At 27.2% G+C, this 41,299-nt stretch carries 40 protein-coding genes and 1 riboswitch; of the genes, 1 reads left to right on the plus strand and 39 read right to left on the minus strand.

The features are described 5' to 3' along the window. Positions 1 to 139: 139 nt before the first annotated feature. The 34 genes from BUA70_RS10090 to cobT all read right to left on the minus strand — a co-directional run bounded on the left by BUA70_RS10090 (position 140) and on the right by cobT (position 34,772). Entirely contained in the window at positions 140 to 487 is a 348-nt protein-coding gene (locus BUA70_RS10090; protein ID WP_072896961.1) for a DUF1667 domain-containing protein, read from the minus strand. A gap of 1 nt (position 488) precedes the next feature. Then, positions 489 to 1,742 (minus strand): NAD(P)/FAD-dependent oxidoreductase, encoded by a 1,254-nt coding sequence (locus tag BUA70_RS10095; protein ID WP_072896964.1) that lies wholly within the window; start codon positions 1,740 to 1,742, stop codon positions 489 to 491. A 12-nt stretch (positions 1,743 to 1,754) separates the two neighbouring features. Further along, positions 1,755 to 3,185, minus strand: coding sequence for an NAD(P)/FAD-dependent oxidoreductase (locus BUA70_RS10100; RefSeq protein ID WP_072896967.1), 1,431 nt, complete (start codon positions 3,183 to 3,185; stop codon positions 1,755 to 1,757). A gap of 225 nt (positions 3,186 to 3,410) precedes the next feature. Next, on the minus strand, positions 3,411 to 4,913 hold the full coding sequence (glpK, locus tag BUA70_RS10105; protein WP_072896970.1) for a glycerol kinase GlpK: 1,503 nt from the start codon (positions 4,911 to 4,913) through the stop codon (positions 3,411 to 3,413). Positions 4,914 to 5,028: 115 nt separating this feature from the next. Beyond that, on the minus strand, positions 5,029 to 5,586 hold the full coding sequence (locus BUA70_RS10110; protein WP_072896973.1) for a glycerol-3-phosphate responsive antiterminator: 558 nt from the start codon (positions 5,584 to 5,586) through the stop codon (positions 5,029 to 5,031). Between the two features lie 170 nt (positions 5,587 to 5,756). After that, positions 5,757 to 7,049, minus strand: coding sequence for a purine/pyrimidine permease (locus BUA70_RS10115; RefSeq protein WP_072896976.1), 1,293 nt, complete (start codon positions 7,047 to 7,049; stop codon positions 5,757 to 5,759). 307 nt (positions 7,050 to 7,356) lie between these two features. Beyond that, the gene (locus BUA70_RS10120; protein WP_072896978.1) at positions 7,357 to 8,496 is read right to left on the minus strand and encodes a DEAD/DEAH box helicase; all 1,140 of its coding nucleotides are present in this window, start codon (positions 8,494 to 8,496) and stop codon (positions 7,357 to 7,359) included. A gap of 104 nt (positions 8,497 to 8,600) precedes the next feature. Further along, positions 8,601 to 9,326, minus strand: a complete 726-nt coding sequence (locus BUA70_RS10125) for a lysoplasmalogenase family protein (protein WP_072896981.1) — start codon at positions 9,324 to 9,326, stop codon at positions 8,601 to 8,603. Between the two features lie 235 nt (positions 9,327 to 9,561). Further along, positions 9,562 to 10,530 carry an aromatic acid exporter family protein gene (locus BUA70_RS10130; RefSeq protein ID WP_072896983.1) on the minus strand — a complete coding sequence of 323 codons (969 nt, stop codon included), beginning with the start codon at positions 10,528 to 10,530 and terminating at the stop codon, positions 9,562 to 9,564. Positions 10,531 to 10,593: 63 nt separating this feature from the next. Further along, entirely contained in the window at positions 10,594 to 11,070 is a 477-nt protein-coding gene (locus BUA70_RS10135) for a methylated-DNA--[protein]-cysteine S-methyltransferase (protein WP_072896985.1), read from the minus strand. A gap of 171 nt (positions 11,071 to 11,241) precedes the next feature. After that, positions 11,242 to 13,215, minus strand: coding sequence for a type I pullulanase (gene pulA / locus BUA70_RS10140; RefSeq protein ID WP_083573513.1), 1,974 nt, complete (start codon positions 13,213 to 13,215; stop codon positions 11,242 to 11,244). Positions 13,216 to 13,470: 255 nt separating this feature from the next. Beyond that, a complete protein-coding gene (locus BUA70_RS10145) occupies positions 13,471 to 14,922 on the minus strand; it encodes a methyl-accepting chemotaxis protein (RefSeq protein WP_072896987.1) in 1,452 nt (483 codons plus the stop codon). Between the two features lie 136 nt (positions 14,923 to 15,058). Continuing rightward, positions 15,059 to 16,411: an adenosylmethionine--8-amino-7-oxononanoate transaminase gene (gene bioA / locus BUA70_RS10150; protein WP_072896990.1), complete on the minus strand. Its 1,353-nt coding sequence runs from the start codon at positions 16,409 to 16,411 to the stop codon at positions 15,059 to 15,061. A gap of 230 nt (positions 16,412 to 16,641) precedes the next feature. Continuing rightward, on the minus strand, positions 16,642 to 17,412 hold the full coding sequence (locus tag BUA70_RS10155) for an EFR1 family ferrodoxin (RefSeq protein WP_172607486.1): 771 nt from the start codon (positions 17,410 to 17,412) through the stop codon (positions 16,642 to 16,644). A gap of 318 nt (positions 17,413 to 17,730) precedes the next feature. Further along, positions 17,731 to 18,501, minus strand: a complete 771-nt coding sequence (locus tag BUA70_RS10160) for a cobalt-precorrin-6A reductase (protein ID WP_072896993.1) — start codon at positions 18,499 to 18,501, stop codon at positions 17,731 to 17,733. Further along, complete coding sequence (cobJ, locus tag BUA70_RS10165) at positions 18,501 to 19,229, minus strand: precorrin-3B C(17)-methyltransferase (protein ID WP_072896995.1); 729 nt, start codon at positions 19,227 to 19,229, stop codon at positions 18,501 to 18,503. Before cobJ ends, BUA70_RS10160 begins: the two co-directional genes overlap by 1 nt. Further along, a complete protein-coding gene (gene cbiG, locus BUA70_RS10170) occupies positions 19,222 to 20,205 on the minus strand; it encodes a cobalt-precorrin 5A hydrolase (protein ID WP_072896997.1) in 984 nt (327 codons plus the stop codon). Before cbiG ends, cobJ begins: the two co-directional genes overlap by 8 nt. 1 nt (position 20,206) lies before the next feature. Beyond that, positions 20,207 to 20,959 carry a precorrin-4 C(11)-methyltransferase gene (cobM, locus tag BUA70_RS10175; protein ID WP_072896999.1) on the minus strand — a complete coding sequence of 251 codons (753 nt, stop codon included), beginning with the start codon at positions 20,957 to 20,959 and terminating at the stop codon, positions 20,207 to 20,209. A gap of 83 nt (positions 20,960 to 21,042) precedes the next feature. Then, positions 21,043 to 21,708, minus strand: coding sequence for a cobalt-factor II C(20)-methyltransferase (locus BUA70_RS12985; RefSeq protein ID WP_072897001.1), 666 nt, complete (start codon positions 21,706 to 21,708; stop codon positions 21,043 to 21,045). Further along, positions 21,709 to 22,278, minus strand: a complete 570-nt coding sequence (gene cbiT, locus BUA70_RS12990) for a precorrin-6Y C5,15-methyltransferase (decarboxylating) subunit CbiT (RefSeq protein ID WP_072897003.1) — start codon at positions 22,276 to 22,278, stop codon at positions 21,709 to 21,711. Further along, positions 22,275 to 22,874 (minus strand): precorrin-6y C5,15-methyltransferase (decarboxylating) subunit CbiE, encoded by a 600-nt coding sequence (gene cbiE / locus BUA70_RS10190; RefSeq protein ID WP_072897005.1) that lies wholly within the window; start codon positions 22,872 to 22,874, stop codon positions 22,275 to 22,277. The genes cbiT and cbiE overlap by 4 nt, the downstream gene beginning before the upstream one ends. A gap of 18 nt (positions 22,875 to 22,892) precedes the next feature. Then, complete coding sequence (gene cbiD, locus BUA70_RS10195) at positions 22,893 to 23,969, minus strand: cobalt-precorrin-5B (C(1))-methyltransferase CbiD (protein WP_072897007.1); 1,077 nt, start codon at positions 23,967 to 23,969, stop codon at positions 22,893 to 22,895. Further along, the gene (locus BUA70_RS10200) at positions 23,969 to 24,592 is read right to left on the minus strand and encodes a precorrin-8X methylmutase (protein WP_072897010.1); all 624 of its coding nucleotides are present in this window, start codon (positions 24,590 to 24,592) and stop codon (positions 23,969 to 23,971) included. The genes cbiD and BUA70_RS10200 overlap by 1 nt, the downstream gene beginning before the upstream one ends. Next, the gene (locus BUA70_RS10205) at positions 24,582 to 25,919 is read right to left on the minus strand and encodes a cobyrinic acid a,c-diamide synthase CobB (RefSeq protein WP_072897012.1); all 1,338 of its coding nucleotides are present in this window, start codon (positions 25,917 to 25,919) and stop codon (positions 24,582 to 24,584) included. Before BUA70_RS10205 ends, BUA70_RS10200 begins: the two co-directional genes overlap by 11 nt. Next, a complete protein-coding gene (locus tag BUA70_RS10210) occupies positions 25,920 to 26,750 on the minus strand; it encodes a sirohydrochlorin cobaltochelatase (RefSeq protein WP_072897014.1) in 831 nt (276 codons plus the stop codon). A 121-nt stretch (positions 26,751 to 26,871) separates the two neighbouring features. Then, positions 26,872 to 28,374, minus strand: a complete 1,503-nt coding sequence (locus BUA70_RS10215) for a cobyric acid synthase (protein ID WP_072897018.1) — start codon at positions 28,372 to 28,374, stop codon at positions 26,872 to 26,874. Between the two features lie 18 nt (positions 28,375 to 28,392). After that, entirely contained in the window at positions 28,393 to 29,040 is a 648-nt protein-coding gene (locus tag BUA70_RS10220; RefSeq protein ID WP_072897020.1) for a Dph6-related ATP pyrophosphatase, read from the minus strand. Between the two features lies 1 nt (position 29,041). Further along, positions 29,042 to 30,118: a threonine-phosphate decarboxylase CobD gene (gene cobD / locus BUA70_RS10225; protein WP_072897022.1), complete on the minus strand. Its 1,077-nt coding sequence runs from the start codon at positions 30,116 to 30,118 to the stop codon at positions 29,042 to 29,044. Beyond that, positions 30,115 to 31,065: an adenosylcobinamide-phosphate synthase CbiB gene (gene cbiB / locus BUA70_RS10230; protein WP_072897025.1), complete on the minus strand. Its 951-nt coding sequence runs from the start codon at positions 31,063 to 31,065 to the stop codon at positions 30,115 to 30,117. The genes cobD and cbiB overlap by 4 nt, the downstream gene beginning before the upstream one ends. A gap of 2 nt (positions 31,066 to 31,067) precedes the next feature. Then, a complete protein-coding gene (locus BUA70_RS10235; RefSeq protein ID WP_072897027.1) occupies positions 31,068 to 31,685 on the minus strand; it encodes a histidine phosphatase family protein in 618 nt (205 codons plus the stop codon). Beyond that, the gene (locus tag BUA70_RS10240; RefSeq protein ID WP_072897029.1) at positions 31,678 to 32,058 is read right to left on the minus strand and encodes a bifunctional adenosylcobinamide kinase/adenosylcobinamide-phosphate guanylyltransferase; all 381 of its coding nucleotides are present in this window, start codon (positions 32,056 to 32,058) and stop codon (positions 31,678 to 31,680) included. Before BUA70_RS10240 ends, BUA70_RS10235 begins: the two co-directional genes overlap by 8 nt. 107 nt (positions 32,059 to 32,165) lie before the next feature. Then, positions 32,166 to 32,921 carry an adenosylcobinamide-GDP ribazoletransferase gene (locus BUA70_RS10245; RefSeq protein WP_072897030.1) on the minus strand — a complete coding sequence of 252 codons (756 nt, stop codon included), beginning with the start codon at positions 32,919 to 32,921 and terminating at the stop codon, positions 32,166 to 32,168. 196 nt (positions 32,922 to 33,117) lie between these two features. Then, entirely contained in the window at positions 33,118 to 33,651 is a 534-nt protein-coding gene (locus BUA70_RS10250) for a bifunctional adenosylcobinamide kinase/adenosylcobinamide-phosphate guanylyltransferase (RefSeq protein WP_072897031.1), read from the minus strand. 14 nt (positions 33,652 to 33,665) lie between these two features. Then, entirely contained in the window at positions 33,666 to 34,772 is a 1,107-nt protein-coding gene (gene cobT / locus BUA70_RS10255) for a nicotinate-nucleotide--dimethylbenzimidazole phosphoribosyltransferase (RefSeq protein WP_072897032.1), read from the minus strand. A 266-nt stretch (positions 34,773 to 35,038) separates the two neighbouring features. Continuing rightward, positions 35,039 to 35,213: riboswitch (cobalamin riboswitch) on the minus strand. Between the two features lie 224 nt (positions 35,214 to 35,437). Here cobT and BUA70_RS10260 point away from each other — a divergent pair. Beyond that, on the plus strand, positions 35,438 to 36,502 hold the full coding sequence (locus BUA70_RS10260) for an endonuclease/exonuclease/phosphatase family protein (protein WP_072897033.1): 1,065 nt from the start codon (positions 35,438 to 35,440) through the stop codon (positions 36,500 to 36,502). A gap of 46 nt (positions 36,503 to 36,548) precedes the next feature. Here the strand turns inward: BUA70_RS10260 and mgtE are convergent, their stop codons facing one another. The 5 genes from mgtE to BUA70_RS10285 form a co-directional block, all read right to left on the minus strand. After that, positions 36,549 to 37,898 (minus strand): magnesium transporter, encoded by a 1,350-nt coding sequence (gene mgtE, locus BUA70_RS10265; RefSeq protein WP_072897034.1) that lies wholly within the window; start codon positions 37,896 to 37,898, stop codon positions 36,549 to 36,551. A gap of 570 nt (positions 37,899 to 38,468) precedes the next feature. Beyond that, positions 38,469 to 38,945 carry a Cys-tRNA(Pro) deacylase gene (gene ybaK / locus BUA70_RS10270; protein ID WP_072897035.1) on the minus strand — a complete coding sequence of 159 codons (477 nt, stop codon included), beginning with the start codon at positions 38,943 to 38,945 and terminating at the stop codon, positions 38,469 to 38,471. A 63-nt stretch (positions 38,946 to 39,008) separates the two neighbouring features. Next, positions 39,009 to 39,644, minus strand: coding sequence for a PAQR family membrane homeostasis protein TrhA (gene trhA / locus BUA70_RS10275; RefSeq protein WP_072897036.1), 636 nt, complete (start codon positions 39,642 to 39,644; stop codon positions 39,009 to 39,011). Between the two features lie 27 nt (positions 39,645 to 39,671). Next, positions 39,672 to 40,760 carry a glycoside hydrolase family 113 gene (locus BUA70_RS10280; protein WP_083573514.1) on the minus strand — a complete coding sequence of 363 codons (1,089 nt, stop codon included), beginning with the start codon at positions 40,758 to 40,760 and terminating at the stop codon, positions 39,672 to 39,674. Between the two features lie 269 nt (positions 40,761 to 41,029). Further along, positions 41,030 to 41,299: FAD-dependent oxidoreductase (locus tag BUA70_RS10285; RefSeq protein WP_159429649.1), on the minus strand; the 270-nt coding region annotated here is incomplete at its 5' end.

Consider the following 41,299-nt stretch of genomic DNA (forward strand, 5'->3'; position numbering starts at 1 on the left):
ATTGTCAGTCGATTTCATTTTATCATAGGAGTTCTTTTTTTCTTCAGAGCTAAAGCCTTTTTATCCACTGGCATAGCCAGTGGTTTTCAACGCAATATAAAAAACTCCTAGAAAAATCTAGGAGTTTTTTAGGTTCTCTCTATTTAACTGTCTTTGCAGACACAATATCAACACCTGTATCTAAAACATTGTGAATTATAACTTGTCCTACTTCCACAGGTAAAGTAACCTCTACAGAGTCTATCTCTTTCATAACGTCAAATATTTTACCCTTTGGAATAGCATCCTTAGTTTTTACAGGAACCATTTTATTTTTTATATCTTTTATTTTAACGGTAGAAGTAACAACCCTCACTGGATTTTTCACTTCATTTAATCCATAAATTTCTCCTCTTTTACAAGTGTTTCCTGTTACCTTTTCATTTTCTATATCTACTTTTAAATGACATCCCTTAGGACATACTATACAAATTAATTCTCTTTCCATTTTATTCACCATCCTCTAAAGAAATTGTTATATCTGATTTAACATCTTTTAATTTATCTTTTAGAATGATTATTCTTTCCATCTCTGCTGGTGCTAGGTGAGCTCTCTTAAAGCTTTGAATAACTCTATCTCCTTCTCTAACAACTATAACTTTATTTTGGAAAACGTCTCTAACTCTCATAAATACATTTAATTTATCATCAATTGCATTTATATCTACTTTTTGAGGTACTGTGTAATTTATATTTTTACCATTTAATATATTTATAAATTCTTCACCTTTTTTCTTACCATTTATGTATTTAGCTGCATTTCTTCCTGCACTTTTTGCTTCTTCTGTAACAAAGTCAACTAGATCATGAACATGAACTACATTACCACATGCAAAGACTCCATCTTTTGAAGTTTCCATACTTTCAGTTACAATAAGTCCATTTGTTCTTCTGTCTAAAGTTATTCCTGCTTGCTTTGATAATTCATTTTCTGGAATTAATCCAACAGAAAGTAATAATGTATCACAATCAAATTCCATTTCAGTTCCCTTTATAGGTCTTCTATTTTCATCAACTTTTGCAATTATAACTTTTTCTAATCTATCTTTACCTTGTACATCTACTACTGTATGTGATAAATATAGTGGTATATCATAGTCATTTAAACATTGAACTATATTTCTATTTAATCCATTAGAATATGGCATAAGTTCAACTACAGCCTTAACTTCTGCGCCCTCTAAAGTCATTCTTCTTGCCATTATAAGACCAATATCACCAGAACCTAATATTAAAACTTTTTTACCTACCATATATCCTTCCATATTTATAAATCTTTGAGCAGCTCCTGCTGTAAAGATTCCTGAAGGTCTATCTCCTGGTATATTGATTGCTCCTCTTGTTCTTTCTCTACATCCCATAGAAAGTATTATTGCTTTAGCTTCTATAATAATATATCCTTCTTTTGAGTTTATTGCATGTACTCTTTTTTCATTATCAATATCAAGAACCATAGTATCAAGCTTTACATCTATATTGGTATTTTTAACCATATCTATGAATCTTTCTGCATATTCTGGACCTGTTAACTCTTCTTTAAAAGTATGAAGTCCAAAACCGTTATGAATACATTGGTTTAATATTCCACCAAGTTCTTTATCTCTCTCTATAATTAATATATTTTTTACTCCGTTTTCATAAGCTTCATAGGCTGCTGCTAATCCTGCAGGGCCACCACCAACTACTACTAAATCATATTTCATAACTAAGCCCTCCTATTTTGTTTCACCAGTTAAAATATAAGAATTTTCTTTGTCTAACATTACATCTTCCATTGGCATTTTTAATTCTCTTGCAATTATTTCTTGAACTCTTGGTCCGCAGAAACCTCCTTGGCATCTGCCACAGCCTGGTCTACATCTTCTCTTTACACCATCTACTGTTCTTGCTCCTAAAGTTCTATTTATACTATCTACAATTTCTCCTTCTGTTATGTTTTCACATCTACAGATTATTCTTCCATATCTACTATCTTCTTTTATAAGCTTTGCTTTTTCTTCTGGTGAAAGATCTATAAAGTGAATTTGTTTTCTTGTTCCATCAAAGTTTTTGTTTTCTTCTAAATTTAATCCTGAACCTTTTATCATCTCAACTACATCAACTGCTATAGCCGGTGCTGATGTAAGACCTGGAGATTTTATTCCAGCAACATCTATAAAGCCTTTAACATCCTTAGCTTCTTCTACTATAAAATCTTTTCTATCTGAAATTGCTCTTAATCCAGCAAAGTTTCTAATACTTTCTCTAAAATTAACCTTATCTGTTGTTTTTAATGAAGTCTCTTTTATAAAATCAAGTTGTGATGATTCTGTTGATAAATCCTCTTTATTTTCTCCATCTGTAGAATCTGGACCAACTAATAAATTTCCGTGAACTGTTGGTGTTACTAATACCCCTTTACCCATTTTTGTTGGACATTGGAAGATAGTACGAGTAACTAAATCTCCTTGATTCTTATCTAAGATAAAATATTCTCCTTTTCTTGGATGAATAGTGAAAGCTTCATCACAAATCATATTATGTATTTTATCTGCATATACTCCTGCAGCATTTATAACACGCTTAGCTTCAATAACTTCTCCTGATGATAATTCAACTTTAAATACATCATCTTTTTTATCAATTGATTTAACTTCTGATCCTAATCTTATTTCTCCACCATTATCTATTCCATTTTCTATTATTGCTATTGTTAGTTCATAAGCTCCTACTATTCCACCTGTTGGTGCATATAAAGCTCCTTTTACTTCACCCTTTAAATTAGGTTCCATTTTAAGAACTTCTTCTCTATCTAAAATTCTTAAACCTTCTACTCCATTTCTAACTCCATTATTATATAGCTCTTCTACTGTTTTTAAATCTTCATCGTCAAAAGCTATTATTAATGATCCATTTTGTTTGAAAGGTACTGATAAATCTTTACACAATTTAGGAAACATTTTACTACCTTCAACATTATATTTTGCCATTAAAGTTCCTGCTTCTGGATCATATCCTGAATGGACAATTGCTGAGTTAGCTTTAGACGTACCCATTGCTACATCTTTTTCTTTATCTATTATAACTACCTTTGAATTATATTTTGTTAATTCTCTAAATATAGAACCCCCTACGATTCCTGCTCCAATAATGGCTACATCATACATTATAATCTCTCCTTCATTTTCCTTTATCTTTAAATCTAAATAATTAAAAAAGCCAAGAACAAAAAGTAGGATATAGATATTTCACTATCCTTCTTTTTGTGCTTGACTCTAACTCTCTTTGCACAAATTAATAATATTTTCTTTTCAAACATATTATATCATAATTTTTTTGAAAAGGATATCACTTTTTTTAAATTTTTATTATTTTTTTATTTTTTACCTAAATTATTCTGCATCTTCCCAATTCATAGCTCTCTTAACAGCCTTTTTCCAACCCTTGTAGTATTTATCTCTCTTTTCTTCATCTAATTGTGGCTCAAAAGCCTCTCCTGTATACCAAAGTTTTCTTATCTCATCTTTATCCTTCCAAAAACCTGTAGCAAGACCTGCAAGATAAGCTGCACCTAAAGCAGTTGTTTCCGTTATTATAGGTCTTACAACTTTTTTACCTATTATATCTGATTGGAATTGCATTAAGAATTTATTTCTACTTGCTCCTCCATCTACTTTTAAGTTATTTAACTCACACTCACCATCTTCTATCATAGCATCTAAAACATCCTTAGTTTCATATGCTATAGCTTCTAGTGCTGCTCTAATTATATGATTTCTATTAGCTCCTCTTGTTAAACCAAATATAGCTCCTCTTGCATACATATCCCAGTATGGAGCACCTAATCCAACAAATGCAGGAACAATATATACTCCCCCATTATCTTGAACTTTAGTTGCAAAATAATCTGTGTCTGTTGAATCACTTATTATTCTAAGTTCATCTCTTAACCATTGAATAACAGCTCCTCCAACAAATATTGATCCTTCTAAAGCGTATTGTACTTTTCCATCTATACCAACTGCTATTGTTGTTAACAATCCATTCTTACTTCTAACTGGAGTTTCTCCTGTATTCATTAATAAGAAACATCCTGTTCCATAAGTATTTTTAGCATCTCCTTTATCAAAGGCTGCTTGTCCAAATAAAGCTGCTTGTTGGTCTCCTGCAATACCAGCTATAGGAACTCTTACTCCACCTTTAACTCCTAAATTAGCATATCCATATACTTCTGATGAATTTCTAACCTCTGGTAACATTGATTTTGGAATATCAAGTATTTTTAATAGTTTCTCATCCCATTTTAATTCTCTAATATTAAAAAGCATAGTTCTTGAGGCATTAGTATAATCAGTTACATGAACTTTACCATTGGTAAGTTTCCAAACAAGCCATGTATCTACTGTACCAAATAACAATTCTCCCTTTTCTGCTTTTTCTCTAGCGCCTTCAACATTATCTAAAATCCATTTGATTTTAGTACCTGAAAAATAAGCATCTATTAGTAAGCCTGTATTTTCTCTTACATACTCATCTAATCCTTCTTGCTCTTTTAATTTATCGCATATACTAGCTGTTCTTCTACACTGCCATACTATTGCGTTATATATAGGTTTTCCTGTTTTCTTATCCCAAACTATTGTAGTTTCTCTTTGATTCGTTATACCTATAGCTGCAATGTCCTCTTGAGTTATATTAGCTTTAGCTAAAGCCTCTTGTAATACCCCATATTGAGTTGCCCAAATTTCCATAGGATCATGTTCAACCCAACCTTCCTTTGGATAAATTTGAGTAAACTCTTTTTGACTTACTTCAACTATATTTTGTTCTTTATCAAATATAATTGCTCTTGAACTTGTTGTTCCTTGATCTAATGCTACTATGTACTTTTTCATATTACCACCTCTAAACTATTTTTTGATTTTTGCCAATAAATGTTTAAAGATGTCATAAAAAAAACCACATAAAAATTCCATAAATTTTATGTAGTCCTCTCTAACATCTCTATCTCTACATACTCCAAATGTTTTCTCTAGTTGTTGATATACAGGTTGCCCCACATTTTAGTGCTTGCATAACATCATCTTTATCAGAAATAAGTCCCCCTGCTATTAATGGCATACTTATACTTTTTGATAAATTTTCTATAACCTTTGATAATAAACCTGGTAACATTTCTAATGCATCGCATTCCTCTACTAAGTGTTTTTCCACACTTGCTAAAGATAAGCTATCTATGATGAATATTCTTTGCACTGCTATAAATCCTAGCCTCTTTGCGGCTCTTACTATTTGTGGTTTAGTACTTATTATCCCTTTAAATTTTGTAGTTATTTTTAAAAACTCTAAAGCTACCTCTTTGTTAGATAATCCTTCTACTAAATCCACATGTACTATTCCTATTTTTTGAGCATTTTCTATTTTTTCACTTATTCTTTTTACATTTAAAATGTCTCCAAAGAGAACGAATATAACTTGTACATCTGTTTTTAATACTTTGTCTAATTGCTTCTCATCTTTAACTGCTGCTACTATTGGATTGTTTTCTAATATATCTTTAAAATTCACCTTACCGCTCCCTTTGTAATCATTTTCATTATTTATTTTAATATACCACCCTTATTATTCTCTGTCAATGGTTCTTTAAAATTTAAATCTGCTTTATTTAAACGAAAAAAATTGACTTATAAAGGTAATCTTTTTTTATTTACCCTTATAAATCAATTTTATAAAAATTTTTATTCGACCTCTTTTTTTAAATTTTTACTTTTACATTGAGATACAGTCTCCATTATTAAAGCTACTATTGTTCCTAAAACTAACCCATTACTTAAAAAAGATGTTAAGGCTGGAGAAAGTGACATAAAGGCAGTGGTTGGAACAAACATAATTCCTGCACCTATAAATAATGGAATTCCTATTGTGCTATGTAATTTTCCTCTTTCTAAAACTTTATCAAACTCACCAATTCCTAATCCCACCATCTTAGCAAAAACAATAAAAATAGCTGAGTATCCAACTGGTGTTGGTAAAGTTGAGAAGAATGCAGTTACTGGAGTTATTGTGCTTATTACTATAACTAGAATATTACCTACTATAAAAGGCATCATAGATGTCATTTTAGTTTGTGATAAAAAACCAGCTACTGCTGATAATGGTACTGGCCCAATTGCAGAAAATCCTCCACTTATGATTTGATTTATTCCCGTTATTATTCCTGATTTTTTTATATTTACTTTCTTTTCTTTTCCTTCAATTCCTTCTACCACATTTTTTACTACTTGTATACTAGCTAACATATTTGTTAAAAGCAATAAGGTTATAAGTAAAACCGTAGGAATCATACTAAATTCCACTTTTGGAAATCCGAAGACGAAAATTCCTGGAAGTTGAAAAAATCCATTTACTTCCGGCATTGCTTTAGTTAAACCTAGCAAATAAAATAATCCCCATCCAACTATAATTACTATCATAACTGCATAAGAACTAAGATTTTTAGATTTAGAGATGGAAATTGATATTAAAACTAATATGATTGATATAAGTAAAATCTTAGGAGAAACATCATTTCCTAAATATCCAACTCCCATCATTCCTTTTAAAAATCCACTTGCTAGTTGTATAGCTAATAAAATCAAATAAACTCCTACAACTTTAGGAGTAAAATACTTAGATAATTTATCTACAATGCCTAATAAACTCAAAACTATACATATAATACCACTTAGCATTAGTGAAAATGATAACACTTGTAAAGTTGGATTTGCTCCTCCAAATAAAGCTTGAGCTAAACTTGCATATAAAGTAAAAACTCCCCACCAAAGTCCAGCTGGTCCTTCATATATAGGCAGTTTATGTCCAAATAACCCTTGTATTAACCCTGCTACTCCTAAAACAAAAATAGTTCTTTGTAAAAATAGCATAGTATCTTGAGGGTTAAGTCCAAAACTTGCAGCTACAGCTATTGGCGGTATTAGATTACCAGCAATTATAAATATAGTCCACTGTAAAGATGCTATTATTTTTTTCATTTAAATCCCTTCTTTCCTTTTAATCTATATAATAAATAAGTCTAAAAATCAGGAAGTTTTTAAAAGGAAACTATTTTTAATTTTAACATAGTAATTTAACTTTGTTCAAGAAAACAAGTTTAAAGTAAATTTTATATAAAAAAGCCTTCCCTAAAAAGGGAAGACTTAAAAAACATCTTTTGTTTAAAGATTTTAAAATTATGCTTTTATTTATATATTTTTAAATACTATATAATATAGAAGGGATTGTTAAAATAAAAACTATCACTCTAACTTAAAAAAGATTGTTAAATGAAAAACTATCATTTTAATCTTCTATTATTTCACCTTTATAAATATACTTTTTAGGAATATTTATTTTTAAATCTTTTTCAAATTCCTTAATTATTTTCTCTTCTCTAGGATCTATCAATGAATAAGCTATTCCTACCTCTCCTAATCTTCCTACTCTACCAACCCTATGTAAATAATCCTTTTTGTCTCTTGGCATAGTTAGATTTATTACATGAGTTATTCCTTTTATATCTAATCCTCTAGCTGCTACATCTGTTGCTATTAAAACATTAGATTTACCTTTTCTAAAGTTTTCTATAGCTTTTTGTCTTTCTGCCTTTTTTGCTTCACCATGCAATGCTTCAACCTTTACCTTATGAAATCTAAGCTTTGAAAGAGCTAAATCTACATTATAACTATCTCCTATGAAAACTATAGTTTTATTATTTTTCTCAGCATGTAATATTTTTCTTAACATATCTATTTTTTCTCTATTCTCTGCTATAAAATATCCATGAATAATATCTGAATTAACTTTATCTTCTTCTTTTACTTTTATAACTTCACATTCTCCAATTAAATCTTTAGCAATTTCTAAAGTTTTACTTCCTAATGTAGCTGAAAATAATAATTTTTGAGTATCTTTTTGAGTTGACTTAATTATTCCTTTAACAATCTCTAGATTTTTCTTATCAAAAAGTTTATCTCCTTCATCTAACACTATAGTTTTTATAGTGTGAGCTGCTATCTTCTTTTTCTTTATAAGCTCTAATATTCTCCCTGCAGAACCTACTATTATATTAGGTTTATTTTTTAGCTTCTCTATTTGTCTATTTAAATTTCCACTTCCTATTAAAGTAGTTGATGTTATATTTAAATTTCCTTTTTGTTTTAATGAAACTATTTCATTATTTATTTGAGCTACAAGCTCATGAGTAGGTGCTACAATAAGAGCTTGCATCTCTTTTTTTCCTTCTTCAACTTTTTGTAAAACTGGTACAAGATAAGCCAAAGTTTTCCCTGTCCCTGTTTGAGATTGACCTATTATATTTTTTCCCTCTAATGCTAAAGGAATAGATAATTCTTGTACTTCTGTGGGCTCTTTTATATTTAAGCTTTGTAAAGCTTCAATTATTTCTCTTTTAATTCCTAGTTCTTCAAATGATTTTATCATTTTTTTCTCCTTTATAAGTTAATTATTTAATTATATCATATATATAATTAGTAGACTTTTATAATTTAAAAGTTTATTGTTTATTATTTAGGTTTATTTTTAATCTATAATAAAGCAATTATACCAGAATTTATTATTGCCATCTGTGCTAAAACATAAGTTATCCAAATCCATAAATCAGCTGCTTTTAATTTTTGTTTTAAAATATAAAAGTAAGCTATTAATCCATCTGATACCATAAACATTATTGCTCCTAAAAAAGTTACTATCCATTGACCTCTTGCACTTAAATAAAGTAATAAAGCTGTAGTTGCCATAACAATAATCCAAGCACCATATAATATTGATGCTTTAAAAGTGTTATTAAACTTTGTACTTTTTTCAATATATATTTTCCAAAAAACATATATTGTTGTTATAAATATTAGTCCCCCAAAAAATACATAGGGAACTATCTCTCTATCTATATCTTTTATTATCTTTAAATAAGCTAATATATAAAACAAATGAGTTATTGAAAAAATCTTCATTCCAGATACAATATTATTTTTAAATTTAAAATAATATGCCATAGTTAAATCTCCAAAAAAAGCTGCTACCATTCCTGGCAAAATGAAGCTATAGTATTGTCTTACCATACCTTGTCCAAAAACAAATCCTAAAAAAGCTATAGATACAAAGGAAAGACTTAACACCGCTTTAATAGGAACTGTTAATCTTCTATTTTCCCTTTCCTCTGGCGCTTTTTTTAAAGATTCTATAATTCCTATTATAAATGTAATTACTTGAATCAAAATTATAACTACCATTGCACCTTTTAAAATACCCATATACAACACTCCTTATATATTAAAACTTTACATTTTCTTTATATAAACAATCTAATAATGAGCTTCTATATATTAATCTTAACATTTACTATAAACAAAAAATAGTTCAATAAGATTATATAAGGTAACTATAGTATATTTATAAATAGTAATTTATATTAATTTAAAAACATATATAGAATTAAATTATAAGAATAATATAATTCTATGTATTTTATGTAATAAATAGTATTATTTATAATCTTCTTAATTTATCTTCTTTGTAATACCTTTCCTTTATCTCTAAAAATTGTTCCATATCATTTAAATACTGATAAAGCATAGCTCTATTTTCAAATTCCTCCCTAGTTTTAGGTAAAGATTGATCTTTAAGGTCTTCCCTTAAAGTTTCTAAATCCATAAGCATATATTCTACAGGTAAATCCTCTCCAATCACTTGTCCAACCCAATTAGTAAAATCAGCAATTAAATTAGTTTGATGAAAAGTTTTAAAAAGTCTGTTAAAATGCTTTCTCATATTTACCATAATTTGAAATTGATTAGATCTCATCTCTATATATTCTACATAATCTTTTACATCTCCAAAAAGATAATTATCTAAATTGCTATGAGCTCTCTTCTCTGCTTCTTTTAAAGTTTTTTCTAATTTATTATATAAATTTTCTTCATCTATAGATACAGATTGAGTTTTTAAAGATATTGCCATATTAGTTATTATTTTTTTCATAAGATCTTCTATAGATTTCTTATCCTCTTTTAGCTGTCTTTCAATACTTGGCATATATAAATTTAATATTAATGCTACTCCAGCTCCTACTATCATAAGCTCTATTTCATTTAATATTCCAAATATAGTTATATTTTTATCAACCAAAAGATGTGTTACTAAAACGGAACTTACAACTATTCCATCTGAAATATTTAATCTAACAGTTAAAGGTATAAATATTAAAAGATATAATCCAAACATAGCTATATTAAATCCAAAAATTATAAATACAACTGATGATATAAATAACGCTAATAATGTGGCTAAAAATCTTTTATAAGCCATTACAATTGATTGCTTCTTAGTACTTTGTATGCTTAAAATAGTTATAATTCCTGCAGAAACACCATATTGAAGACCTAAATATTTTGCTAAAATCATAGCAGCAACTGCTCCAATAGCTGTTTTCAAAGTTCTAAATCCTAAAAAATTCATATGTATTTTACCCTTTCTAAAATTTTAACATAATTGATAAATAATCTACTAAGTATTAATTATTTAAATATTTATTTGTTCATGTTTTATTAGCCACCTTTTTCTTTCTAATCCCCATTCATATCCTTTAAGGCTATTATTACTTCCAATAACTCTATGACAAGGTATAATTATAGAAATTTTATTTTTATTATTTGCATTTCCTACTGCTCTATAAGCTTTTTCTTTTCCTATCCTCTTTGCTATTTCCTTATATGTAATGGTACTACCATAATTTATATTCTGTAATTCTTTCCACACATTTTTTTGAAATTCTGTTCCTTCTAATTTTAGTTTTAAATCAAAGCTTTTTCTTTTTCCATTAAAATATTCATCTAATTGATTATAAGTATTTTTTAAAATATTAGGCATATAATAACCTATATTAAAATCTATCTTTTCTTCATCTAAAAAACATAAAGATATAACTTCCTTATGCGATGTTACTATTTCTAATTGCCCTATTGGACTTTTATAATATGCTAAAAATATATCTTCCATAAAATCTCCTCTAAAAATTTAATAAGTTTCGTAATATAATAATACTTTATATAACATAGTAAAGTATAGTTCCTTTTATTATATAATTTATAAAAAATAACCTTAAATAAGAGTTTAGAAATTCTCTCATTCAAGGTTATAATAATTGAAATTTATTTTTTTGACAATATTTTATATACTTTTAATAACTAGCGCTGAAATAGAACCAACTTTTATTCTATCATCCTTTATATATTGTAAAATATCTAATCCTGCCTTATTTTCATTAACTAGTACTCCCCAATTTCCAAATGGAATTGAAATTTCTACTTCTTTATTGTTTCCATTATATATAACTATAAAATTTTCATTTTTATTTTTTAATGAATATGCAACTAAATTATTTTCATTTGTATCAAAAAAACTTATACAGCTTTTTATATCCTCATTTGTTTTCATTCTAAAAATTGAATATTTTTTTCTAAGCGCTATAAGTCCCCTGTAATAATTAAAAACCTCTTTAAATTGATTTTTTCTTTTCCAGTCAATTTTATTTACTTTATCTCCTGATTTATATGAATTTTCATCACCATACTTAGTTCTTAAAAATTCTTCTCCACTATGAATAAAAGGTATTCCTTGAGAAGTTAATACTATTGCATTACTTAATTTATCCATTTTTATTTTATCTTCTATTGAAAGATTTTTACCTGTTATTGAAATTTTATCCCAAAGAGTTAAGTTATCATGAGCTGATACATAGTTAATACATTGTGAGGGTTCTTTTGCCCAAGGGTTATTAGAATAATTTATTTTAGAATAATTTATTTGAGGATGTTCTGTTGATGCTACTACTCCAAATTTTATAGTTTCTTCAAACCCTAATCCATTAACAAAGCCTCCATCCTTTTCATAAAATACATGTCCTTTAACTCCATCTCTTATATCATCACTAAAAGCTGCTATATTATTATCTAGTTTTAAAACATTAGCTTTAGATGCCCTCTTATTTTCTGGTAATGTAGAAGGTCCACCATTCCATCCTTCTCCATAAATTATTATTGATGAATCTATTTTATTTAATTCTTCTCTTATTTTATTCATAGTTTCAATGTCATGAATAGCCATAAGGTCAAATCTAAAACCATCAATATGATATTCTTTAGCCCAATAAGTTAAAGAATCTATTATAAACTTTCTAACCATCTTTCTATTAGATGCAGTTTCATTAGAACATCCAGAGCCATTAGAAAAACTTCCATCTGAATTTTGTCTATGATAATAGTATGGAACTACTTTATGAAAATTAGATTCTTCCGTTTTCTCTGTATGATTATATACAACATCCATAATTACTCTTATTCCATTATCATGAAGAGACTTTATAGCTTTTTTAAATTCTATTATTCTTGTTTCAGGATTATATGGATTAGTAGAATAAGATCCCTCTGGTACATTATAGTTTTCCGGATCATATCCCCAGTTATATTGGGAATCTAAAGATTTACTTTCATCTATTGAGTTAAAGTCATAACATGGCAATAAATGAATATGTGTTATTCCTAACTCCTTTAAGTGACTTATTCCTGTACTATTTCCTAAAGAATTTTTTGTATTTTCTTCTGTAAAAGCTAAAAACTTTCCTTTATTTATCATTCCAGAATCTTCATCTATAGAAAAATCTCTAACATGAAGCTCATAAATTATTGAATCATTTATAGATTTAAGTTCTGGTTTTGAATCATATATCCAATCAGTAGGATTTGTATCTTCTAAATTTATTATCGCTCCTCTAAATCCATTTACTCCCACTGCCTTTGCATATGGATCTACCGCTTCCCTTTCCTCTCCATTTATAGTTATTAAATAGTTATAAAACTGTCCTTTTAAATCTCCCTTTGCCTCAAAGGTCCAAAGCCCTTTTTCACTTTTCTCCATACTTTCTATTTTTATAAGTCTTTCTCCTAGCCCTCCTGAATAAAAAGCAATGTTAACATTTTCTGCAACTGGTGACCAAAGCTTAAATATTGTTTTATCCTCACTATATATAATTCCTAAATCTCCATTATAAAAATAATTTTTTTCAAATTCATTACTTTCATATATAGGTGAAAGATCTTTTTTATCTTTTATGCTTTTTAAAATATCTTCTTTTAGTACTTTCATTTTATCTCACCCTCTTTAATTTTTTATTCATACCTTTAATTCTTCTATTACATCTAAATCATATCAATATTATCATTATTTATTCAATTAAAAATTCCTATGAATTTAATTGATAAAATTTATGAGTTATAACAAAAATCATCTAAATTTAATAAATATTAAATTTATCTTTAAATAAAAGGTATAGAATAATGATTAATTCTATACCTTTTATTTTTAAGTTCATTTTATTTTATTAAAAGCTTCAATAAATTATTACAGGGATTTTTTTAAATCTTTAAATTTTTCCAAAATATTATTTAATTTTTTCTTTGTAAAATTAATTCCTTTAAATTGCTCAGTAGTAAGATTTTTTATATAATTTATAGATCCATTACTCTCTTCTGCCGCTATTGAAAATTTAGATAAATCATTATTTAATAAAGATAATTCTTTATTTAATGTATCTGTACTATAATTTACTTCTCCTAAAGATATCTCAATTGTATCTACAAACTCTATTATATTTTTAAAAGATTCTTCTGCAATATTTACATACTCTACTCCCTCTTTAGTTTCTTCAACGCATTTTTTTGAAGTAGATTTAGCTTTTTCTAAAGTACTATTAATTTCCTTTAAGCACTTATCTATCTGCTTTGCATATTCTTCAGATTGATCTGACAATTTCTTCACTTCATTTGCAACAATTGCAAATCCTCTACCAGCTTCTCCTGCCCTTGCAGCTTCTATTGATGCATTTAAACCAAGCATGTTAGTAGCACTAGATATTGTCTTTATAATATTTAATATATCTTCTATAGTCTTATTATGTTCCTCTATTTCGTTCATTAAAATAACCATATCACTAACAGTAGAATTTATATTGTTAATTTTATAATTCATATTTTCCATATTGTGGGTATTACTACTACAGACATCCTTTGTTTTAAAAACATTCTGCTCTATATTACTAAAATTTAAAATTAATTCATCAAAATTATTTTTTAACGCATCAAAAAACTCTATAGTTTTATCTAATGCTTTATTTTGATTATTTAAATTATTAGAAATATTCTCTACTGAATCTTCTATTTTTTCAGAAGTATCTATCATGTTATCAGCTTCACTATTTAAATCTGTAATAAACTCTTTTACAGAATTTGATGTAGTTTGTATAACATTTAATGTATCTAAATTTTTATTGTTAGCTTCCTCTAAAAGTTCTGCCTTATCATTAATATTTTTTAATATATTTTTATCTTTCTTACACTGCATATATCCTATTATTCCATAAAAAATAATCATAACTATATAAGTTAATATATGATTAAAAGTTATAAATTCATATATTCCCTTAAACATTTTATCGTATAAAAAAGTGTATGAAAATAATAGATAAACACTTATAGAACCGCTAAGTGTTAATGAAACAAAATCATTATCATATAAATTTGAAACCATTATTGTTAAAAACATGGCTAATAAAGTTAAGATACTAAATCCATCTATATACATTATAAAAAATAAAATTGTTAACATACTTCCTGGAACTATAATATAGCTATATTTATCAAACCTTGATAAAAGTACTGGCGTTAATGTAATTATAGCTCCTATAATATCAGCTATTGCAATTTCTAATGTAAAATCTCCTTTGTATAGAAATAAATATCCTATACACAAAATAGTAAATATAGATATTATCTTTATATTTAATTTTCTATTCAAATTTTTTCCCCCTATTAAGTTTCTATTTACTATTTAATAATCGGAGAATTGTTATTTTACTTAATCGCATAAATCAACATTATTTTAAATATATTTTTGATTATTTTTAAATTATGTTTAATTTTTTTAAATTTAATTATCTGTAATTATAGAAAAATTCACTTATACTTTCAAAACATTTATTTATCATTATTTTTATATCTTTTTCTTCTATAGTATGAGGTGGTATAAAATATAAAACATTTCCTAAAGGTCTAAGTAATAGGCCTTTTTCTAAAGCAATTTTATATATACTATATCCTACTCTATCTTTCCAATTAAAAGATTCTTTAGTTTCTTTATTCTTTACAAGTTCTATAGCAGTAATCATTCCTATACTTCTAACTTCTCCTATAAAGGGATTATCTTTAGCCTTTTCTAACGTTAATTTTTTGATTAACTTACCTTTTTCTTTAGATTTTTCTAAAATATTATCTTCTTCAAATATCTTTAAATTCTCTAATGCTATTGCACTTGCCATAGCATTTCCTGCATAAGTATGACTATGCAAAAATGCTCTAAGTTCACTATAGTCCCCATAAAATTCATTATATATATCCTCTGATGTCATAACTACAGACATTGGCATATACCCAGCTGTTAATCCCTTTGAAAGGCACATTAAATCAGGGCTTATTCCTGCATGCTCACAGGCAAACATTTTTCCAGTTCTTCCAAATCCCATAGCTATCTCATCTGCAATTAAATGTATATTATATTTATCACATAATTCCCTTAATTTTTTAAGATATATAGGAGAATATATTTTCATTCCTGCTGCACCTTGGACCATAGGCTCAATTATAATTGAACATATTTCATCATGTTTGTTTTTCACTATATTTTCTATATGTTCAAAACATTCTGCGCTACACTCTTCTCTATTTTTATTATATTTACATCTATAGCAGTCTGGTCCTTCTGATCTTATTGTATCTAGTAAAAGTGGTTTATATATTTTACTATATAAATCTAAATCTCCTACAGAAAGAGCTCCTAAAGTTTCCCCATGATAAGCATCTAAAATAGCTAAAAACCTTTTCTTATTTTTATGTCCTCTTTGCTGATGATAATGAAAACTCATTTTTAAAGCAATTTCCACCGCTGATGATCCATTGTCTGAAAAATAAACTTTAGTTAATCTCTCTGGAGTTATACTAACTAACTTTTCTGCTAACTCTATAGCTGGCTTATTTGTAAAATTTGCAAATATAACATGCTCTATATTATCTATTTGACTTTTTATGGCTTCATTTATTCTTTTATTACTATGACCTAATGTACTTGTCCACCATGATGATATACAATCAAGATATTCTTTGCCATTAGTATCATAAAGATAGCATCCTTCCCCCTTTTCTATAACTATTGGTGGGAGCTCTTCATAATCTTTCATTTGAGAGCAAGGATGCCAAATATATTTTAAGTCCTTCTTTACTAAATCCTTCATAACAATATCCTCCATTATTACTTTTACATTTAAATCTCCAAAAACAAATTACTTTGATAATAAAAGTATTTTTCTATAATGTCAATAAATATTCCTATTCACTGTTAACTTTATTACTTATAAAATTATATTTAAATTTCTCTATAATTGAAAAAGATATGAAAATTTAAAATAAAATTTTCATATCTTTTTTATAGTTAATTTCATAAAAAATTATAAATCAAATAAATTTATATTAATTCTTCTACTTTTATATAAGGATTTCTATATCTATTTTTCTTTATTGTTTTATTGCCTATATTAATAGCTTTTTTAGGACAAATATTTATACACCCCATACAATCTACACATTTACCATGCCATTTAGGTTTAGAATTACTTAATGATATATTTTGAACAGGACATATTTTTTGACAAAGTCCACATCCAATACAATCATTATTTACATTAAAGTTTTTATCTTTTATTATAAATTCTTCTTTCCAAAGCTTATAGAGTATATTAGTAACTTTATTTTTATTTATATTATTACTAATCACTCTCCTATATTTTATACTTTTTATAAAACTTAATATTTTATTTTCATTTTTTTCTATAGCTTCTAAAGCTCTTTCTTGAGTTGCAGACCTTCCCATTCTTATATAATTAGATATATATTTTACCTCTTCTATATTGCTTAAACTCATATTTTTCTTTTTTAAAATATCATTTATCATTGCAAAGGCATTCTTAGAACTTCCTCCCCCTGTTGTTTGAAGTGCAAATAAATATGCATTTTTATTTAATTCAGCTTTACTAATAAATTCTCCAACAACTGGTGGTAATCCGAAACAATGTAATGGATATATAAATCCTATGGCATCACTATTACATGAAAGTTTATCTTCTTTCAATGCTTTTACCATGGAAATTATTTCACAATTCTCTAATCCTTCTTGTAACTTCTTAGCTGCATATAATGAATTTCCTGTAGAAGAGAAGTAATATATAGTAATCTTCATTTTAATCAACCTACTTTCTACAACTAAAACCCCTAAAATAAAAGTTTAATTTTCAAAATTTTTAAATATACTTATACGTTTAATTTTATACGACTTCCTTATTTTTGTAAAATATTTATTATTAAACAAAAAAAATAGTATATTTTATGAATAATATTATAAAATATACTAAATATTATTTACTAAAGTTATATTATATATTTAAGAAAATCATAATAATAAGACTAATCTCATAGTGTCTTAATTTTAAATTATATCTATAATTAAGCTATGTTTAAAGTCTATTTAATTTCTTTATTTTAAATCAAATACTTTAAATTACTTAAAGTATTTGCATTCTAAATAATTAATAATATCCTCTTCATTACTAAATTTATTTTTATAATTTATAGTTTCTCTTTCTAATACATAACACTGAACATTTAAATCTAAAGCGCTTTTTAGCTTTTCTTCTGTAGCACCCTTTTCTCCACTATCCTTTAATAACATTACCTTTATATCATAAGCTTTTAAAAATGCTAAATTTAAATCATATCCTATAGGCCCTTTAATTCCAATAATATCTCCAATATCAATACCTAAATCAACACATTTTTCTATAACTGATTTGGTGGGAAGTACTCTATGAATTATTCTATTTGGAAGATTTAAATCTAATATATCCTTTATTTTATTACTACCCATAGTATTTAATATATTACCTTCATTATCTTTTAGATAAAAACTTAAATCTTCTATTTTTTTTATAAATTTAACATTTTTATTTTCTTTATATTTATCTATAACAGCTTTTCTTTCATATCTTATATATTCTATATGAAGATCATCACAGCAATCCATAGCATTTTTACTTATTTCTATTGCATATGGATGGCTTAAATCTACTAATACCCTTACTTTTTTCTCTTTTAAAAGTTTTTTTAGCTCTTCTTTATTTAATGGAGTAGTATTTAAATATCTATATTTATATTCTTTTAATAATTCTCCTCCGTAAGTAGTGGCTGTTGATAATAATATATCATCAGTAAATTTATTAATTTCTCTTAATAATTTTCTACCATCGGAAGTTCCTAAAATAAAAGCTATCATTATTTATTTCCTATCTTATATCCCCTAGGAGTTATAAAATAGCCATCTTTCCAATAACTCTTTGAGTTTCCTATTATAACTATAGACATCATATTAACTACTTCATCATTAAAATCTTCTAAAGTAAACTTTTGTATATTTTGTCCTTCTCTTAAAGCATGCTCAACTACAGCTATTGGAGTTTTTCCGTCTCTATACTTTTTAATTATTTCTATACATTCTTTAAGATAATGAGGTCTTCCCTTACTTCTTGGATTATATAAAGATATTATAAAATCTGATGCTGCAGCCATATCTACTCTCTTTTTAATATCTTCATATGGAGTTAATAAATCACTTAAACTTATATTGCAATTATCATGCATAAGTGGTGCTCCTAAAACAGAACCTGCTGCTGAAGATGCTGTAATTCCAGGAATTATCTCTATATTATCTTCTTTTGTGCTTAATTCTAAAATAAGACCTGCCATACCATATATTCCAGAATCACCAGTACTTACAAGGGCAACATCATTATCTTTAGCTAATTCTAAAGCTAATTTACATCTATCTTCTTCACTTTTCATTCCTGTTGAATGTACTTCTTTACCTTCTATAAGTTCTTTTATCATTTCTATATATTTTGTATATCCAACAATAACATTACATTTTTTTATAGTATTATAAGCTCTAAGACTCATGTTTTCTACAGAGCCCGGCCCAATACCTATTACATATAATTTACCCATTCTTTATCTCTCCTACACAAATCGTTATTCCACCTAATTTTTCCTTTGGAAGTATTATTTGTCCACCTAAAAGAATTGCTGAAGGCTCACAAACAGCTGGAACTCCTGTAATTTTCTTAACGAAATCACTTTTTTCAAAATCACCTTTAACCTTTGAAATTTCCTCTTTAGAAAAAGTAACAAAATCGCAGTTTAACTTCTCCTTTAAGTTTATAATAGCCTCTTCATCTTTTTTTAAATCAATACTTCCAATAGCCTTAACTGAGTCCTTATCTAAATTATGATTTTCTAAATAATTTAAGACTTTTTCTTCTAGCTCATCTTTAGGAGTATTTTTTCTACATCCTATACCAAGAACTAGGTTTCTTCTCTTTAATCTTAAAATCTTATTATAATTTTTATTTCCTATAAGTTTATTTGTAATCCATAAAAGCATTTCTCCAAAACCTTCATATTTAGAATATCCCTTAGGAAGTGATATTAAATTATAATCATCTAAAAAATCTATTTTTTTGTCTTCTATAAGTGCCGCAGCAAAATCCTTAGCCTTCTTTAAATCTTCTATTATAAGTGAATTGTCCTTTGCAATAATATCTGGTGCTACTACATCTTTAATGTCTGTAGCAGTAGTTATTATACATTGATTATTTAATAAAATAGATATTTTTTTAGCTAAAGAATTTCCTCCACCTAAGTGTCCAGACAATAAGCTTATTGAAAATTTTCCTAAAGAATCAACAACAACTACTGCTGGATCCTTGGTTTTATCTTTTATATAATCACTTATTGCTCTTACTGCAATTCCTGTAGATGATATAAAAACAATTCCTTGAAAATTTTCAAAAAGTTCTTTAGTTATATTTTTAAGTCCAATATTTTTAATATGATCTCTTAAAAATAACTTACCACCTAACTTCTTCTCTAACTTTTCTCCTATCTTATCACCATCTTTAGTTACACTTATAATACCAATCATTTTACTCTATTCCTTTTCTATATTCATGAGTGAAGGTTGGATCGTATAATAAACTCTTATCATACTCTGTATCTATAAAGTCTCCTACTAAGATTTGAGCACATTTTTTGATTCCAGCTTCTTTAACTTTTTCACTTATATCATCTAATGTACCTAATATTGATCTTTCATCTCCCCATGTAGCTCTCTCTATTACTGCAACAGGAACATTTCTTTTATACCCTCTTCTAAGCTTTGCTACAACCTTATCTATCATTCCAACTGAAAGGAATAAAGCCATTGAACACCCTATTGATGCTAAATTTTCTAAATCTTCATTTTCAGGCACTGGAGTTCTTCCTTCTACTCTTGTAAGTATTACTGTTTGAGTTACATTTGGTAAAGTAAACTCTCTATTAATACTTGCTGCTGCTGCTGTAAAAGAGCTAACACCTGGTATAACCTTATATTCAATAGATAACTTTGAAAGCTCATCCATTTGTTCTTTTATAGCTCCATAAATACTAGGGTCTCCAGTATGTAATCTAACAACATTCTTTCCTTCTAATTCAGCTTTTTTCATAACTTTTATAACATCATCTAAAGTCATTGAAGCAGAATTGTGAATTTCTACTCCTTCTTTACAAAACTTTAAATGCTCTGGACTTACTAAAGAACCTGCATAAATAACTACATCTGCATTCTTTAAAGTTTCTCTTCCCTTTACTGTAATTAAATCAACATCTCCTGGACCTGCTCCTATAAAATAAACCATATTATCCTCCTAAATTTATAAAATATTTTGGACTTAAAATTTAATAAAAATCTTAATTTAGTATTTTATAATATTCTTTCTAATTATTCTCTGCTTGCAATTATTAATGACATATAATCTCTATGGTTTAATATATCATTCTTCTTATATAAAACCTTTTGTCCTTCTCTTCCTGCTCTAGAAACCAAAACATAGTCAAATCCCTTATCTTCTAAGAAATTAATAACCTCTTCTTCTTTTCTATAAACTTTCATTATAACTAAGAATTTCTCATCTTTTATTTTATCTAAGCTGCTAGCTGGAACTATCATTAAAGGTTCGTCACCAATTACTAAAGTTCTATTTACTATACTTGCAGCTGCACAGAAAGATGTTACTCCTGGAACTGTTTCAACTTCATAATCTTTATCTTTAAAATGAGTTAAAAGATATATATATGTACTATATACATAAGGATCTCCTAAAGTTAAAAAAGCCACATTTTTTCCTTCTTCTAAGTACTTTTCTATTACTTCATAAGCATAACGTATCTTCTCATCTTTTCCATCTCTACTCATTGGAAAATGAAGTACTCTAACTTCTTTATTTTCATCTATATATTCTTTAACTATGTTTAATGCAATGCTTTCCCCACCTTCTGTAGCTGTTGGACTTATAATTACATCACATTCTTTAATTATTCTTAGTCCCTTTAAAGTTAGTAGTTCACTATCTCCAGGGCCTACACCTATTCCATAAAATTTACTCATCTATATGTTCTCCTTTTCTGCTTTCATTATAAATATTGGATTGTTAGCTTTAAGCATCATTGACTTTCCCTGCGCTATTGAAGACTGTAGTAATGTTATTTCTGTTTTTAATCCTCTCTTTTCAAAAAACTCTGATGCTCTAAAAGCATTTTTCATTGTAATAAAGTTACATACAACTACACCATCATCTAATAATAAGTTTAATGATTTTTCTAAAAGCTCTTCGATATTTCCACCACTTCCTCCAATAAATATAGAGTTAAATTTTATATCTATATCTTTTAGAATTTCTGTAGCTTCTCCTTTTATTATATCTACATTACTACAATTAAATTTTTTAACATTTTCATTAGAAACTCTTATAGCTTCGTCATCTTTATCAATAGCTAATACCTTTCCTTTAGGACAAAGCTTTGCCCCTTGAACAGTTATACTTCCACTGCCGCATCCTATATCTAAAAAATTTGAGTTTTCATCTATATTAAGCTTTCCAATAGTTAAAATTCTTATGTTTTCTTTAGTCATAGGAACATCGCCTCTTATAAACTCAATGTCTTTTATAAATTTCATATGACCTCCACCATAATAACAGAGAGATTTGTATATTCTCCTTTAACAAGTTCTAAAGGAGTTCCCTGCCATATTTTTTCATCTTCATAAGAAAGATTTTCTCCTATATAAAGATTGCATTTTATATTTTCCTCTATTAAAATCTCGCATAATCTTTTAGGTGTATTTTTCTTATCTGTAAGCCAAAAACTTTTTTTATGCTCTTTTACCTTTAATAAAAATTCCTCGCATCTTCCGTGCATACTTCCAAGATAAGCTCCATTCCAGCACTTGCCTATTTTAGAACTTAAATATTGAAAAGAACTAATACCAGGTATTACATTAATATCTTTTTCTGTATTCTTTTTTAGATAATCAACTATACCATAAAAAAGTGGATCTCCAGAAGCTATTATAGAAACTTTTCCCTTTAGACTTTCCATAAGGTCTAAAGTTTCTTTTAAAGAATCTACTATTATAGTATTTACTTTTAAATAGTCTATTGATTCTACTGCTCTTTTAAATCCAATTACATAATCGCTTTTCTTTAAGACCTCTTCACCTTTTTTTAACATATAATCACGATGTCCAGGTCCTATTCCTACTACATATATCATTTAATCACCTATCTTTATTTAAGCCTTGCTTAAAAATTTATGATTAACTGTTCCAGCATACATAACTACATCTACTTTAAATTCTCTATAAACATGTTCTTCACATTTATCTTTTATTTTCTTTGCTATAACCTTATAAAGTTCTTCATTTCCTTCACCTAAAATATCTACTGCTCCATCTGTAGTTTTTTGTGCTAAAACTTCATTAACCTTTTTCATATCATATCCTAAAAGAGCCATTTCAAGAGCTAACACCTCAAGCCTTACACCACAAACCTTACTATGAGTATTAAAGCATCCATAGGCTATTTTACACATCTTACCTATATGTCCTATTAAGGTTACTTTTTTAATATTTTTTGTTAGGCAACTTTGAAGAGCAAATCCTACATAATTTGAAATTATAACCATATTATCTCTTTTAAACCCTAACTCTACTCCATAGTCTTCTCCAATATGTCCAAATACAAATATAAGCTCATCAAAGTTTAATGATTTTTGTCTTATTTCTAGTTCAATTGATGCCTTTATTGCATCCTCAGACATTGGATAAACTATTCCTGTAGTTCCTAAAATAGAAATTCCACCTTCTATATTTAATCTTGGATTAAAGGTTTTTTTAGCTATATTTTTTCCTTCTGGTACAAATATAACAACCTCAACAGAATAATTTAAAGACTTTAGAAGAGATTTAACTTCACCTTCTATCATTTTTCTTGGAACTGGATTAATAGCTGCTTCTCCTTTTTTAACATTTAAACCGTCAGCTTTTACTCTTCCAACACCTTCTCCACCATCTAATAAAAAATTACTACTTTTTTTAACCTTAGCACCAATTTTAATTCCATGAGTTGCATCAATATCATCTCCACCATCTTTTATAACAAAACATTCCACGTAATCTTCATAAATATTTGTTTCAAAAATTGGTATATCTATATCCATTCCACTAGGAGTATTTATAGTAACAAAATCTAAAGTTTTACCATGAATTAAAGTATATGTAGCAGCCTTTGCAGCTGCTGTAGCACAGGAACCAGTTGTGTATCCACACCTTAACTTTTTACCTTCACTTTCTATATACATTTCAAACATTATCTATCAACCACCATATATAAAAGTGCATTTACTATTGAAGCAGCTACTGTACTTCCACCTTTTCTTCCTCTTATTGTTATATTTTCTATATCATATTTTAATAATTCTTCTTTACTCTCACTAGCTCCTACAAAACCCACTGGTGCACCTATTACAAATTTAGGCTTTATAGCTCCCTTATCATATAATTCTAATAGTCTATATAAAGCTGTTGGTGCATTTCCAAATACAAAAAATTCTATTCCTTCATCTATAGCCATTTCAATAGCAGCCATAGAACGAGTTATTCCTTTCTCCTTAGCTATTTCATAAGCTTTTTCCGTAGAAACATAATTTACAATTTCACAGCCTAATTTTTCTAAAGCTTTTTTATTAATTCCAGCTTTTATCATTTGAGTATCTGTATAAATTTTACATCCATTTTTAAGTAATTCTAAAGCTTCATCTATAGCTTTAGGACTTATAGTTATTAAATCTTTATACTGAAAATCTGCTGTAGTATGAATTGTTCTTTTTACTATTTGAAGTTCTCTTTCTGAAAAATTATGAGGTCCCATTTCCTCTCCAATTATTTCAAAACTTCTCTTTTCTATACCCATAGGATTTTTATTATAACTCATCTTTTTTCTCCTTAATTCCTACTATTTCTTTTAAAAACTCTATATTATTAAAAAAATGTAAGTGAGCATATGCTCCTAATGTATTATTTTTTAAATATCCACAATTCCATTTTTTTTCTTCATCAAAGACATCTACCTTTGAAAGCTCATATATTGTATCTTCCTCTAATTCTACCTTTGATTTATGAAATTCATGGCAATTTATCTTAAGCCCTTTATGAAGCTTAATATTTTCACTGCAAACTGAAAGAGTTGCATAACCAAAGTTATTCAATCTATTTGTCATATAAGAAAAGCCTTTAAAAAACCCAACCATCGGCACATTATCTATAGCTTCTGTTAGATACATAAGTCCCCCACATTCTGCATAGCAATTAAGACCTTTAGAAAGTTTATTTTTTATATCTTCTAATAATGATTTATTTTTTGATAAAGTCTCTTTATAAACCTCTGGATATCCTCCACCTAAATATAAAAAATCAATATCTTCCGGTAACTTTCTATCCTTTAGTGGACTAAAATAAACAACTTCTCCTAATTGTTTTAAAGCTTCAATGTTTTCTTTGTAGTAAAATCTAAAAGCTTCATCATAAGCAATTGCAGTCTTTATATTTTTGTTTTCTAAATTAAAAGCTTTATTATTAATTTTTTTATATTTAGCTTCTTTAAAGTTATCTATAAGTAAATCTAAGTTTATATATTCTTCTATAGTTTTACTTATAGAATCTATTCTTTCATCTAGATCCTTAATCTCTACTCCTTGAACTAAACCTAAATGTCTGCTTTTAAAAGATCCTTCCTCTATTTTAGGTAAATATCCAAATACCTTAAGGTTAGTATACTTTTCAACAATATTTTTTAAAAGTAAATAATATCTTTCACTAACTTTATTTAAAATTATACCTATAATATTATTTTTTTTAAATTCTAAAATTCCTTTAAGCTCAGCTACAAAAGTTGTACTTTGGGCCTTTGGAGTTAAAACTAAAACTGTTGGGAGATTTAAAAGTTCTGATACATCATAAGTAGAATAGTCTGTATCTATTCCTTTTCCATCATAAAATCCCATTACTCCTTCTATAATAGAAAGATCTCCCTCTCCTCTTTCATAGCTTTCTAAAACTCCATTTTTCCCCATTAAAAATATATCTAAATTTCTAGAACTTTTTTTGGTTGCAAGAGTATGAAAATCAGTATCTATATAATCTGGCCCTACCTTATATCCTTGTACATTATAACCCCTATTATATAAAGCTCTCATAAGACCTAAAGTAACGGTGGTTTTTCCACCACCACTACTATTAGATGAAATAACTATTGATTTCATTTACTTCTTAACTCCTTTTTTGGTTTTACCTAAACTTTCAAAGTTTCCAAGTATAGCATCTTCTAAATGATTTATATAAAGATTTTCTATTTCATCAAATTCTCCTAATCCACGTAAAAATACTTCTACTTTAAAGCCTTCTGCTTCCAGCATATTTTTCCATGAATCTTCATCATCTCCTGCTATATCATTTTTAGCATGATCTCCTGCTACAAGCATCATTGGTGCTATAAGAACCTTTTTTGCTCCTAGCTTTTTTAATCTTTTAAGTACTTGCTCTGGACCTGGATATCCTTCAACTGTACCTATTAATATATTCTCCATATCATTATCTATAAGCATACTTTGTAACGCCCAGTAAGCAGTTCCTTGAGGGTGCATAGTTCCATGACCTACTAAAACATAGCTTTCACATTCTGGAAGTATATTTTTTAATACTTTTACAAAGTTAGTATAATCTTTAACTCTTTCTTCTTCTCCCTCAAAATATAATAAAGGTCTTGCAAGCTTTATTACTTTAAATTTATCTTTATATAAATTATAAACATTTTTTATGTAATCAAATTCTTCTCCACCAATTACATGAAGTGGCTCTAATATAACTTCGTCATATCCTTTTTCATATAATTTTTCTAGCATTTCTTCTGGAGTTTCAACTTTTATTCCATTATTTTTCACAAGTCTTTTTATTATTATATGGGATGTAAATGCTCTAAAAACTTCATAATCTTTAAACTTGCTTCTTATTTTATTCTCAACTTTTACAATTGTTTTTTCTAAAGTATCTAAATGAGTTGTTCCAAAACTCACTACTAATATAGCTTTTTTCATTTAAATAAATCCTCCATTAACTATCTTTATTTTATTATTTATCAAAATCTAAATCTACAAAAATCTCTTTACTTCAATATAAATATATAATCTAGGAATTACATACATAAATCATAAAACTTTACAAACCAATAATCTGTCTTAATTTCTCTATATCAATATTTTCTTCAAAAAGCTTTGCTAGTTTATCATACTGATCATTTTTATATTTATCATAATCTTCTATTTTTTCATTAGAATCATTATTAATTTTATAAAAACTTTTTAAGTCTTTAGTAAATGCTTCATTAAATTCTAAAGAGTCAAATACTCCATGAAGATAAGTTCCAAATACAGTAAAATCTTTACTACAAAGTCCTACAATCTCTCCATCTTCTGATTCTATAAATATATTTGAATTTTTTCCTATATCACTTATACCATTATGAATTTCATATCCTTTAACAGTTTTATCAAAGGAATCTTTCATAAATGAACCCTTTGTTTTAATCTTTCCTATAGTTTGCTTTGTAGTTTTCTCTTTATTAAATATTGTATTTATATCTAAAAATCCAAAACCTTCTTCCTCTTCATTCTCTCCTTCTTCTAACCCTAAAGGATCTGATATTTTATTACCAAGAATTTGATATCCACCACATATTCCAAAAATTATAGTTCCTTTATCCTTTAATTCTTTTATTTCTTCAAATAATCCACTTTCCTTTAGCCATCTTAAATCTGCTATAGTATTTTTTGTTCCTGGAATAATTATTATATGAGGATTTTTCATATCCTTTTTAGTTTTTATATATCTTATATTTATACCTTGTACCCTATTTAATGAATTAAAATCAGTAAAATTCGACATATGAGGAAGTCTTATTATCCCAATATCTACAGTATTTTCTTTTACATTGTTATTTATCTTATCTGTTACTCCATCCTCATCTTCAATATCTAATTGGAAATAAGGCATAGCACCTAAAACTGGTATTTTTATTATATCTTCTAATTGCTTCATAGCAGGTTTAAAGTATTCTACATTTCCTCTAAACTTATTTATTATTACTCCTTTTACTCTATTTCTTTCATCTTCATTAAGAAGCATTAATGTACCTACTATTGATGCAAATACACCGCCTCTATCTATATCTGAAACTAAAATAACTGGAGCATCTGCCATCTTTGCAGTATGAGTATTTCCAATATCATTATCTTTTAAATTTATTTCCGCACAACTACCAGAGCCTTCCAAAACAACAAGTTCATAATTATTTGATACTTTTTCGTAGGTTTTTTTAACCTTTTCCCTTAGTTCTTCTGTTAAGGTTCTATACTTATAAGAGTCTATATTACAGTAAACTTTTCCATTAACTATTACTTGAGTTTTTGAGTTACCTGCTGGCTTTAAAAGTATTGGATTCATATCTACATGAGGAATTAGCTTACAAGCTTCAGCTTGCACAACTTGAGCTCTTCCCATCTCTAACCCTTCTTCTGTAACAAAGGAATTAAGAGATATATTTAAGGCTTTAAAAGGAACTGTTTTAATATCTTTATTAGTAAAATACCTACATATAGCACTAGATACTGTACTTTTTCCAACTCCAGATGCTGTTCCTAAAAGCATTATATTTTTTGCCATAACATCCTCCTAAAATCATTATTCTATATTTAAATATCCATATCCATTCAAAATTATATTTTCTTTAAGCTTATAATTTATTTTTTCATTAAAAATAGGTCCATCATATACAAAGGTATGATATTCTCCATTTTCTCCACAAGGGTCTGCTCCCTTTTCTTTAATGTTATTTACTAATTCCTTAGTTAGAGTTTTTCCCAGGAAATTTTCATCTAAAGAATCTAATCTAACTTTTTTTATAACAGTTTTAAATCCACTTTCTATAAATTCATAAGTTAAACTCTCTCTATTTTCTTGCCATAAAGGAAAAATCTCCTTAAGATTAGCTTCTTTGCATCTTTTAGTACACCATTCTCTATGAGAATCTATATCTATATCTCCAAATACACAGGATTCTGCTCCTAACTCTTTTCCTTTTATTAAGGTTTCTGTAAAGACAGCTTCATAATCATCCCCCTTAGAATCTGCTAATAATAGAGGAACCCCTAAAGACTTAGATACCTTTTCTAAAAGAGTTAGAGGCACTTCATGAAACCATGAATTTTTTTTATCCTTGTCTACTGTTACAAGTAATGCTAAAGGAGTATGACCTTCTTTTATCATTCTATACAAAGCTAAGGTACTATCTTTTCCACAACTATAAGACATAATAAACTTTTTTTTCACTTTATTTTGCCTCCATTATCCTTTTTAAATTTGCAGTAAGAATATCATTTTCTTCTCTTGTTCTAACTGCTACTCTATAATAATTATCACTTAAACTTTTATAATTACCACATCTTCTTATAACTATATTTTCTTTAAGCAGTTCATCATATAAATTTATATCATTATTTACTTTAAACATAATAAAATTAACTGCTGGTTTTAGCGGTTCTATTTTATCTATACTTTTTAAATTTGTGTATAAATACTCCTTTTCATAATCTATAAAATCTATTGTTTTCTCTATGTAATCTTTCTCTTTAAGAGCAACTACTAATCCATCACAGGCAATAGTATTTATTGACCATGGTACTGTTATTTTATTTATTTTATTTAAAAAATCATTATTTTTTGAATATCCATAGCCAATTCTTATTCCTGGAACTGCAAAAAACTTAGTTGCAGACTTTATTACTATAAGATTTTTAAAGTTTTCACATTGATCTAAAACTGAATATTCTTGTCCATTTTTTACAAAATCTAAAAAAGACTCATCTACTACAACATAAACACTTTTCTCTTCTGCTTTTTTTAGCACCTTTTCTATAAAACTTTTCTCTGTTAAAACTCCCGTTGGATTGTTAGGATTACATATAAATAAAATATCTATATCCTCATTTATTTTATTTAAAAAATCTTCTTCTAAATGAAAATTATTTTCCTTATTTAAAAAGTAATATTGAACATTACAATCTACACTTTTACAAGCATCTTCATATTCTGAAAAAGTAGGTGCAGGTATTAATGCTTTCTTGGGTTTTATTGCTCTTGTTACATTAAATATAACCTCTGCTGCACCATTTCCTAAAATTAAGTTTTCTAAATCTAAATTATCATAATCACATATAGCCTTTTTAACTTCATAATAGGTTATATCTGGATATTTTGTTATTTTATCTATAGCCTTAATCATTGCAGCCCTTACATTTTCACACAATCCTAAAGGATTAATATTTGCAGAAAAATCCTTAAGTTCACTTCCTTTTATCCCTAAAGTTCTTCCTATTTCATAAACATTACCACCATGAGTATAAGTCATTTTAAAATTCCTCCTACTAATAAATTAAGTAATAAAGCTACCACTAATCCTAATGTAGCTGTTACATAAAGAATCTTTGATACATCATATACATGGTGTATTTCAATCTCATTAATATTATCTCCAATAGTAGGTTTAACTACTGGCTTTCCAAAATAATAGTTTGTACCTCCAAGCATAAGTCCTAAAGCACCAGCTACTGCAGCCTCTGGATGGGCACTATTTGGACTAGAATGATTTTTTCTATCTCTTTTGTATATTTTATAACTATTTTTCCCATCTAAACCTAGTATGTAAGAAGCTATTATTATTAATATTCCTGTAATTCTAGCTGGAATTAAATTAAATAAATCATCAAGTTTTGCTGCTACAAATCCAAAATCCTTATATTTGTCATTTTTATATCCAAACATAGAATCCATAGTATTTACTGCTTTATACGCCACACCTAAAGGAGCTCCTCCAAGCCCTATAAAGATTAAAGGTGCTATAATTCCATCAGACATATTTTCTCCAATAGTTTCAACTACTGCCTTTAATATTCCCCTTTTATCTAAAGATTCAGTATCTCTTCCTACAATAAATGAAAGCTGTTTTCTTGCTGCTTCTATATCATCATTTATAATATATTTAATCACCTTAAATCCCTCTGTCTTTAAACCTTTTGTTGATATACAAAAATATATTAGAATTGATGAAATTCCTATAAATAAAAATTCATTAATGCCATAAATCCACTTTAAAAAGAAAAATGGTATTATAAAGGATACTAAAACTACAATAACCCAAGTAACTCCACCTGCAAACTTTAAATAATTTTTAAATATTTTTCTATTTATTTTCTCTATAAAAGCTGCAAAATTTCCTATTATTCTTACAGGATGAAGAGGATTATTAGGTTCACCAATTATTAAATCTAATATAAATCCTATTATTATTTCTATCATTTTTATCCTCTCTCTTTTGGTATATTATTTAAAATCTTAATTTTTATATTATCTTTTTCAAAAATTACCTCTGTTTCATAACCAAAGCCACATTTAGGTTGAAGACTATAAAAGTTCCCTTCCACTTCTCCAAATATTTCAAGCAAAGTCCCTATAGTACCTCCATGGCATAAAATCAAAGCAGATTCTATATTTTCTTCATCTAATTTCTTTAAAAATTTAGTAAATGCCTTAGATATTCTAACTCTATAATTTTTTTTATTTTCTCCATTAGGACAAGAAACCTCTCCATCAATGTCTTCAATCCACTTTACATAAGAAATATCTTCTTTTAACATTTCATAAGATTTCATTTCAAAATCACCAAAATCATATTCCCAAAATTCATTTATTTTTTCATAAACTTCTTTTCCATAAATAATTTCAAAGGTTTCATTTGCTCTTTTAGCCCCACTTGTATAGTATTTACTATACTTTGGATATGATTTAACTTGTAAAATCTCTTTTAGTTCTTTCTTTCCATTATCGCTTAAAGATAAATCTGATTTTCCACAGTATAATCTTTTTTCATTTGCTTCTGTTTTTCCATGTCTTATAAAGGATATTTTAAAATTATTCATCTTTAATCACCTTACCAATTCCAAAAAACACCCTATAAACCTTATCTGAATTTTTTGTAATCCATTGAAGACACTTTCCCGTACTTTCTCTCCAAATTCTTTCTGTTTTATCTATAGGCACAACTCCTGATGATATATCATCACAAATTACTATTTTATCCTTTAACTCTTCTTTATGACTTTTTAAAATATCTAAAGGTGACATTCCTAAAGAAATTGCTTTATATGTAAATTCTTCTAAATTATAAATAATTTTTTTATCTAATTTTATATTCTCATCTTTACAAAAATAAACATCATCTTTAGTTAAACCAAACTCTTCTAATACAAAATCTAACTTTCCATTGAAGGATCCACCAAAAACTAATATCATAATTTCTCCTTTTCTCTATACTTACAATAAATAGATTCATTTTAGTTTTATTTAAAATTCCTAATTCAAATTTCATCTTTATATCTTATTTTACTATCAATTATTAATTACATAATTGATAGTAATAAAATAGATAAAGCTTCTCCTATAACAAGTCCATATCCTGCTACGTCTCCATTTATTCCACCTAATTCTTTATAAGCGTTTCTTACAAAAATCATAACTATTCCTATTAAAATTCCTATAAATAAAATTCCCTTTACTCCCATAATAAAAATTAAAAATATTGATGCTATAATTCCAAATACTTCTATTAATAATCTTTCTTTTTTTCCTATATCTTTTACAAAAAAAGCTACTAAAGAACTTTCCTTTAAAATAGGCATTTTTGCCATAATTAAAGCCATCATTGTTCTTATTAAAATAGGAATTAATATTAAAGCTTCCATATTAGAGTTTTTAATAAGTAAAGTTCCCATAGCTGAGTATTCTACTATAAAAATAAGTCCAAGACATATTACTGCAAAGGCACCGGTATGAGAATCCTTTAATATTCTAAGTTTTTCTTCTCTATTTCTTCTTGATAAAAGAGCATCACAAATATCCATATATCCATCTAGATGTAAAAAACCTGTTACTATATGAGGCAAAAACATCATAGCTGCAGTAAAAATCATAACTGGAGTATTTACAAAAAGTAATATTTTAAATAATAAATACCATAAAAGTCCTATAACTAGTCCTACTAAAGGATAAAATGTTAATATGTACTTTGCTCCATCATCATCCCAAGGATTAAAAGGTAAAGGTATTATGGTAAACATACTAAAGGACATAAAAAATCCTTTTATATAATTTTTCATGACATCCCTTCTTTTCTTAGTTTAATTTTTAATATCTTATTAAGGATTGTTAAAAATTGAACTTTATATATTATAAAGATTTATTTTTAGCATTCTTACATTTTTCTAAGGTATAATATTAAATTAATCTTCACATATATTTATTTCTATCCTTAATTTAAATATTGTCTTGAGATTTTTATAAAAATCTTTGAAATTATTTATGGTAAGTTATATTGCTAAAATTACATTCAATAACCTTATTGCAAACTTTAGCTAGTTCTATATTAATAGAAGCTAATTCTTTTCTAAACTCATCAGTAAACTCATCAAATCTTTTAGCCTCTGAAAATATATAATCTGATACAACTATAGTATTACTGCAAATTTCAAGTATTTCTATAACCCCTTTAGATATATACTTAGCCCAATCTTTTTCTTTAAGGTCTTTAGATTCCTTCGAAAACATCTCACTACATAATAAGGATGTTATACAATCTATTAAAACTACATCATTACTTTTTACAGTATCTTTTAAATCACCTATATTAGTTGACTTTTCTATTGTAATAAAACCATATCCTTCTCTTTCTTTTATATGATTTTCTATTCTTTTTCTATCCTCCTCATCAAAAGGAGTCATTGTAGCTATGTAATAAAGCTTCCCATCTTTTTCTTCTAATTTCTTTGCAAGATTTTGAGCATATAAAGACTTTCCACTTTTACTTCCTCCAATTATTAAGTAACTCATAATAGCCTCCAAATTTATACTATATCATCTACAATATAGTTTCTCTTTTCCCTTACAGGATCTAAATGACTACTAGTCATATTTCCTTCCTCAAAAGTAATCATATTACTCATAATGGCACATGCAGCTTCAACTATAGAAAAAGCTATAGGACACCCACTACCCTCTCCTAATCTCATTTTAAGATTTAACATAGGCTCTATATCTATCTCATTCATAATTAAGTTATAACCAACTTCCTGTGAACAATGAGAAGTTATAAGATACTTTTTTACTAATGGATTTAATCTAACTGCTACTAAAGCTGCCACTGCTGATATAAAACCATCTATAACTATAGGAATTTTAAAATAAGCAGCACCTAAAAAAACTCCTGCCATTGCAGCAATATCAAATCCACCTACCTTTGATACTACATCTATACTATCTTTTATATTGGGATTATTTACTTTTATTGAATTTTCAACTACATATTTTTTTCTTTCAAAGCCTTCATCAGTAAGACCAGCACCCTTACCTACAGCTTTTTCTACTTTACAACCTGTTAGCGCCATCATAACAGCACTACTTGTAGTAGTATTTCCAATACCCATCTCTCCAACACCTAAAATATCATAGCCTTCTTTTTTGCTTCTTTCAGCCATTTCAACTCCAATTAATATAGCTTTAACAGCTTCATCATAAGTCATAGCAGGCTCTTTATTTATGTTGTTTGTCCCCTTTCTTATCTTTCTATCTATAACCTTTGGTTCATTAACATCTCCATTTATTCCAACATCAACTACCATAAGGTCAACTCCATAGTGCTTTGCTAATACTCCCACTCCAGTAACACCTTTTGTAAAATTTATAGTTTGAGCTAATGTTATATACTGAGGTCCTGAAGCTACCCCTTCACAAATAACACCATTATCACTACTCATTATAATTATTCTTTTTTTATTTATATTGTTTTTTACCTTTCCAGTAATTCCAGATAACTGAGCAGCTAAATCTTCAAGCTTTCCTAAGCTACCTAAAGGCTTAGCTAAAGAATCTAATCTTTTTTTTGCTAGGCTCATTGCACTTTTATCTATATCTTCTATTCCTCTTATTATTTGTTGTAACTTTTTATAACTCATATGATTCTCCTTACATATTAGTTAAGCTTTAAGATAAATATTTAACGTTAAAATTTTAAACATTATTGTATTTGTAAAAATCTCTTAATCTTCATAAATTTAATAATTATGTTTAATTTATGTTGAAAAACAAATTAAATATTTATTAGATAAAGTTTTTATAATTTTTCTAAATAAAAAACATCTTCCAAAATGAAAGATGTAAATTATATAAAACCTAAATTAATTTTATAAATTTTATTTACACTCTTCATACACCGTGAAGCTATTGTGTTTAAGTATAGGCAGGTCTTCCGGCTTAGTATCATCATAAATTTTTACCTTCCCAGTTACCCAGTGGTATAAAAAAAATTTACTTCTCTTCACGGCGGCGGGACCGCATAGGCATTTTACCTATTTCCCTTTTAATGAAAATAATCAACCTAAACTTTAATTTTATAATTATTAATTTTTCTTTAAATAATCTTGAATAAAGTTATAATTAAAAGAAATATATTAGATATCTAATATATTTCTATATAATTGTTCTTCTTTATATCAATTATATAATACATTGAAATTTAAATAAATTCTACATATTTTTATTTAATTATATTCTGGAGAAAGTTACTAAATTTTATGATAATATTATCCTATAAGAATTTTTTGTTAAATAAGGAGGCATTATGTTAAAAAAACTAATTAAAATCATAGGAATAATCTTACTAATCTTTATTATTTTAATACTATGTTATGTGTTATTTATGGTAATTACAGATTATAGACCAAAGCCAGAAATATCACTAAAAGTAGAAAACAATAAAAGTACTAAAGTTGAACCTGAAAAAGATCTAAGCTTAACAACATTCAATATAGGTTATTGCGGAATGGACAAAGATGTAGATTTCTTTATGGATGGAGGGGTTATGTCTAGATCTATAAGTAAGGAAAAAACAATAGAGAACCTTGAAGGTAACACAAAAACTATAGAAAACCTAAATTCTGATTTTGTATTTTTACAAGAAGTAGATAAAAAAGCTTCTAGAAGCTATAAAGTAAATGAATATGATTATATGAAAGAAAACTTAGGTAATGATTATAGTTTTACCTTTGCAATAAACTATAAGGTTCCTTGGGTGCCTCTTCCAATAACTCATCCACATGGACAAGTATTAGCTGGTTTAGCTACACTATCAAAATATGATATAGAATCAAGCACTAGATATGACTTACCTGGAAAAGAATTTTGGTTAAGACAACTAGGAGATTTAGATAGATGTATGATGGTTAACAGGCTTCCTGTAAGTAATGGTAAGGAATTAGTATTAATAAACGCTCATCTTTCAGCTTATGATAAAGGTGGAAAAATAAGAAAACAACAGCTTGGATTTATATCTAATTTCTTGAAAAATGAATATGAAAAAGGAAACTATGTTATTATAGGTGGTGATTGGAATCATCAAATTCCAGGAACAGATGCATTTAAATTTCCAACTACAGAAGAAAGACCTGATTGGCTTCAGGATATTCCAAATACTGTAGTTCCTAACGGTTTTAAATGGGCTTATGATGAAAACATACCAAGCTGTAGAACTGTTGCAACACCTTACGTAAAAGGTAAAAACTTAACTGCAGTTATTGATGGGTTTTTAGTATCAGATAATATTAACATAACTTCTGTGGAAGGTACTAGTTTAGATTTTATATATTCAGATCATAATCCTGTTACTATGAGATTTAAATTAAAGTAAAAAAATATCCTGTAAAATCTATAGATTTTACAGGATATTTTTTTACTTACATTAAGTATGGAAGAAATAGTGTTGCAAGTCCTAAGAAAAAGAAAAATCCTAAAACATCAGTAACAGTTGTTACAAAAACAGCTGATGCTAAAGCTGGGTCTATTCTTAATTTTTTTAAGGCCACTGGAACTAAATATCCAGCCATAGTGGCTGCTGTCATGTTTAAAATCATAGCTAATCCAATAACAACACCAAATATAGGTTTCCCTGCCCATATAGCTGCTAATATAGCAATTGCAAGTCCTGTTGCCGCTCCTGTTGAGATGCCTACTATTATTTCTTTAAAGAAAATACGCTTTGCATTCTCAAAGGTTAATTCTCCTAAAGCTATACCTCTAACTATAATTGTTAAAGTTTGAGTGCCAGCATTTCCACCCATTCCTGCTACAATAGGCATAAATGTTGCTAGTATAACAACTTTACTAATTGTTCCTTCAAATAAACTAACTGTAGCTGAAGCTAATATAGCTGTTAATAAATTTATATATAACCATGGTAATCTACTTTTAACAGATTGACCTATAGTACCATCTACTTTTTCACCTTCATCAATACCTGCTAAACGATGTATATCCTCAGTTGTCTCATCCCTTAAAATTTGCATAATATCATCTACTGTAACAATACCTAGCATCATATCTTTATAATCAACAACAGGAATAGTTAATAGTCCATATTTTTCAAACATATGACCAACTTGCTCTTGGTCTGTATCAAAGGTAACATTTATAACATTTGTATTCATAATTTCTGATATCTTAGTATCAAAAGATGTTATAACTATCTCTCTAAGAGAAATAACTCCCTTTAGTATCCCTACATTATCAAGAACATATATATAATAAGCTGTTTCTGCATCTGGTGCAGCTGTTTGAAGATATTCCAATGTATCTTTTACAGTCATATTTTCCTTAATGGAAATAAATTCTGTTGCCATTATACCACCAGCTGTATCTGGAGCATAAGTAAGAAGTTGCCTTACATCTTCAGCCTCTTCCTGCGTCATTTTTTCTAGAATTTTTTTTGACTGTTCCTCATCTAGGTGACCTACTAAATCTGTTAATTCATCTGATGACATTTCTTGTACTATTTTTCTTTGTTTACTATCTGAAAACTTACTTAAAATTTCAAATTTTTCCTCATCCTCTGCCTCATCTATAATTTCTGCCACTATAGATTCTGGTAGTCTTTGAAGTATTGTCTTTATATAATATTGATTTTCATCATCATGAAGTAAATCTAAAATATCTGCTGGATGAATATCATCTACTGCATCTACAAGTTCTTTTTGTGGTGCATGAAGTAAAAATTTCTTTAATTCATTTTTATCCATTTCATTTTTCATACTTTTCCTCCTTCATAAAATTAGAAGAGGAACCTAAAATAAGTGATATAAATTAGCCTCTCTTCTATTGTATTTTTAATACAACCCTCTCTACTTTGAGGATCAGAATCCATTTATACCACCTCCAAAAATTCGAATAAAATATTCTAATTAATCTTAAATATAAATTAAAAATAATTATTAACAAATATAAAAAAGATTTTTTAGTTATACACTAAAAAATCTTTTTTATATTTATAACTTTGTCACTATAAATTATAATCACATAATTTTATAAATTACAATACAAAATATATTACAAATTAAATTTATTTTAAATTTAATTATATATAATTTATTATATATGTTATTTTATTACTATTTATGTATTAAAAAAAATATATTTTTTAATTTTTGTCAAACTATATAGAAAAAAATTATTCTTTTTAATTTACAATTAAATATTTAATATCTATTAACTTTTTGAATTTTTAATAATCATAGTAAAAATTTAATAAATATATTTTTATAAAATTAAAAATGCAGATTTTATAGCTTATAATCATAAATCTATAAAATCTGCATTATAATTTATTTTATCACATCAAAAAAAGTACCATTTACCACTTTTAAAAGCTCTTTTGGATTTAATTCTATTTGTATTCCTATTTTACCGCCACTTATAATTATATTATCTAGTTCCTCTGCATCACTATGAATGAAAGTTTTATAAAGTTTTTTCATTCCTATAGGAGAGCATCCACCTCTTATATAACCTGTATTTTTATTTATATCTTTAACATGAATCATCTCTATTTTCTTTTCACCAGAGGCTCTAGCACCTTTTTTTAAATCTAACTCTGCTTCCACTGGTATAACAAAAACATAGAATTCCTTACTATTCCCTTGAGTTACTAAAGTTTTATAAACTATTTTAACATCCTTTCCTATCTTACATGCAACAGATACTCCATCTATCTTTCCATCTTTATTATCATAAGTTAATACTTCATAATCTATCTTATCTTTATCTAATATTCTCATTGCATTAGTTTTTACCTGTGCCATAAAAAATCTCCCTCTTTCGTTTTTATTTATATAATTCTAAATATAATTTTTATAAGTTATACTTTAAAGATATAAAAGTATCGCAAAATAATGTAAAACACTTCCCATTATAACAAAAATATGCCATACCGCATGATTATAACGCCATTTATCAACAGCATAGAATATACAGCCGAAAGAATATGCTAATCCTCCACAAACTAAAAGTATAATTCCTTTAATATCTACAGTAGCTATTAAATCTTTCATTACAAAAACTATACCCCAACCCATTATAAGATAAAATACGGTTGCTATTTTATCAAACTTTTCAAGGCATATTGCTTTTAAAGTAATACCTATTATAGATATTACCCATACTATTCCAAATATCCACCAACCTACTGTAGCCCTTAAAACTGTTAAAGCAAAAGGAGTATAAGTCCCTGCTATAAGTAAATAAATAGATGAGTGATCTATTACTCTAAAAACCTTCTTAGCTCTTTGATTAGTTATACTATGATATAATGTAGACCCTAAATATAAAATTATTAAGGTTATTCCATATATAGTAAAACTCACTATTTTATAAGGGTTGCCACTAAAGGATGCAAAAACAATTAATATAACAGCACCTGCTATAGCTAAAAGAGCTCCTATTCCATGAGTTATAGCATTAGCTATCTCCTCACCTCTTGTATAAAAATCTATATCTCTCATATATAATAATCCTCCCTAACTTTTTAATCACTTACTAGAATACCAATCTTTTATAGCTTCTTTTCCATATTTACCAGGATAATAATTTTTATCTTCGCCTTTTTCTCCTATGGCAAAAATAGAAAATCCTAAATGCCATGGTTTCTTTTCAAAAACCTCTTTATACGCATTAAAGCATCTTCCTTGCTCATTTTCATTTTCCACATTAGAATAAAAAGCATTCCATGGTTCAATAGAACATCCATTCTTTCTTGGGAATCCTAATTCTCCAAAGAAAATAGGCTTATTCCACTTTTTTGATAATTCCTCTAATTGACTTTCTATAGGTTGTTTTCTATTAAACCTTTCTGATGAATTAATAGACTGTACTAACTGATCTAATGTATTATTTTCTCTATCTGTTAACTCAAAATATGCTGCAACACTTATAAAATCCACCTTTGAAAAAAGTTTATTATTAAGTCTTTTTTCAAAGTTTTTTATTGTTTTTTTATCCCAATCTGCAGTATACCACCAACAAGTTCTATAGGTTATAAAACCCCCATATTTATTTCTTACAAAGTCTATTATATCGCACCACTTATCATCATAATTTTCAAGATACACTAAATTAGAAGCTACGTTCATTGCATAAACTCTATATGGATTAGCTACTTTATCTATTAATACAGATAATATGTTGTTTTTCCAGTTATAAAAAAATTCTTCTTTGTCTTTTGGATTCCATTGAGTTTCATATCCTGCTCCATTATTAATCCAAGGATACGCCTCTAAAATAACATTAACATTTTTATATTTAAGCTTTTTTATAAGATCTATAGCTTTATTTAAACTATACTCATCAATAGTCATATTACTAGAATCTAAAGAATCTATATTTATAACTACTGGTATATTTACAGTATTTAAATTCAATTCATCTATATCAGAAAGTGCTTGCTTTATATCATAGTCTGTAGATAAATTCCCACTTTTTAGCTTGCTTTTAAATCTTTCATTTGATACTGGATATAATTTATTGTCTATTGAATTTTTAAAATTAATTCTAGGATTAATTAAATTTCCAATAAAAACTGCAATTATAACAATAACTAATATCTTTGCTTTTCTTTTGATAATAAATCACCTCTTTTAATTACTTAAAGATTTTAATTTTATAACTTCATTGTACATTAAGTATACACTTTATTTCTACTTTTAAAGATTTAAATTGTGAACATCTATATATCTTATCATAATAAAAGACAAAATGTTTTTATAATACTTTATTGAATATAAATTTTTAAACTAATAATATTTATATAAAAAAGCTGTTTCTTTAAAAGAAACAGCTTTTTTGCCTTAAAATATTTAAATTTAGTTTTTAGAAAACTTGCTAATTAATTTTATTTATTACTTAAGTATTCATCAATTGCAGCGGCAGCCTTTTTACCAGCTCCCATTGCTAATATAACAGTGGCAGCTCCTGTAACTGCGTCTCCACCAGCATAAACCCCTTCTTTAGTTGTTTTACCAGTTTCATCTTCAGCTACTATACACTTCCACTTGTTAATATCTAATCCTTTAGTTGTTGATGAAATTAATGGGTTTGGTGATGTTCCAAGAGACATTATTACAGTATCTACATCCATTATAAATTCAGAACCTTCTATAAC

It is taken from the genome of Clostridium fallax, assembly GCF_900129365.1.
Lineage (GTDB): Bacteria > Bacillota > Clostridia > Clostridiales > Clostridiaceae > Clostridium_AH > Clostridium_AH fallax.

Bases quoted from the DNA above. Each gene is read 5' to 3' on its own strand.
- BUA70_RS10090 (WP_072896961.1), bottom strand. From the start codon at position 487: ATGGAAAGAGAATTAATTTGTATAGTATGTCCTAAGGGATGTCATTTA.
- BUA70_RS10095 (WP_072896964.1), bottom strand. From the start codon at position 1,742: ATGAAATATGATTTAGTAGTAGTTGGTGGTGGCCCTGCAGGATTAGCA.
- BUA70_RS10100 (WP_072896967.1), bottom strand. From the start codon at position 3,185: ATGTATGATGTAGCCATTATTGGAGCAGGAATCGTAGGGGGTTCTATA.
- glpK (WP_072896970.1), bottom strand. From the start codon at position 4,913: ATGAAAAAGTACATAGTAGCATTAGATCAAGGAACAACAAGTTCAAGA.
- BUA70_RS10115 (WP_072896976.1), bottom strand. From the start codon at position 7,049: ATGAAAAAAATAATAGCATCTTTACAGTGGACTATATTTATAATTGCT.
- BUA70_RS10120 (WP_072896978.1), bottom strand. From the start codon at position 8,496: ATGATAAAATCATTTGAAGAACTAGGAATTAAAAGAGAAATAATTGAA.
- BUA70_RS10125 (WP_072896981.1), bottom strand. From the start codon at position 9,326: ATGGGTATTTTAAAAGGTGCAATGGTAGTTATAATTTTGATTCAAGTA.
- BUA70_RS10130 (WP_072896983.1), bottom strand. From the start codon at position 10,530: ATGAATTTTTTAGGATTTAGAACTTTGAAAACAGCTATTGGAGCAGTT.
- BUA70_RS10135 (WP_072896985.1), bottom strand. From the start codon at position 11,070: ATGGAAGATATATTTTTAGCATATTATAAAAGTCCAATAGGGCAATTA.
- pulA (WP_083573513.1), bottom strand. From the start codon at position 13,215: ATGAAAGTACTAAAAGAAGATATTTTAAAAAGCATAAAAGATAAAAAA.
- bioA (WP_072896990.1), bottom strand. From the start codon at position 16,411: ATGAAGGATTTAGTAAAGAAGGACTTAAAATATATTTGGCATCCTTGC.
- BUA70_RS10155 (WP_172607486.1), bottom strand. From the start codon at position 17,412: ATGAAGATTACTATATATTACTTCTCTTCTACAGGAAATTCATTATAT.
- BUA70_RS10160 (WP_072896993.1), bottom strand. From the start codon at position 18,501: ATGATAGCTTTTATTTTAGGAACTTCCGATGGTAGAAAATTATTAAGA.
- cobJ (WP_072896995.1), bottom strand. From the start codon at position 19,229: ATGGGTAAATTATATGTAATAGGTATTGGGCCGGGCTCTGTAGAAAAC.
- cbiG (WP_072896997.1), bottom strand. From the start codon at position 20,205: ATGATTGGTATTATAAGTGTAACTAAAGATGGTGATAAGATAGGAGAA.
- cobM (WP_072896999.1), bottom strand. From the start codon at position 20,959: ATGGTTTATTTTATAGGAGCAGGTCCAGGAGATGTTGATTTAATTACA.
- BUA70_RS12985 (WP_072897001.1), bottom strand. From the start codon at position 21,708: ATGAGTAAATTTTATGGAATAGGTGTAGGCCCTGGAGATAGTGAACTA.
- cbiT (WP_072897003.1), bottom strand. From the start codon at position 22,278: ATGAAATTTATAAAAGACATTGAGTTTATAAGAGGCGATGTTCCTATG.
- cbiE (WP_072897005.1), bottom strand. From the start codon at position 22,874: ATGATATATGTAGTAGGAATAGGACCTGGACATCGTGATTATATGTTA.
- cbiD (WP_072897007.1), bottom strand. From the start codon at position 23,969: ATGTTTGAAATGTATATAGAAAGTGAAGGTAAAAAGTTAAGGTGTGGA.
- BUA70_RS10200 (WP_072897010.1), bottom strand. From the start codon at position 24,592: ATGAGTTATAATAAAAATCCTATGGGTATAGAAAAGAGAAGTTTTGAA.
- BUA70_RS10205 (WP_072897012.1), bottom strand. From the start codon at position 25,919: ATGAAATCAATAGTTATTTCATCTAATAGTAGTGGTGGTGGAAAAACC.
- BUA70_RS10210 (WP_072897014.1), bottom strand. From the start codon at position 26,750: ATGAAAAAAGCTATATTAGTAGTGAGTTTTGGAACAACTCATTTAGAT.
- BUA70_RS10215 (WP_072897018.1), bottom strand. From the start codon at position 28,374: ATGGCAAAAAATATAATGCTTTTAGGAACAGCATCTGGAGTTGGAAAA.
- cobD (WP_072897022.1), bottom strand. From the start codon at position 30,118: ATGACTTATACTCATGGTGGTAATGTTTATGAAATAGGAAGAACTTTA.
- cbiB (WP_072897025.1), bottom strand. From the start codon at position 31,065: ATGATAGAAATAATAATAGGATTTATATTAGATTTAATAATTGGTGAA.
- BUA70_RS10235 (WP_072897027.1), bottom strand. From the start codon at position 31,685: ATGAATAATTTTAAAATATCCTTTATAAGACATGGAAAAACAGAAGCA.
- BUA70_RS10240 (WP_072897029.1), bottom strand. From the start codon at position 32,058: ATGATATTAGTTTTTGGTGGATCCTTCAATGGAAAGTTAGATTTTGTA.
- BUA70_RS10245 (WP_072897030.1), bottom strand. From the start codon at position 32,921: ATGAAAAATTATATAAAAGGATTTTTTATGTCCTTTAGTATGTTTACC.
- BUA70_RS10250 (WP_072897031.1), bottom strand. From the start codon at position 33,651: ATGAGTTACTTAATAATTGGAGGAAGTAAAAGTGGAAAGTCTTTATAT.
- cobT (WP_072897032.1), bottom strand. From the start codon at position 34,772: ATGAGTTATAAAAAGTTACAACAAATAATAAGAGGAATAGAAGATATA.
- BUA70_RS10260 (WP_072897033.1), top strand. From the start codon at position 35,438: ATGTTAAAAAAACTAATTAAAATCATAGGAATAATCTTACTAATCTTT.
- mgtE (WP_072897034.1), bottom strand. From the start codon at position 37,898: ATGAAAAATGAAATGGATAAAAATGAATTAAAGAAATTTTTACTTCAT.
- ybaK (WP_072897035.1), bottom strand. From the start codon at position 38,945: ATGGCACAGGTAAAAACTAATGCAATGAGAATATTAGATAAAGATAAG.
- trhA (WP_072897036.1), bottom strand. From the start codon at position 39,644: ATGAGAGATATAGATTTTTATACAAGAGGTGAGGAGATAGCTAATGCT.